Annotated in this window: 47 protein-coding genes and 2 CRISPR repeat arrays (1 of these 49 running past the window's edge); of the genes, 19 read left to right on the top strand and 28 right to left on the bottom strand. The window is 35.8% G+C overall.

Annotated features, from left to right (window positions below):
- The 3 genes from GQN54_RS12055 to GQN54_RS12045 all read left to right on the top strand — a co-directional run.
- A protein-coding gene (locus GQN54_RS12055) for a Rossmann-fold NAD(P)-binding domain-containing protein (RefSeq protein WP_160633809.1) crosses the window boundary here: on the top strand, positions 1-99 show its final stretch. 720 nt of this gene lie to the left of the window's left edge; only the last 99 of its 819 coding nucleotides appear in the window; its start codon lies beyond the left edge, outside the window; the stop codon is at positions 97-99.
- A 74-nt stretch (positions 100-173) separates the two neighbouring features.
- A complete protein-coding gene (locus tag GQN54_RS12050; RefSeq protein WP_160633808.1) occupies positions 174-869 on the top strand; it encodes a PorT family protein in 696 nt (231 codons plus the stop codon).
- 58 nt (positions 870-927) lie between these two features.
- Positions 928-2028 carry a fatty acid desaturase family protein gene (locus tag GQN54_RS12045; protein ID WP_160633807.1) on the top strand — a complete coding sequence of 367 codons (1101 nt, stop codon included), beginning with the start codon at positions 928-930 and terminating at the stop codon, positions 2026-2028.
- Positions 2029-2064: 36 nt separating this feature from the next.
- Here the strand turns inward: GQN54_RS12045 and GQN54_RS12040 are convergent, their stop codons facing one another.
- From GQN54_RS12040 to GQN54_RS12030, 3 genes are read right to left on the bottom strand one after another with little or no spacing between them, the layout of a single operon-like run.
- Positions 2065-3222 carry a THUMP-like domain-containing protein gene (locus GQN54_RS12040; protein ID WP_160633806.1) on the bottom strand — a complete coding sequence of 386 codons (1158 nt, stop codon included), beginning with the start codon at positions 3220-3222 and terminating at the stop codon, positions 2065-2067.
- A gap of 3 nt (positions 3223-3225) precedes the next feature.
- Positions 3226-3894 carry a DUF4159 domain-containing protein gene (locus GQN54_RS12035; protein ID WP_160633805.1) on the bottom strand — a complete coding sequence of 223 codons (669 nt, stop codon included), beginning with the start codon at positions 3892-3894 and terminating at the stop codon, positions 3226-3228.
- Positions 3887-4588 carry a 16S rRNA (uracil(1498)-N(3))-methyltransferase gene (locus GQN54_RS12030; protein WP_160633804.1) on the bottom strand — a complete coding sequence of 234 codons (702 nt, stop codon included), beginning with the start codon at positions 4586-4588 and terminating at the stop codon, positions 3887-3889. The genes GQN54_RS12035 and GQN54_RS12030 overlap by 8 nt, the downstream gene beginning before the upstream one ends.
- A gap of 87 nt (positions 4589-4675) precedes the next feature.
- Between GQN54_RS12030 and GQN54_RS12025 the strand changes: the two genes are divergently transcribed.
- On the top strand, positions 4676-6160 hold the full coding sequence (locus tag GQN54_RS12025; RefSeq protein ID WP_160633803.1) for an acetyl-CoA carboxylase biotin carboxylase subunit: 1485 nt from the start codon (positions 4676-4678) through the stop codon (positions 6158-6160).
- Positions 6161-6163: 3 nt separating this feature from the next.
- Here the strand turns inward: GQN54_RS12025 and GQN54_RS12020 are convergent, their stop codons facing one another.
- Together GQN54_RS12020 and GQN54_RS12015 are read right to left on the bottom strand one after the other, a co-directional pair.
- Entirely contained in the window at positions 6164-7336 is a 1173-nt protein-coding gene (locus GQN54_RS12020; RefSeq protein WP_160633802.1) for a T9SS type A sorting domain-containing protein, read from the bottom strand.
- A 124-nt stretch (positions 7337-7460) separates the two neighbouring features.
- Positions 7461-9560, bottom strand: a complete 2100-nt coding sequence (locus GQN54_RS12015) for an endonuclease MutS2 (protein ID WP_160633801.1) — start codon at positions 9558-9560, stop codon at positions 7461-7463.
- Positions 9561-9934: 374 nt separating this feature from the next.
- Between GQN54_RS12015 and GQN54_RS12010 the strand changes: the two genes are divergently transcribed.
- From GQN54_RS12010 to GQN54_RS12000, 3 genes are all read left to right on the top strand, one after another.
- A complete protein-coding gene (locus tag GQN54_RS12010; protein ID WP_160633800.1) occupies positions 9935-10237 on the top strand; it encodes a DUF3817 domain-containing protein in 303 nt (100 codons plus the stop codon).
- A 96-nt stretch (positions 10238-10333) separates the two neighbouring features.
- Entirely contained in the window at positions 10334-10891 is a 558-nt protein-coding gene (locus tag GQN54_RS12005) for a fasciclin domain-containing protein (protein WP_160633799.1), read from the top strand.
- A 189-nt stretch (positions 10892-11080) separates the two neighbouring features.
- The gene (locus GQN54_RS12000) at positions 11081-12400 is read left to right on the top strand and encodes a DEAD/DEAH box helicase (RefSeq protein ID WP_160633798.1); all 1320 of its coding nucleotides are present in this window, start codon (positions 11081-11083) and stop codon (positions 12398-12400) included.
- An 8-nt stretch (positions 12401-12408) separates the two neighbouring features.
- On the opposite strand, the gene GQN54_RS11995 is transcribed toward GQN54_RS12000, so the two are convergent.
- The 6 genes from GQN54_RS11995 to GQN54_RS11970 all read right to left on the bottom strand — a co-directional run bounded on the left by GQN54_RS11995 (position 12409) and on the right by GQN54_RS11970 (position 18637).
- Positions 12409-13272, bottom strand: coding sequence for a bestrophin family protein (locus GQN54_RS11995; protein WP_160633797.1), 864 nt, complete (start codon positions 13270-13272; stop codon positions 12409-12411).
- Positions 13273-13280: 8 nt separating this feature from the next.
- Positions 13281-15710, bottom strand: a complete 2430-nt coding sequence (locus tag GQN54_RS11990; protein ID WP_160633796.1) for an alpha-ketoacid dehydrogenase subunit alpha/beta — start codon at positions 15708-15710, stop codon at positions 13281-13283.
- Between the two features lie 243 nt (positions 15711-15953).
- Positions 15954-16148, bottom strand: a complete 195-nt coding sequence (locus GQN54_RS11985; RefSeq protein ID WP_160633795.1) for a hypothetical protein — start codon at positions 16146-16148, stop codon at positions 15954-15956.
- A gap of 11 nt (positions 16149-16159) precedes the next feature.
- Entirely contained in the window at positions 16160-17803 is a 1644-nt protein-coding gene (locus GQN54_RS11980) for a PspC domain-containing protein (RefSeq protein WP_160633794.1), read from the bottom strand.
- Between the two features lie 24 nt (positions 17804-17827).
- Positions 17828-18160: a PadR family transcriptional regulator gene (locus GQN54_RS11975; protein ID WP_160633793.1), complete on the bottom strand. Its 333-nt coding sequence runs from the start codon at positions 18158-18160 to the stop codon at positions 17828-17830.
- Positions 18161-18178: 18 nt separating this feature from the next.
- Positions 18179-18637, bottom strand: a complete 459-nt coding sequence (locus GQN54_RS11970; RefSeq protein ID WP_160633792.1) for a DUF4252 domain-containing protein — start codon at positions 18635-18637, stop codon at positions 18179-18181.
- A 189-nt stretch (positions 18638-18826) separates the two neighbouring features.
- Here GQN54_RS11970 and GQN54_RS11965 point away from each other — a divergent pair, with 189 nt between their 5' ends.
- Positions 18827-19543 (top strand): TerC family protein, encoded by a 717-nt coding sequence (locus GQN54_RS11965; RefSeq protein WP_160633791.1) that lies wholly within the window; start codon positions 18827-18829, stop codon positions 19541-19543.
- A gap of 44 nt (positions 19544-19587) precedes the next feature.
- On the opposite strand, the gene GQN54_RS11960 is transcribed toward GQN54_RS11965, so the two are convergent.
- Positions 19588-21522 carry a sensor histidine kinase gene (locus GQN54_RS11960; protein WP_160633790.1) on the bottom strand — a complete coding sequence of 645 codons (1935 nt, stop codon included), beginning with the start codon at positions 21520-21522 and terminating at the stop codon, positions 19588-19590.
- 407 nt (positions 21523-21929) lie between these two features.
- On the opposite strand from GQN54_RS11960, the gene cas9 reads away from it, so the two are divergent.
- The 3 genes from cas9 (at position 21930) to cas2 (ending at position 26871) form a co-directional block, all read left to right on the top strand.
- Positions 21930-25505: a type II CRISPR RNA-guided endonuclease Cas9 gene (cas9, locus tag GQN54_RS11955; RefSeq protein WP_160633789.1), complete on the top strand. Its 3576-nt coding sequence runs from the start codon at positions 21930-21932 to the stop codon at positions 25503-25505.
- A 131-nt stretch (positions 25506-25636) separates the two neighbouring features.
- Positions 25637-26539, top strand: coding sequence for a type II CRISPR-associated endonuclease Cas1 (gene cas1, locus GQN54_RS11950; protein ID WP_160633788.1), 903 nt, complete (start codon positions 25637-25639; stop codon positions 26537-26539).
- Positions 26527-26871, top strand: a complete 345-nt coding sequence (gene cas2, locus GQN54_RS11945) for a CRISPR-associated endonuclease Cas2 (protein ID WP_160633787.1) — start codon at positions 26527-26529, stop codon at positions 26869-26871. Before cas1 ends, cas2 begins: the two co-directional genes overlap by 13 nt.
- Before the next feature lie 92 nt (positions 26872-26963).
- Positions 26964-32004: direct repeats of the CRISPR family, unit length 36 nt; unit sequence GCTGTGCTAAATTACAATTTGAAAGCGATTCACAAC.
- 146 nt (positions 32005-32150) lie between these two features.
- Positions 32151-32451: direct repeats of the CRISPR family, unit length 36 nt; unit sequence GCTGTGCTAAATTACAATTTGAAAGCGATTCACAAC.
- 443 nt (positions 32452-32894) lie between these two features.
- On the opposite strand, the gene GQN54_RS11940 is transcribed toward cas2, so the two are convergent.
- The 7 genes from GQN54_RS11940 to GQN54_RS11910 all read right to left on the bottom strand — a co-directional run bounded on the left by GQN54_RS11940 (position 32895) and on the right by GQN54_RS11910 (position 39874).
- On the bottom strand, positions 32895-33347 hold the full coding sequence (locus GQN54_RS11940; protein WP_160633786.1) for a thioredoxin family protein: 453 nt from the start codon (positions 33345-33347) through the stop codon (positions 32895-32897).
- A 2-nt stretch (positions 33348-33349) separates the two neighbouring features.
- A complete protein-coding gene (locus GQN54_RS11935) occupies positions 33350-35653 on the bottom strand; it encodes a TonB-dependent receptor (RefSeq protein ID WP_160633785.1) in 2304 nt (767 codons plus the stop codon).
- Between the two features lie 167 nt (positions 35654-35820).
- Positions 35821-36483, bottom strand: a complete 663-nt coding sequence (locus GQN54_RS11930) for a hypothetical protein (RefSeq protein ID WP_160633784.1) — start codon at positions 36481-36483, stop codon at positions 35821-35823.
- Positions 36484-36656: 173 nt separating this feature from the next.
- Entirely contained in the window at positions 36657-37529 is an 873-nt protein-coding gene (locus GQN54_RS11925; protein WP_160633783.1) for a UbiA-like polyprenyltransferase, read from the bottom strand.
- Between the two features lie 22 nt (positions 37530-37551).
- Positions 37552-38496 carry a succinylglutamate desuccinylase/aspartoacylase family protein gene (locus tag GQN54_RS11920; protein ID WP_160633782.1) on the bottom strand — a complete coding sequence of 315 codons (945 nt, stop codon included), beginning with the start codon at positions 38494-38496 and terminating at the stop codon, positions 37552-37554.
- A gap of 22 nt (positions 38497-38518) precedes the next feature.
- On the bottom strand, positions 38519-39427 hold the full coding sequence (rimK, locus tag GQN54_RS11915; protein WP_160633781.1) for a 30S ribosomal protein S6--L-glutamate ligase: 909 nt from the start codon (positions 39425-39427) through the stop codon (positions 38519-38521).
- Between the two features lie 18 nt (positions 39428-39445).
- Entirely contained in the window at positions 39446-39874 is a 429-nt protein-coding gene (locus GQN54_RS11910; protein WP_160633780.1) for an ATP-dependent zinc protease family protein, read from the bottom strand.
- Between the two features lie 95 nt (positions 39875-39969).
- On the opposite strand from GQN54_RS11910, the gene ettA reads away from it, so the two are divergent.
- Positions 39970-41652, top strand: coding sequence for an energy-dependent translational throttle protein EttA (gene ettA / locus GQN54_RS11905; protein ID WP_160633779.1), 1683 nt, complete (start codon positions 39970-39972; stop codon positions 41650-41652).
- A 74-nt stretch (positions 41653-41726) separates the two neighbouring features.
- On the opposite strand, the gene GQN54_RS11900 is transcribed toward ettA, so the two are convergent.
- The 6 genes from GQN54_RS11900 to GQN54_RS11875 all read right to left on the bottom strand — a co-directional run bounded on the left by GQN54_RS11900 (position 41727) and on the right by GQN54_RS11875 (position 48601).
- Positions 41727-42476 (bottom strand): T9SS type A sorting domain-containing protein, encoded by a 750-nt coding sequence (locus tag GQN54_RS11900; protein WP_160633778.1) that lies wholly within the window; start codon positions 42474-42476, stop codon positions 41727-41729.
- A gap of 41 nt (positions 42477-42517) precedes the next feature.
- Positions 42518-43303: an inositol monophosphatase family protein gene (locus tag GQN54_RS11895; protein ID WP_160633777.1), complete on the bottom strand. Its 786-nt coding sequence runs from the start codon at positions 43301-43303 to the stop codon at positions 42518-42520.
- Entirely contained in the window at positions 43300-44460 is a 1161-nt protein-coding gene (locus GQN54_RS11890) for a prolipoprotein diacylglyceryl transferase (protein ID WP_160633776.1), read from the bottom strand. Before GQN54_RS11890 ends, GQN54_RS11895 begins: the two co-directional genes overlap by 4 nt.
- A gap of 55 nt (positions 44461-44515) precedes the next feature.
- The gene (locus GQN54_RS11885; protein WP_160633775.1) at positions 44516-46348 is read right to left on the bottom strand and encodes a TrkH family potassium uptake protein; all 1833 of its coding nucleotides are present in this window, start codon (positions 46346-46348) and stop codon (positions 44516-44518) included.
- A gap of 61 nt (positions 46349-46409) precedes the next feature.
- The gene (locus tag GQN54_RS11880) at positions 46410-47405 is read right to left on the bottom strand and encodes a bifunctional heptose 7-phosphate kinase/heptose 1-phosphate adenyltransferase (RefSeq protein ID WP_160633774.1); all 996 of its coding nucleotides are present in this window, start codon (positions 47403-47405) and stop codon (positions 46410-46412) included.
- 5 nt (positions 47406-47410) lie between these two features.
- A complete protein-coding gene (locus GQN54_RS11875; protein ID WP_160633773.1) occupies positions 47411-48601 on the bottom strand; it encodes a pyridoxal phosphate-dependent aminotransferase in 1191 nt (396 codons plus the stop codon).
- A gap of 146 nt (positions 48602-48747) precedes the next feature.
- On the opposite strand from GQN54_RS11875, the gene GQN54_RS11870 reads away from it, so the two are divergent.
- Together GQN54_RS11870 and GQN54_RS11865 are read left to right on the top strand one after the other, a co-directional pair.
- Positions 48748-49272 carry a DUF7935 family protein gene (locus GQN54_RS11870; protein WP_160633772.1) on the top strand — a complete coding sequence of 175 codons (525 nt, stop codon included), beginning with the start codon at positions 48748-48750 and terminating at the stop codon, positions 49270-49272.
- Positions 49272-50006, top strand: a complete 735-nt coding sequence (locus GQN54_RS11865; protein WP_160633771.1) for a VIT1/CCC1 transporter family protein — start codon at positions 49272-49274, stop codon at positions 50004-50006. Before GQN54_RS11870 ends, GQN54_RS11865 begins: the two co-directional genes overlap by 1 nt.
- Here GQN54_RS11865 and GQN54_RS11860 read toward each other — a convergent pair.
- On the bottom strand, positions 50003-50998 hold the full coding sequence (locus GQN54_RS11860; RefSeq protein ID WP_160633770.1) for a T9SS type A sorting domain-containing protein: 996 nt from the start codon (positions 50996-50998) through the stop codon (positions 50003-50005). The genes GQN54_RS11865 and GQN54_RS11860 overlap by 4 nt on opposite strands.
- A gap of 246 nt (positions 50999-51244) precedes the next feature.
- Between GQN54_RS11860 and hpt the strand changes: the two genes are divergently transcribed.
- Together hpt and GQN54_RS15490 are read left to right on the top strand one after the other, a co-directional pair.
- The gene (gene hpt / locus GQN54_RS15495) at positions 51245-51781 is read left to right on the top strand and encodes a hypoxanthine phosphoribosyltransferase (RefSeq protein WP_160633769.1); all 537 of its coding nucleotides are present in this window, start codon (positions 51245-51247) and stop codon (positions 51779-51781) included.
- A 16-nt stretch (positions 51782-51797) separates the two neighbouring features.
- Complete coding sequence (locus tag GQN54_RS15490) at positions 51798-52367, top strand: adenylate kinase (RefSeq protein WP_160633768.1); 570 nt, start codon at positions 51798-51800, stop codon at positions 52365-52367.
- 36 nt (positions 52368-52403) lie between these two features.
- On the opposite strand, the gene GQN54_RS11845 is transcribed toward GQN54_RS15490, so the two are convergent.
- Positions 52404-54059: a SpoIIE family protein phosphatase gene (locus GQN54_RS11845; protein ID WP_160633767.1), complete on the bottom strand. Its 1656-nt coding sequence runs from the start codon at positions 54057-54059 to the stop codon at positions 52404-52406.
- Positions 54060-54229: 170 nt separating this feature from the next.
- On the opposite strand from GQN54_RS11845, the gene obgE reads away from it, so the two are divergent.
- The 3 genes from obgE to crcB are packed head-to-tail and all read left to right on the top strand — an operon-like array spanning position 54230 to position 56167.
- Positions 54230-55225: a GTPase ObgE gene (gene obgE, locus GQN54_RS11840; protein WP_160633766.1), complete on the top strand. Its 996-nt coding sequence runs from the start codon at positions 54230-54232 to the stop codon at positions 55223-55225.
- A complete protein-coding gene (locus tag GQN54_RS11835) occupies positions 55218-55811 on the top strand; it encodes a phosphatase PAP2 family protein (protein WP_207554894.1) in 594 nt (197 codons plus the stop codon). The genes obgE and GQN54_RS11835 overlap by 8 nt, the downstream gene beginning before the upstream one ends.
- On the top strand, positions 55808-56167 hold the full coding sequence (gene crcB / locus GQN54_RS11830; protein ID WP_160633765.1) for a fluoride efflux transporter CrcB: 360 nt from the start codon (positions 55808-55810) through the stop codon (positions 56165-56167). The genes GQN54_RS11835 and crcB overlap by 4 nt, the downstream gene beginning before the upstream one ends.
- Before the next feature lie 86 nt (positions 56168-56253).
- Here crcB and GQN54_RS11825 read toward each other — a convergent pair whose 3' ends face one another.
- Positions 56254-57339, bottom strand: coding sequence for a hypothetical protein (locus GQN54_RS11825; RefSeq protein ID WP_160633764.1), 1086 nt, complete (start codon positions 57337-57339; stop codon positions 56254-56256).
- Positions 57340-57671: the final 332 nt, after the last annotated feature.

The raw sequence follows: 57671 nt of genomic DNA, 5'->3' as shown, positions 1-57671 counted from the left end.
TTAGATAGTTCTACTTATAAAATGATAAGCAATGAAAAACTAAAGAAAACGTTCAATTATTCTTTTAAATTTCCTAACCCTTTGTTGTTTAAAGATTAATTTTATTCTTTTTTTAAGACAACCAAAGTGTGTTTTACTTTGTCTAACAGTCATAATTAATTAACGAGTATAATTTGAGAAAAGCTCTTTGTACAGTAATCGGAGTTCTAGTAACACTAGCATGTTCGGCTCAATCAATAGTATATGGTATTTCTGGTACACTAACAAGTTCCAACTATGCCTTTAAAGAAGGAAGCTCATATACTAAGAATTTGAAATATCCACTAAACTACGGTGCAACCGGAGGTTTATTTATTCGTTACAGTCCGTCTAAAGAGCAAGTATCTAGAAAGAATCCTTTTCGGCCTGTGGCTCAGATGGAAGCGAAATTAGCCAATCATGTAATGATCACTAACTCATTTCCCGAAAGATCTGGTAATGAAAATTACACGGATCAAATTTTTAGAGCTGAGGTTCCATTGTTATTGGGTGTAGAGTATATGCAGAAGTATCACTTTCTAATTGGACCAAGCTTAAATACCAACTTAGCAATAAGTTCCACTGTAAATTATAAAGATGGAACTAAAAGAGAATATTCGAATACTATCAGGTATTACAAAAGGTTTGGAGTTGGATTGAATCTTTCTGCCAGTTATACTTACAAATTTTTAATTTTTTCTGTTCAATACGAACGGTCACTTTCTCCGGTGAAATTACAAGCTTTTTCTCAGCAATTTAAACTTAAAATGAATACATTAAGGGTTGGTTTAGCCATTTCGTTGTTCAATAAAAACAATGAAAAGAACAAGAATAGTATTTACCGTAACTGATAAATATCATCTTAAATAAACTATATAATCGTAATTTAGCTTTTTTAAAATTTAATGAATGAAACCAGTAATAAAATATATTAATAAAGATCAAGCAAAATTCTTCTCGACACTACGAAAAAGAGTTGATGGCTATTTCAAAGAGAATCAGTTGTCTAAGTTTGGAAGCAGTCGATTGATTTGGAAATCGATGGGAGTGTTTGCACTTTATTTTGTTCCCTACGCACTATTATTAATGGATTTTCTGCCGCTTTGGGCGATGATTGCTTTATCTGCTTTCATGGGAATAGGTATGGCAGGGATAGGCATGGCCATTATGCACGATGGAAATCATGGTACTTTTTCTAGTAAAGGTTGGTTAAATCGCCTGATGGGTTCTTCTATTATTTTGGTTGGAGGACATAAATCCAACTGGAAAATTCAGCATAATGTTTTACACCATACTTATACTAACGTATTCGAGGTAGATGAAGATATAGATGCAAATGGGTTAATCAGAATGTCCCCTCATGCAGAGTATAAGAAAATGCATCGTTTTCAGCACATTTATGCCTTTTTATTGTACGGATTAATGACCATGTTTTGGTATACTTTTAAAGATATCAAGCAGCTTTCAGACTTTCACAAAAGAGGTTTGCACCACGGTAAACAAATGGACATAAAAAGTGAAATTTTTAAGTTGACTTTAGGTAAGGTAATATATACAGCTTATATGCTTGTTATTCCGATGTTGGTAATTGACAGTGTGCCTTGGTGGGGAGTTCTTGTTGGATTTGCTATCATGCATTTTGTATGTGGGCTAACTTTAGCAATTATCTTCCAATTGGCTCACTTAGTTGAGCATACTGAGCAACCTTTACCAGACGACTCCGGTACTATCGAGAACACTTGGGCAGTCCATCAATTAATGACCACTGCAAATTTCGCCAGAAAGAATAAAATTTTAAGTTGGTATATCGGTGGTTTAAATTATCAAGTAGAACATCATATTTTCCCAAATATTAGCCACATTCACTATCCTGAAATTTCAAAAATAGTTCAGGAAACGGCAAAAGAGTTTGGTGTTCCTTATCACGAATATGATTCGTTTTGGGATGCATTCAAATCACATATGAGATTGTTAAAAGAATTAGGTTCTCCACAACCTAAGATGGCATAAATCACTGAAGCCTTCCGAATTCGGGAGGCTTTTTTTTTATTGTATTCGATTGGCAACTATATAAAAGGGTTTACCTGAATAATCACTAGTCGCTAAAATGAAAAGTGAACCTCCATCTTTTATTTTGCCTTTTGTCTTTATTTTTTCAGGTGTCAAAGGATGATTTCTACTTATAATATTGGCTTTTTTGGGAAGTTGAGAGGTTTTAGTGGTAGTAGAGATTAACTCAAATACCTTACCTGGGAATTCACTTTTAAACTCCTCAGAAGTGTAAAAGTGAGAGCTTGGCGCTATTTTTTCTAGGTTAAATCGACTTCCAATGATTTTAAATCCTCCTGCTTTTAGGATACTTGTGTTGGCCTCAAAAATATATTTCCTTGGAGGGGCATAGCTGCAAATAGAGCCTTCCTCTTCAGAAAAACAAAACGAAAAAAGTTCATCTTGACTTTTTGTGAAATTTACGGTTACAATTTTAGCTTCTCCACTAAAATTCTTCTCAAGGGTGAATAAAACTTCTTTACATTCATTTTGGACAGAAACAATATCAACTCTAGAAACATTTTCCAACTGATAGAGCGTATTTTTTATATCTATTAATGGCGATGTTTTAATTAGAATAATTTTCCCTAGTTCAAGCAATTTGTCTTTTAATTCAAGCACATTGGGCGTACAATCATCTAAAAAAACTCCTTTAGCGCTTTTTTCCGTTCTTCTATCAGGATCTATATAAATTAAATCAAATTGTTCTGATTTTTTGGATAGAAAGGATTCAGCGGAGTCATTATAATAGTCAAGTTTACTGGGATGAAAAATTTCAAGATTGTGCTTGGCTATTTCAAAAAGCGCAGGAAATGATTCGACATAAATTCCCTTTTTTGAATGATCAGCTAGGTGTTTGGTGTCTACTCCAAATCCTCCTGTTAAGTCAATGAAATTATCATATTGATGAATGGTGCTTTTGTAAACTGAAGTTTTCTCAGAGGAACACTGCTCCATCGATACTTTTAAAGGAAAAAGTAAATTGGGCTTGTTCCAAGAGGGTAACTTTTTAGATGCTAATTGTATTCCTTGTATCTGTTGTAGAATGAATTGTCGAGGCAAGTCGGGTCGTTTACCTAATTTTAATGCAAGGGATTGAATGTTCTCATTTTTTTGATTTTCAATAAACTCGCTAATCTCTTTAGTTAGTTTCATTCATTAATCTACTTTCATTTCCATAAATACATAGGAGATGATATTCGCTCCCATCTGTAAAGCAGCCAATCTTTTTTCATCACTATCTTGGTGCACTTCTTGATCCTCCCAACCATCTCCAAGATCACATTCATAGGTATAGAACACGATTAATCGACCTTCATGAACAATTCCAAAACCTTGAGGAGGGTTGTCTTCATGTTCATGGATTTTAGGTAACCCATTTGGAAATTTATACTGTTGATGGTAGATCGGATGTGAAAAAGGAATTTCAACTAACTCATATTCCGGTAAAACTTTTTTTAATTCATTACGAATGAATTGATCCATTCCATAGTTGTCATCAATGTGTAAAAAGCCTCCAGCTAAAAGGTATTGGCGCAAATTTTCAGCTTCTTGCGAAGAAAATACTACATTCCCATGACCGGTCATGTGTATGAATGGGTAATTGAATAATTCACTACTTCCAACTTCTACTATCTCTTGTTTAGGGTTAATATCAGTGTGGAGGGTTTTGTTACAAAAAGCAATTAAATTCGGAAGAGAAGTTTCAAGATTGGCATACCAATCACCACCACCATTATATTTCAGCAAGCCTAATTGAACATTTTGAGCAGTGAGGGAAATAATGGTAATAAAGAAAGTAAGAATTAGGGAGGTGATTTTACTCATATCTCATATTTAATTGTGCACATGCTACTACTGCAGCGGTTTCTGTTCTTAATCTTGATTTTCCTAAAGATACTGGTTTGAACCCATTCATTTTAGCAATTTCTATTTCTTTTGCACTAAAGTCTCCCTCCGGACCAATCATTAAATAGGTGGGTAGGGTAGTATCTATAGATTCTATTAATTTATTTTTATCCAGATCAAAAGCACAATGTGCGATTAATCGATTGGATTCAGGAAACTGATTGATAGCTGATTTAAAAGGTTGAACTTCTTTAAGCTCTGGAAGGTATAATTTTAGGGATTGCTTCATTGCCGCAATTAGTATTTTCTCCATTCGATCATGTTTAATAACTCTTCGCTCAGAATTTTCTGTCACGATTGGAGTAATACTACCTATTCCTATTTCAGTTGCTTTTTCTAAAAACCACTCATATCTGTTGTTGTTTTTAGTGGGAGCAACAGCGATATGGAGCATTCCATAAGGGTTTTCATCTTTCTTTGATTCCAAAACACGAAGTGTGCACCTTTTAGGGTGAGCATCCAAAATTGCACAATGATATAGTGTGCCAATACCATCAATGACATCGATTTTATCGTTTTCGTTTAAACGCAAGACTCGAATTGCATGTTTCGAATCGTTCTCGTCTAGCGTGATAATTTCAGAGTGGACAGAAGTAGAATAAAATAATTGCATTGATGCAAAGGTAATATTGTTGAAAGATATTCATTGTAATTTTTTGAAAAGGCATTAATTCATAATTTAGCAGAAATATATTTTTTGATGAAGAAGATTTTAATTGCCAATAGGGGAGAGATAGCATTAAGAATTATGCGGACATGTAAAGAAATGGGAATTGCAACGGTAGCAGTTTATTCTGAAGCCGACAGAAAAGCACCATTTGTAAAGTATGCTGATGAAGCCGTTTTATTAGGTCCACCTCCATCTTCAGAATCTTATCTTTTGGGTGATAAAATTATTGAGGTTGCGCAAGAATTAAATGTAGATGGTATTCATCCGGGATATGGTTTCTTGTCGGAGAATGCTGAGTTCACTCAGAAAGTTACTGATGCTGGAATCACTTTTATTGGACCATCCCCCGAAGCAATGCGTGTTATGGGGAGTAAGTTAGCTGCCAAAGCTGCCGTTAAGGAGTATAATATTCCTTTAGTTCCCGGCACCGATGAGGCCATTACAGATATTAGCGAGGCCAAACAAAGAGCAATAGAAGTTGGATTTCCCATTCTTGTTAAAGCTTCTGCAGGAGGAGGTGGAAAAGGAATGCGTATTGTGGAGCGAGTAGAGGATTTTGAAGAACAAATGGATCGTGCAGTGTCCGAAGCAATTTCATCTTTTGGTGATGGCGCCGTTTTTATTGAAAGATATGTTGGATCTCCTCGACACATTGAAATACAAATTTTAGCAGATCAGCATGATAATATACTGTATCTTCAAGAGCGTGAATGCTCCATACAGCGAAGACACCAAAAAGTTATCGAAGAAGCTCCTTCTTGTGTATTAACTCCTGAAATTAGAAAAGCTATGGGGGAAGCTGCGGTTAATGTTGCTCGATCTTGTGATTATGTTGGAGCGGGTACTGTCGAGTTTTTACTAGATGAGAATAAGAATTTTTATTTTTTAGAAATGAATACACGATTACAAGTGGAGCATCCAGTTACGGAACAAATAACTGGTCTTGATTTGGTTCGTGAGCAAATTAATATAGCAAGAGGAGAGAAGCTAGCTTATAAGCAGGATGATATTCCGATGAATGGCCATTCCTTTGAAGTTCGAGTTTATGCCGAGGACCCTATGAATAACTTCTTGCCAGATATTGGTACACTGAGTACTTATAGAAGGCCACAAGGTTTAGGAGTAAGAGTGGATGATGGATTTGAGGAAGGGATGGAAATTCCGATCTATTATGATCCGATGATTTCGAAGCTAATTACTTTTGGTAAGGACAGGGAAGAAGCTCGATTAAGAATGTTACGAGCAATTGAGGATTATGAAATTAGTGGAGTAGAGACTACTTTGGCATTTTGTAAGTTTGCTTTAAAGCATGAAGCTTTCATTAGTGGGAATTTCGACACCAATTTTGTGAAACATTATTTTACGCCAGATAAATTAGAGGTTGATGCTGAAATTGAGGAAGAAATTGCTAGTTTAATGGCAGTTAAACTTTTCGAATCAGATAAAAAAGCTTCAATACAGGTTGCAGAAAATGGTGGTTCTACCAAGTCAAATTGGAAAGCTAACCGAATGTAAGATTCAATTAAAAATTACCTTTTCGATGGAAGTGTTTGTTGTTCCTATAATTTTTAAAAAGTAGGTGCCTCTAGGGTAGTTGCCAATGTTTAAGCGAACTGTATTTGAATTGATTAATTGGTTGAGGTGTAGCTCACCTTTCAGATTATAGATTTCGACGCTATTGATTAATTCCTCGTAGGTTATATTTACAATTTCACTAGTTGGGTTGGGGTAAATATTCACTTTATTTTTGAAATTGGTGCCTTCAACGGATTGAATTTCTGAATAACTAAAATCTCCGTTAAAATCAGTTTGTTTTAGTCTGTAGTAGATTGTTTCTGCTTTTTCTAATTGGTCGATTGTAGAGTAATCTATAATCTGAGTGCTATTTCCGGCTCCATCAATTCTAGAAAGAACTGACCAACTTTTTGCATCAATAGATTTTTCTATTGTAAAATAGTCATTATTGATTTCTGAGGCCGTTTGCCATTCAATCATTGCATGTTCAACTTGTTTCTGGACTTTAAAAAAATTAAGTGTAATGGGTAAAGGCGTAGTAGAAATTGAACCTACTATAAAGTTGTCAAAAAAGGCCCTGTTTGAGCCGCTACCATCTGCAAGCGCGCCAATCACCACGTCATCTGATGGGGTCCAATATAAATCCCTGTTGTCTATACCATCATTGGACCACATTTCTACATTATCTACTAAAAACCGACCAACGCCTGTGCTGGGTAGGTAATAAAAGCGATACGTTCTATAGGTATCGTCATTGGGTATGGAATAGATGTTTCCTGAACTAACAGTTGTATAACTGCCTACTCCATCTTTTACTCTATAACTAACTGATACATTTCCTCCAGACACTCTTATTAGTAAACTAGCACCTCTTTTTACAAGATCTAATTGAGATTCATCGCGTTGATAATCTATTGATAAGTCAATTCCCTGAACGTCAAAAGTTGGAGAGCCGGGGATTATTAAATTGATATCCATCTTAGGTGTACCTGCGTTTAGCCCATTTGTTCCTCCTTTACCACCAGTGGATATATAAGCAGAACTGCTGACTGATGTCGCATTTGGACCAACTGTTGCAGTGGTCGGTAATCCTGAATTCCAGTCAAATTGACTAATTATTTGGGCGTTAATACTGAAAGAGAGAGTAGTAATTAGAATGAAAATTAATCGCTTCATCTTTTGAGTTTTTAAATCTTGGATAAAGTTAATTCCCTGAAGGAGGATATTCTATGGGTTTTCGATATTATGCATGCATAGCAAGTTGAGCTGTCATTTCACACGATAAATGACAAAAACACCATTAACTAATTAAAATCAGTTTGTTAAGGTTAGTTTTGGTTTTAAAGTTTCCAAATGCTACTACGGCTTCATTTCCGTTGATTTCTAAAACTTTACCTCCTTGTTTGCCATCAATTAGTTTTACAGTGGATCCCACTAATATTGGTTTGGTAACTTTCTTTCTAACTGTTTTTTTTCGCTTGGCTTTAGCTTGAACAGCTTCTTTGAGCTTAATTGCCTTTTCAATTTCCTCTTTTTTGCTTTTCTCGATCGCTAGGTATTTTTTTATTTCAGCTAGGACTGCTTTGTTGCCTTTTTTATTCTCAAATGCATCAATAAACTGCATCATTTTCTTTCCACTAGTAAGAAATTTATTGTTCTTCTCAATTGTCTCTTGCTGCTTCTCTAGTCTTTCTTCGTATTGTTTTTGTTTAATTTCATAAGCTTTTCGTTCATCTTCGGCTATTATTTTTGCCAAACGAGTTTGAGCGTTGATTTGCTCAAATTCTGCCTTCTCTTTTTGAAGTTCAGCAATTAGGTGATCCATTTCTACTTTTTTTACGTCTACTTTCTCTTTTGCTAATTCTATAATTTCTTTATCAATACCATTGATTTCAGCAACTTCAAAAGTAAATGACGATCCAGGTTGTCCTACAGAAAGCTTAAACATCGGTTGTAAAGTTTTGACGTCAAAGAGCATATTGGCATTTAAGGTATTTGCTAATTGAGCGGCTTTCAATTTGATGTTTCCATAATGGGTAGTAATTACCCCAAAACTTTTTTTGCTGTATAATTTTTCAAAGAATACTTCTGCCAATGCGCCGCCTAAGTCTGGATCTGATCCTGTACCGAATTCATCTAAAAGTAAAAGTGTTCTTTTGTTGGCGATACCTAAAAAATAATTCATTCGCTTTAGTCGATAACTATAGGTACTTAACTCATTTTCTATGCTTTGATTGTCTCCAATGTCTGAAAGTATATGATGAAACCATCCCAGTTTGCTTTTAGGGTCAACCGGAATTAATAGTCCACATTGCATCATCAACTGCAGTAGTCCAACGGTTTTTAATGTAATGGATTTTCCTCCAGCATTTGGTCCTGAAATGACCAACATTCTGCTGAACTTATCCATTTTTATACTCTGAGGAAGAGTTGGTTTTTTTAGTTCTTGATTTTTAAGCCATAATAATGGATGGTAGGCTTCAATGAGGTCAATGTAACTTTCATCCACTAATTGTGGCATAACCCCATTGATTAATTGTGCGTGCTTTACTTTTGCTTGGATAAAATCTAATTCTGTTAAAACAGTTTGATAGTCATTTAGTAAAGGAAGATGCCCTTTAATCTGCTTGGTTAGTTCTCTAAATATTTTTTTAATCTCTTTACGTTCATCGTCCAGAAGTTGTTCCAATTCAAAATTTAAACTTTCAGTTTCTTCTGGTTCTATATACGTTAGAAATCCAGTGTTTGAAGAGCCGAGAATCTTACCTTTCACTTGTCTTTTGTAGGAGGAAACAATGGATAGTACTCGTCGATCATTAATGAGGCTTTCATTGGTTTCTGCCAAATAGCCTTTTGATTTCATTCGTTTAAGAGCGATATCAAAATTCTTGGTAATTTGTTTTCTAGTTGCAAATATGCTCATCCTTATTTGATACAATTCTGGGGTGGCATTATCCTTAACTCTAAGCTTATTATCTAGAATTTGCTCTATGGATTCTACAATTTCTGTAGTATATTCTGCTTGTTGTATTAAATTGGAAAGTAGGGGGTATTCATTTTTATTCTTAAAGCTAAATTGCAGTAATTCATTTACTAGTCGACTAGCATCTAATATTTTAATAATGTTCTCTAACTCTAATATGGTGCTTTGTATGCCTAGTAGCTTTAATTCATAGAGCAACTCTTTGAATTCTAAACGAGGAAATCTGACGCCATTTTCACGAATGATCAAAAGTTCAGTTGCGAGGGATAACTGATGTTCTGCGGCTTTTAAGTTTCTTAAAGGTCTTAAAGAATCAAATTTTTCTTTAGCTGTATCACCGTAACAAAAATGTACTAACCGATCGGTGATGTCTTTGAAATTTAAATCTTCTGCTGTTTGTTGGTCGAAAAGTATCAATCTAAAAATTGGCTTTAATTCGTTATTGGGTTTTTACTAATATGACTAACAAAAAATAGAGTAAAATCATTTCAGTTAGCAATTAGAGATCAAAGTTAATTGCTTTTATATTGAAGAAGGTAGAAAAGGAAATAATAATGGAATGGGCATAAAAAAAGAGCAGCGACCCCTCGCTGCTCTAAAAACTAAACCTACTACTTAAATCAAATGAGCTACTCTTAAACTCATTGACGATTCAAATATAAGATGATTTTTCCATAATTCCATACAAATAATAGATGAATGGTAGAAATTCTTAGTTAAGCTGCACTTTTTAAGATTTTTTTAGTTTTTAGAATATAATCATTGAGCATAATTAACTTCGCAAATAAAAAATGGATCAGTCAAAACAGCTAAATCGTTTTCGTAAAATTGGAATTGCAGAAGGAATTTCATTCTTATTGTTGTTGTTTATAGCCATGCCCTTAAAGTATATGGCAGGAATTCCAGAAATGGTAAAGTATGTTGGTTGGGCACACGGAGTTTTGTTCGTTGCTTATGTTTTCCAGTTGGCAATTACAGCCTATCTATTGAAGTGGTCCATTGAAAGAGTAATTCTCTATTTTACTCTCTCATTAATTCCATTTGGTACTTTTTACATGGAGAAGAAGTTAAAGACGGAACAAGCTGCTCTTTAACATTAATTGTATGTATCAATAAATCCGAATATGGTACTTCCCTCGTAGTTGTTGTATAAATCAAAAACAAACATATTTTATTTAATACAAACAATTATGAAAACGAGAAAAATTTTAAAAGTAACAGCAGTAATCGTATTATTATTAATTGGTGGAAGCTCAATGGCTCAGAAATCCAAAATGGTAGGAGGGGCTGAAATGTACCCAACAAAGAATATTGTTGTCAATGCTGTAAATTCAAAAGATCATACTACTTTAATAGCTGCGGTTAAGGCGGCAGGTTTGGTAGAGACTCTTCAGTCAGATGGGCCATTTACTGTTTTTGCTCCAACAAATACGGCGTTTGATAAGTTACCTGCAGGAACTGTAGAAACTTTAGTGAAGCCAGAAAACAAAGCAAAATTGACTGCAATTTTAACTTATCATGTAGTAGCAGGGAAAGTAGATTCTAAATCATTGATGAAAATGATAAAAGATGGAAAAGGAGAGGCCACTTTAACAACTGTTCAAGGTGGGAAGTTAATTGCTAAGTTGAAGGGGGATAGTGTGATAATTATTGATGAAAATGGAAATACTTCTACAGTAACTATTGCAGATGTTTATCAAAGTAATGGAGTGATCCACGTTGTCGATACAGTAGTATTGCCAAAGTAATAAGTTTAATTTTATAGTTTTAAGTATGTAGAGGAGCGTTAAATTTATTTATCGCTCCTCTTTTTTTGTCATCAATGGTAACTTGTTTTTCTTTAAAGTGAGGATTCAATACATTGATGGATTAATATATAATAAGAATGGCGTTTGAATTGCTTAATTTTGCTGCTTAAATTATAATTCAGTACCGCCGTGTCTTTAGATTCATTAAAAATCAACAAACAGTTAAAACTCGCCTTGAATGCAATTGGAGTTCACCATCCAACGGAGATTCAGGAGAATACCATCAATCGAATAGTTGGAGGTCATGATGTTGTTGCGATTGGTCCTGAAGGAACCGGAAAGACCACAGCGGTAGTAATGGGTGTAATAGCTCGTTTAATTTATGCTAAAGATGTTGCGCCAAGGGCGTTAATACTGGTTCCGACTCAAGAAAAGGTGGAAGAAATGCAAGAATTGTTCGGACAATTGGGCGTAAATACTGATTTAAGAGTAGAGATTATCCGAAAAGGTAGCAACTTTGATTTTCAACGCGATTTGTTGGCGGAAGGAGTAGATGTGGTGATCGGAACTCCAGAGCGAGTTCAGCCTTTTTACTATAAAACAGGAATTAATGTGACCCAACTTCAGATGTTTGTAGTTGATGGAGCTGATCATATTACACGATTGGGAACGCATACTGCTACCAAGCAATTGGGAGAAAACATGCCTGCTAAATGTCAACACCTTGTTTTCACCGAAGTAATTCATCCCAAGGTAGAAAATATGATAGAAGATTTCATGAATTTTCCATCATATATAGAAGTAAAGGCTCAAAAAGAAGTGGATTTGAATATTATAGATCCTATATTATATGAGGTAAGAAATTTTAAAACCAAATTAAACCTCCTTAATGTGCTGGTTGGTGATGCTCCAACGTATCCCAAGATGATAGTTTTTGTCAATAATAAATTGAACGGAAGTAAGATATACAAAAGCTTGGACAAAAGAAACGATGGGCAAATTGTTTTACTTAATGCACCATTTTTTGATCAACGGAGCGTTTCTTCGGTAGAAGACTTTATGGAGGTTGAATATTATAGGGTTTTAATTGTCGCAACTGAAGATTTAGAGCAGACACTTGATTTAAGTGGAGTGCCATTTATCGTTCATTTTGATTTGAAGGATGATAAAGACAGTATTATCAATCGAGTGGTAAAACAAGAAAATACTCCAGAGGATGCTAAAGCACTATTTTTTGCAACTCAAAATGAAGTGAGTACTTTAAGAAAGATAGAACAAGCGGCAGATATTGTAATGCCAATAGAAGATTTGCCTTTAGGAACTATTGTTGAAGGTGATGCTGAGCGAATTGAAATAGAAGAAGAGTCAAAAATTAGTGATGATCCGAATAAAGGTGCATTTCATAAAAAGAAAGAAAAGAATTCCAAGGACTATAATTACGGAATTCGTGATAAAGTAGAAAAGTTTGGAAAGTACAAAAAGAAGAAGGGGAAGCGAAAGAATAAATAAGAAGAAGTTTATTCTAAAATTTCAGTGACGTTGGCTTTGATAGTTTGATAAATATCATTTATAGGTAAGTCGTTGGCGTCATCTCCAAAAGGGTCTTCAATTTCTTCAGCAATTAATTCTATACTACTAAAAATATAGAAAATCAAAGCCACTATCGGCATTGCCCAATAATCAAAAGTTTGTACAAAACCAATTGGCATGGTAAATACATATAGAAAGATGACCTTCTTGATGAAAATATTGTATGAAAAGGGAATCGGAGTTTTCTTAATTCGCTCACAAGCACCAATATTATCTGTAAACGACTTTAATTCCAAATTTAAATAGAGTAATTGTTCATCAGTTAAAGAACCATTTTCTTTTAGCTCTTGAACTTCTCTATACATCGCTTTGGCAACCACATTGGGTAGATGCTTAAAAGAGGCGTAATATTCTGAGGGGTATTTTTCTGAGGTACGTAATAGTTGAGAATTGGCTTTGTTTTGCAAATGATCTTTTGATGCTAATATGTAATTACTAATCAAAATGCTGAAAATAGTTTTAACATTTTGATTAGTAATAATCGCATCAATTTTTAATGCTAGGTTTCTGGAATTATTCACAAAACTTCCCCATATTTTTCGACCTTCCCACCATCTTTCATAGGCTGAATTGGTTCGGAAAACTAAAAGTAGCGAAAGCACAAATCCTACTAAAGAATGAATATTTAGGGTGTTGGCAAATTCTACTTGTAGTACCTCTTTTTCCAGATAGTTGATGAGACCAGTATATATTGCTACTCCAACAATACCAGGAAATGTTCTCCTAAAAGTATCGCTTTTATGAAAAGCAAAAATTAATCGCCACCAATCTTTTGGATTGTATAAAACCATTGATCTAATTAATAGATTTTAGGAAATTGTTGCGGTTTTGCTTCGTGCATTAAGTCGTAAATTGCATCAAAGATGTCTTCTATACTTGGTTTAGAGAAATAATCTCCGTCTGTTCCATAAGCAGGTCTATGATTCTTAGCAGCTAGTGTAATTGGTTCCGAGTCCAAGTTAAAGTAGGCTTTTTGTCCTTCAAGAACTTGCTGCATCATGTAAGCTGAAGCTCCTCCATCTACATCCTCATCAAGGAATACTACTCGGTTTGTTTTTTTTATGGATTCACCAATCATCCCATTTTTATCAAAAGGCATCAATGTTCTAACATCAATCAATTCTACGGAGATACCCTCTTCAGCTAATTGTTTTACGGCTTCTTCTGCTAAATTGCAGGTTGATCCATAGGTCACTAAAGTAACATCGCTACCTTCTGAGACGATTTCTGGAACACCTAGCTCAACTTGGAATTCTCCTAAGTTAGTCGGCATTTGCTCTTTACTTCTGTAGGCATTTAATGGCTCAATAATCAATGCTGGGTCATCGCCTTTTAATAAAGTATTGTATAAACCTGCAGCTGTGGTTAAGTTTCTTGGCACACAGATGTGAATTCCTTTTAAACTATTAATAATCGTTCCCATTGGAGAACCTGAGTGCCAAATTCCTTCTAAACGATGACCACGAGTACGAACGATTAATGGTGCTTTTTGTCCGCCTTTCGTTCTGTATTGAAGAGTTGCTAAATCATCACTCATTATCTGCAAAGCATACAACAAGTAATCTAAATATTGAACTTCAGCAATTGGGCGCAGTCCTCTCATCGCCATTCCAATTCCTTGCCCAACGATAGTGGCTTCTCTAATTCCTGTATCGCTAACTCTTAGTTCTCCAAACTTTTCTTGCATGCCTTCTAGACCTTGGTTTACATCACCAATTCGCCCTGCATCTTCACCAAAAATAAGTGTGTTAGGATATTTGTTAAAAAGGACTTCGAAATTGTCTCTTAATACAACTCTTCCATCCACCATCTCTGCATTTTCATCATAGGTTGGTTTGACTTCTCGCTGATGAATCGGACTTTCGCTACTCGCTGAATAAAGGTGTGAGCTATATCTGTCGGCGTTAATTTTAGCTGATTCGTTTACCCAGTTGATTATGGAGGCTCTAAAAGATAATTGCTCCGATTTGGTTAGACGAAGGGCTTTTTTGGCCGCGCTAATTATTTCTTTTCTATTGGGCTCTGTGCTCGCTTTTAATTCTGCGATTAATCCATTAATGGCTTCAGCTTTTTGACTTTCTGCGGCTAAATTGGACAAAAGGCCGATTACTTGATCTCGATCAGCTTTGATGGGTTGAATAAAGTCTTCCCATGCTAACTTTTTCTGATCGCGCACTTCCTTTTTAGCGATTTCTTTTATTTCATTTAATTTCTCTTCCGTTGCAATTCCTTTAGAAACAATCCATTTTCCAAACTGATTAATACAGTCGTACTCACTTTCCCATTCTAAACGCTCTTTAGATTTGTAACGCTCATGAGAACCTGATGTAGAGTGTCCTTGTGGTTGAGTAACTTCTTCTACGTGAATTAATACTGGAATATGTTCTTCACGAGCAATTTTTGTTGCTTTTTCATAAGTCGCAATAAGGTGTGGGTAATCCCAACCTTTGGTTTTTAATATCTCGAACCCATTACTTCCTTTTCCGTCACGTTGAAAACCTTTTAAGACCTCAGAAATGCTTTCCTTAGTGGTTTGGTATTTTTTAGGAACTGAAATTCCGTGTCCATCGTCCCAAACCGACATCACCATAGGTACTTGTAATACTCCAGCAGCATTGATGGCTTCCCAGAAAAGACCTTCAGAGGTGGATGCATCTCCAATCGTTCCAAAAGCAATTTCATTTCCTTGATTGGAAAAATTATTCTCTCCAGCTAGTTCTGGCACATTTCTGTATATTTTAGAGGCTTGAGCTAGTCCCAACAAACGAGGCATTTGGCCTGCAGTAGGAGAAATGTCTGCTGAAGAATTTTTCTGTTGAGTAAGGTTTTTCCAACTACCATCTTCATTTAAGCTCCGTGTTGCAAAGTGACCATTCATAGAACGTCCACCTGAGGCAGGTTCTAATTCAACACTAGGATTGGCATACAATTGCGCAAAGAAAGATCGAATCGTTAATTGATCGATAGCCATCATGAAAGTTTGATCTCTATAATATCCAGATCGGAAATCTCCATTCTGGAAAAACTTAGACATGGCAATCTGAGGTACCTCTTTTCCGTCACCAAAAATTCCAAACTTTGCTTTTCCTGTAAGAACTTCACGTCTACCAAGTAGAGATGTTTCTCTACTCAATACAGCCAATGAATAATCGGCAAGGATATCTTTTTTGAATTCTTCTTGAGTCATCTTCTTTTGCTCTGGGGTATCTAATGTCGCCTCTTTGCTCATAGGTAGTATCTTTAAAAAATTGCTTTGCGAAATTACCAAAAAAACCGCTTTTTTTTAGGGTAATTGTAGAGGTATGGAAAAGAAAACAGGAGGGGAATGCCCTCCTGTTTAATGTGCCTCTGATAAGATAAGGTTGACTAAATTGTTTAACTGTAGTTTTTTTAATCAGCTGAAAGGCACATGGGAAATTAAGGATTTTTTCTGAGTTATAGAAGTCCTTACTTCCTTTATTTTTGATATTGATTAATGAAATCCGCTAACTGTAAATAAATCAATGAAGAAGATGTATTTAGGTGGGTTAGCGCTTTCTAAGTGTTCTTTTGATTCCATTGTGGTTGCATTTTGAGCGGTTAAACTGTTTTTGGCCACCATGGCACAAACTATGATTATGGACCAAAATAGAATTGAAATTGTTTGAGTTATTCTTTTCTTTTTCATGTCAATTGTATTTATGGAAATTGAGGTTGAATAGAATCCTTTTTCAGTTGTCCGCTACTCACTCCATCAATAAATTTGCAGTCCAAGCAAGTTAATCCTTCATTGAGCATGATCCAGGTTTCACCGATCATATCCAAGTCGTATTCGTTTCCAACATTTTTGATGTCGTAAATTATTTCTTCAGAACCTTCCTCTAAAGCGATTTTTGAACCGATAGGCAACATAATGTGAACCTTTACTTCTTGTGCTCTAAATTTATCTTGTAGTTCGAAGTTGATGTAAGGACTAAACTTCAATACAGAGTCATTGAGGTGATAAACAAAGTTTATTTTCTCTGCTCGATCTTTTGCATCCTTTCGATTCGCACCTTTTGCAATTTTCTCCACCATCACTTTTATTTGGTCGCCTCTTGTAGGTAAAACATCAATTTCTAAGTTTTCATAAAATACCTTTCCTTCCTCTATCCATATATCTCCCTCTACATCAGGTAGGTCAAAGTCGTTGAATTGATTGTCTTGTTCTGTTAAATCACTTAGGTAAACGGTGTTTGATGGACTAGTCCATTCTATTGTTGACAATGCTTTTTGAGTGGATTTCAGCTCCTTCAAGGAATTAATAGTAATATAGATACCTAGAAGAATACCGACTATCCAAAGAACTCCCATTGATATTCCAATCACCGAGTTTTGGGTTTTCAATTTGAAAATCATTTTAATCCCGCTATAGATTAGTCCAATCATTGGTATTCCAATGAATAGTATCAATGCAATTAGTGCAAGAGTTGCATTTGTTCCAGTGCCAAGTAGTGCCTGGAGAATGTCGTGTGAAGGTATCGTAAAAACTTCGTTATTACTTACGACGGTCACAATGTCGGAATTAAAAAGGGTGGCTGTTAACGCAATTAAAACGGCTAGTCCAATTATGATGAAGATCAATCCAATGAATTTCATGGCAAACTTCAATATGAATAAGATCACCATGCCAATAAAAGTGAACAGTTTAGAGAGTGCTCCGCTCAAAGAATTGGCCGCATCTTTGGCACCCTCACCATTAAAAGAGTCTTTTAAGTCGTTAAATTTATCTTCAACCGTTTTTTTGATATTGTCTACATTGACTGCTTCTCCCTTCATCTCTAGTTTTTCAGCAGTTGTTTTTGCTTTGGGAATGACAATCCATAGAATGATATAAGGGATAAAACCAACTCCCCAAACAAAAAAGGCAAATAAGAAAAGGATTCTAATCCAGATGCGATCGATTCCGAAATAGTGGCCTATTCCTGAACATACACCTCCTATTATTTTATCGTCCTCGTCTCTAAAAATGCGTTTAGATTTTTGCTTCGTAGAGCTTGAGTTGCTTTTATCGCTTGTCCAGTCGCTTTCTTCTTCTGTACCATCAAAATATTGTTCTGGTTCTCCCATTACCGAAATAACATAGTCTACATCGCTTAGTGTAACTACTGATCGTTCGTTGTTAAATCGTTCTTTAAATAGTTCTGCTACACGTGATTCTATATCAGCCATTACTTCATCGCGGCTGTCGGTATTGCCCAAATATTTCTTTATTGTGGCTAAATAGTTGTTGAGTTTATCGTATGCATCAACCTCGATGTTGAATACAATTCCACTGATGTTGGCGGTTACTGTTTTGTTCATTTTTTTCGGTTTATTTTGGTCGGGTTATGCGTTCTTTTTTCTGGTTAATTCTACTGCTTTCATCAGGTCCTGCCATGTGACGTCTAAGTCCTTCAAAAAGTTACTTCCTTTGTCTGTAAGTTGATAATATTTTCTCGGTGGTCCCGATTTTGACTCTTCCCATCGATAGGACAAAAGTTCAGCATTCTTTAATCTGGTGAGTAGCGGATATAATGTTCCTTCTACCACAATTAGTTTTCCTTCCTTCAGTTGATTAATTATCTCTGAAGGGTAGGCCTCTCCTGATGAAAGGATGGATAGAATACAATATTCTAAAACTCCTTTCCGCATTTGAGCTTGTGTGTTTTCAATTTTCATAATAGCTCCTTCGGTCTGTTATTGTTGTTTTTTTACGTTCATATTTCCATAAATGGAGAGCAAAACTGTACTGTCATCCGTAGAGACGATAAAATGAGCTTCTTTCACCACTTTACCTACTTTAGTTATGACTAGATAAGTTTCCTCGTTGGAAGTTTCAAACTTGTCCACTTCATTTTCTAGGTCAATTTCTTCATAACCTTCTTTTAGAAAAGACTTTTTGATTTCACTCGCTTTTTTTATATCGCTAATGACTAAAAATCGACCTTCTAAAAAATCACCGGTTACCCACTTTTGCTTTCCATTCAAATCTAAATCGATGTCAAAAGCATCAATCATTTTCTTTGAAAGACTCATGCTAAAGCAATCGTGATCGCTTTTCAATTGCGTATAAATTTTATCCGATTTCCCACCATTACCTGCTGTAACGATAAGACTCATAAAGGCTGCAATGATTGTAAGGCTAAAATATTTCATCGTTTTATTTTTTTAAATGTTTAGCAAAGATATATCTTTTAGAAGGTATTATGCAACGCATAGTACCATATTTTTTTAAAATAATAATTTAAGTGGTGCTCCAGAATGATGAATGGAAAAAGAAATCTGATGAATGGTGACAAATAATCGCTTCTCTTTTATAATTTTGAGACTAAACAGTATAAAGCCATGGAGATATTTTTGCAACCTGAGATTTGGATTAGTTTATTGACGCTGACATTCTTAGAAATCGTTTTAGGAATAGACAACATTATATTTATCTCTATTGTTGCCGATAAGTTACCCCAAGCAGAACAGGGAAGAGCTAGAAATATCGGTTTGATTCTGGCAATTGTGATTCGAATCTTTTTATTGATGGGAATCTCCTACATTGTTCATTTGACCAATCCATTGTTCACTATTTTCGACCTAGATATTAGTGTAAGAGACTTAATACTCATTGCCGGAGGGGTTTTCTTGCTGACTAAAAGTACCACAGAGATACACCACAAAGTGAATGGTGATGAAGCGGAGTTGGGAGTGAAGGAGGGAAAGAAAATGACCGTAAAAGCGGCAATTCTACAAATTATCATCTTGGATATGGTTTTCTCTTTTGATTCCATCCTAACTGCTGTAGGGTTATCTGATCATTTGCCTGTGATGATTGCGGCTGTAGTTTTATCGCTTGGAGTAATGCTAGCGTTTGCAAGTAAAATTGCGAAGTTTATTAACGAGCAGCCCACGGTTCAAATGTTGGCTTTGTCCTTTTTAATAATGATCGGGACCTTACTTATACTAGATGGATTCCACGTTCACGTGCCCAAGGGATACATCTACTTCTCGCTTGTATTTAGTTTAATGGTGGAGTTCTTAAACCAGAGAATGAGGAAAAAGAGGTTGGGCTAATTCTTCCGGTTACCTGCCCATTGTTGGCTTTAGGTCAGTTGATCTCAATCGGTGAAATTGCCAGTTAGGCTAATCCAAAAACCGTTGTTTTTGGTGGTTGATTCTTGATATTCTACAGTTACATCAATTTGCTCTGCCAATAAATGAATGAGGGTAACTCCGATAGATTCTTCTTTCTCCTTCATCATTTCAATGTTTTGAATGCCTATTCCATTGTCTTTGTAGATAAAAGTGCCGTGGTTATTTTCAGAAATGTATGCTATAGAAACCACCAAGTTGTTGGTTCCTGTGGCGTGTTTTAGCGAATTGGTAAATAATTCATTAAAAATTAAACCTAAAGGAATTGCAGTATCGACAGGTATGGGAGGACATTCTACATTCAACTCTATGGATACTTTTTTAATATGACTGCTAATGATATCTTCTCCAATGGCGTGTAGGTATTCTTTAAAATCTAGTCGTTCAAAGTTGTTGGATTGATACAATTTTTTATGCACCAATGAAATGGAATGTATCCTGTTTTGTGCATCTTGAAAAACTTCTTCGGCATTTGAATCTAAGTTTTTAGCATTGAGTTGTAAGCTGAATAAACTGCTGACTATTTGAAGGTTGTTTTTTACTCGATGATGCAATTCTTTTAATAATAACTCATTTTTAGAGTTGGTTTCAGATATTAGGAGGTAAGATTGCTCAAGCTCTTTGTTATTACTCTCTAACAATAAGTTTTTAGCTTCTATCTTTTTTCGGTTCCTGTTTCTTAAGGTAATAATTACGATAAGTAGTGCCAATAAAAGAACGAGCAATGAGATGGATAACAGTAATTCCCTGTTTTGAGATTCTAATTTTTGGTTTTTCTTCCGAGATCGTTCTGTTTCAGCTAGAATTTCTAGAAATCGGCTAACTTGTATTTCATCTTGAACAGCATTCATACTGACTTCATTTCGAAGGCTATCATTAAAAAGGTGGTATTGCTCTATCGTATGCTTTAGATTGTCATCATTGGACTTGGTTGTATAAATTCTAAGCAATCCTTCCAGTCCATCCACTACAGCGGCAGTTTTCCCCATCTCTTTCGCCTTCTCTATCCCTCGGTTGTAATACTTTTTGGCAGAATCCAATTCGTTTTTTAGTTCAAACGCTTCTGCAATACTCAAGAAAATATTGACTAATCCTGTTTGAATATGGTGTTCGTTAAGTATGCTGACTTCTTTATTAAAATAGTAAATGGCAGAATCATATAAGTGCTCGTCTCGCAGAATAGTTCCGTAGTTTCCAAAAGCAAATGCATAAAGTGTGATGTTCTCGTCCTTAAAACTCGAAACCTGATTGTTTTTATACAATTGCTTGGCCTTAGGGTAGTTTTTCTGCAAGTAGGAGACATATCCTAGATTATTACGAGCTTGATAGATTCTTTCATGATTACCCAACTTTTCATATCGCAATAGGTTGTCGGTATATAGTTCGCTCGCTCGTTCAAGGCTATCTTGTTTAATCATGAATCCTGCGTAGTAGCCGATGAGGTGCCCTTTTATTAATTCGCTATCAATAAAAGAAAGTAGCTTGGGAAATACCTCATTTACATATTTGTTAGCAACTAGCGGTGCTCCTATGCTTTTTAGGCTTGAAGCTAAAAGATATTTTAAATATAATTTTTCTGCTTCGCTTCTGTAACATTCAAAATCCAATAAAGTCTTTACGAATTTGATTGCCACCAGTTGGCTGTCATTGTGTTGGAGTCTTCTTATGGTGAAGATTACCTTTTCTAGCTCCGTACCCTGTGCTGGAATGGAGATGGTATGATTGGCTTTGATGCTTTTTTCGGTATGTTCAATAATTTCAGTAACACTCATGTTGGAAGTGTTCTTACTGTCTAAAAGGGACTCTATATCTAAAAAAGGAAGTAGATCAGCGTCGCTTTTTTCTTGAGCCCATCCATGTAGCTGAATGATAGAAACAAAAAGGAAGAAGAATTTTTTCAAAGGTTTATCCTAAAAGTGGTAAAGCGACCAAAGATAGAAAATTAACTCAATGTATGGCATTGATTAAAAAGATTTTGAAAGGGGAGAGGAGATGCTAGCGGAATACTAGCTTCAGGAAAAATAAGCGCTGTAAATCGGAGGATTTTTTCTTCGAATTTTATTGTTTGCTAACCTTGTGTTTATCAAAATTATATAGTATTATTGATTTTCTTAATAACTGAATAGTAGAAAACTACAGCTTGACATAAGATTGGCTAGGCCACTGAATAAAATGAACGAAATGACACACGATTTAGCGCAATAAAAAAAAGGCGAGTTGCCCCGCCTTAAATGTTTTCACAACGGAATAATCCTTATTGTGAATCGCTTTCAAATTGTGAAGTAAAAATAACAAAAAAATTATACAAATGACAAAAAAGAAAATTTTAGGACTGGATATAGGTGTTTCTTCAGTTGGATTAGCACTAGTTGTTGAAAATGAAGATGGAAAAAAGTCAATTGAGAAGATGGCAGTTAGGATAGTACCTGAAGACCCAGATTTTCATGGAAAGTTTTATTCGGGCAATACTGCTAGTAAAAATCTAGCTAGAACGACTAAAAGAGGAATTCGAAGAAGTAATCAACGGTTTAAAATACGAAGAGATAGACTTTATAGGACCCTTAAAAAAGAGAATATGTTTCCTAAAGAAAGCCTTTTTCAATTAGATGCACTTTCTTTATATGAATTAAGAGCACGAGCTGTTAGTGAAAAGGTTTCATTAGAAGAGTTGGGTAGAATATTAATTTTATTAAACCAAAGACGGGGATTTCTGAGTAATAGAAAAGCAAATTCTTCAGAAGAAAACCTTACCGAATACAAACAGAAAATAGAGGCCCTCGAAAATGATTTAGGTGAGAAGACTATTGGACAGGCGTTATATGAAGAGTTAGCTTCATCTATTAATATTCAAAATGTATTACTTCGAGAAAGAACTTATTTGAGAAATAGTTACTTAGAAGAGTTTGATAGAATATGGGATAAACAGAATGAGTACTATCCTAATGTATTAACAGGGAATTCTCAAATTGATGAAATAAAAGGTACATTATATGATGAAATTCGAAATAACACAATATTTTACCAAAGACCTTTAAAAAGTCAAAAGGCGCTAGTTTCTGATTGTGAATTTGAAAAGCACCATAAGGGAGTTGCCAAAAGTTCTCCATTTTTTGAGATGTTTAGAGCATATCAAAGAGTAAATGATTTAAGTTGGAAAAATGATAAAGGAGAACAGTTTTACCCAACTAAGGAGCAAAAGGATGAGTTAATAAATAATTTAATAAATGGAATAAACCTAACAAAGCAAGGAAATCTACCATTAAAAACCATTAAGTCTATTTTAGGGTGTAAGAGTAATGATAAAGTTTATTTTAATTTTGAAGAATTAGAAGGTAGTAGAACTGCCAATAGAATAAGAAAAGCTCTAATAGGAGCCGGAGTTCAAAAAATTGATAACTATCTAAAGTTTGACCCAACTATTAGTGATGAGAAAGGAGGACTTTTTGAATTATGGCACATTACCTATTCGTTATCAACAGTTGAAGAAATCGTAAGAACTTTAACTCGAAGATTTCCATTTACAGAAGAACAAGCTTTATTTATAGCTGATAATGTTCACTACAAATCTGATTACGGTAAGCTATCAACTAGAGCCATAAGAAAGTTACTACCTCATATGCAAAATGGATTAAATTATAGTTCAGCATGTGATGAGGTAGGTTATGATCATAGTGGTTATAAAACAAAAATTGAGCTTAAGGAGAAGTTAGATGCTATTTCTCCTAACTCACTTAGAAACCCAGTTGTTGAGCAAGTATTAAACCAAGTGGTCAATGCAGTTAATTTAATTATTGAAAAGTATGGCCGAATTGATGAGGTTAGGGTGGAATTGGCTAGGGAGCTTAGAAATAGTGCGAAAGCTCGAAGTAGAATTTCGAGACTAAATTCTTCAAACAAGAAGGATAACGATAAAGTTCGACAACGGCTTTACGAAGAATACGGACTAAAGATTGTGAATGGAAGAGATGTAAAACGCTATAATCTTTGGAAGGAAACGAATTGTAGTTGCCTGTATTGTGACAATCCTATAACGAAAACAGATTTTTTGAGTGGTAATGCAGAGATAGAACATATATTACCTAAATCAAGATCTTTTAGTAACGCAATGAACAATTTTATCCTTGCTCATAAAAAGTGTAATGCAAGTAAAAACCAGATGACTGCATACGATTTTATGGAATCTAAAGGAGAGCAGGCATTAAAATCCTATACTGAAAAGGTAAACAAACTATTTAATGACGGCAAGGGACAAATCAGTAAAGCAAAGTTCGAAAAGTTAATGTGTTCTGGAGAAGCGATTCCTACTGACTTCGTTGAAAGGATGAAAAAGGATTCTCAGTATATAGCTAAAGAAACAGTCAAGTTATTGAGAACTGTTTGTGAAAATACCTATACTACTACCGGGCAAATAACAGATTTATTGAGAAGTGAGTGGGGATTAAAAAATGTTTTAGAAGAATTAGGGAAGCCTTTATATAGAGAGCTTGGTATGATCGAAACAAAAGAAATAAAGGATTCAAAAGGAAACGTTAAAACAATTGAAAAAATTAAAGATTGGACTAAACGTGATGATCATCGACATCATGCGGTTGATGCATTAATTTGTGCTTTAACAGATCAAAAAATAATTTTTAAACTCAATAATCTCAATAAGATATTTCAGTACTCCAGGGAAACGCTTAGTATGGATGAAATAGCTGAAATGGAAAGAATTAATGAAAATAAGTATGATTTAAAAGAATTTTTTGCTCAAGGAGCATACGAGTTCAAAGAGCCAATTGAGAATTTAAGACCAAAAGTGAAGAAGCATTTAGACGAAATTTTTATTTCATTTAAAAAGAGTAATTCAAAAGTTTTAACAAAGAATGTAAATAAAATTAAAAATGCAGAACCTCAAGTAACTTGGGTTCCTAGAGCCAGTTTGCATGAGGATACTATTATGGGTAAACGCAGACGTATCTCAAAAAAGAAAGTTATTCTAAATAAAAAGTTTTACAATTTAGAAGATATAATTGATCCCGATATTAAGGTATTTTTAAAACAACATTTAAAAAAATATAGTGACGATACTACAAAGGCATTTGATTCTAAAAATCTAAAGAAAAGTCCATTAGTTTTTAAGGGTAAGCCTTTGTCTGAGGTTCAAATATTTGAGAATACTAATTCAAAGCGTGTTGCAATTTCTGATAATGTTACCAAAGCTCAATTAGATAAAGTGATAGATGAAGAAGTAAAGAAGATTTTAAATAAAAGAGTAGATGAATATGGCGGAATTAAGGCAGCATTTAAGAATATAGAAGAAAATCCGATTTACTTCAATCAAAAAAAGGGAATAGTTATCAAACACTTTTCTGTTTATGATGAAAGTAAGACTATTAATGTGAGAGATGGAGTAGCAAAAACTGGCGGAAACCACCACGCGTTAATTTATAAAGATGAAAATGGAAAGTACTCAGATAAGGTTATTTCGTTTAGTGAAGCTGTTCAAATAGGGTTGTTAAATGTTTCAGAGACAGGGAAGCCATATCCAATTATTCTTAAAGAAGATGATACTGATTTAGGTAAGTTTCAATTCTCTATGCAGATTAACGATTTGTTTGTCTTTGATCTAAAACATTCTAATAACCCGCAGGAAGAGAATGAGCTTGACTTTTTTGATGAAAAAAATAGAGACGTTATTAGTAAAAGACTTTTTAGAGTTCAGAAGATGAGTAAGAAGTCAAGTGGAGAATTTGACATTCACTTTAGACATCACTTAGAGTCAACAATAACCAGAAATATTAAAGAGATAACATGGATTAATATTAGATCTAATAAGTTACTTAATAGATTACAGAAGTTGAAGATTAGTCATTTAGGTGAAATTGTAAAAGTAGGGGAGTGATTCCGCAAGATATAAAATGGATATACACCTGATGAATTAAATTTGATATAGACCTAGCAGGCTTCCAAAACCTGTTAGGTCTCCTTTTGCTAAGCCGAATTGCTAAAAGTTGGAGATAAAAATGTTAAAGTATGATTAAACGAACGGTATATTTTGGTAACCCGGCCTATTTATCCATGAATAAGCAACAACTGGTGGTCAATTATCCCAAGGTGGAAGAAGCTAAGACTGTACCAATAGAAGATTTAGGAATCGTTTTTTTAGACCATCCTCAGATTACGATTACCCAACCATTAATCAGTAAATTATTAGACTACAATGTAGCGCTGATTACTTGCAATGAACGACATCTACCACAGGGATTGATGTTGAATTTAGATGGGCACCATACCCAACAAGCTCAATTAGCAGCGCAAATTGAAGCAAGCGCTGCACTCAAAGACCGAATATGGAAAACAGTGATACAGCAAAAAATATACAATCAAGCAGCTGTTCTAAAACTAACTGGTGCTTCTATTGAGAACATGAACTACTGGGCGAGTCAAGTAAAAAACGGAGATCCCGATAATTATGAGGGAAGAGCCGCAGCTCATTATTGGAAAACCGTATTTGTGGATTATATAGAAGGTTTTACAAGAGGACGGTTTGAAGCAGCTCCCAATTCTCTCTTAAATTATGGGTATGCCATTTTGCGAGCTGTTGTAGCTCGCTCATTAGTAGGGTCGGGCTTGCATCCTTCACTGGGTATCCATCATCACAATAAATACAATGCCTATTGTTTAGCGGATGATATCATGGAGCCTTACCGTCCTTATGTAGACCAATTAGTGCTTAAAATTTTAGAAGATGAGGAAGGCGAAGTAGAACTTACTTGGGACATTAAAAGTATTTTATTGACTATCCCTACTTTAGATGTTATTATTAATCAAAAAAGAAAACCATTGATGTTGGCCGTTCAGCAAACTACTGCTTCATTAGCGGCATGCTATTTGAAAGAGCGGAAGAAACTGAAACTTCCGGTATGGGAAATTTGAGCAGTCGTTTTAATCAATATCGCATCATGTGGGTAATTGTTTTTTTTGACCTTCCAACACAAACCAAAACCGATACACGCAATTATCGAAAATTTGTGAAGCAGCTGGAAGAGGATGGTTTTACGCGTTTTCAATGGAGTATCTTTATGCGGCACTGTCCGAGCATGGAAAACGCACAAGTACACATTAAACGAACGAAGAAAAACTTGCCACCCAAAGGCCACGTCTGTATTTTGCACCTTACCGATAAGCAATTCGGAATGATGGAAGTTTATTTATCCCAACAAAAAGAAGCATTACCAGAAACACATCAACAATTAGAACTTTTTTGAGTGGAAGGTCGAAAAATTGAGATAGTTTTATAATTCTGAAGTCAAAAATAGAGCCTTAAATAGCATCAAAACAACCCCTTATTGCAGGGGTTGCTGTGCTAAATTACAATTTGAAAGCGATTCACAACTGGGATGCTAGAGAAAACATCATCGGGGATGCTGTGCTAAATTACAATTTGAAAGCGATTCACAACCTCTCGTATATTAAACGTTGTCCAATGGTGGCTGTGCTAAATTACAATTTGAAAGCGATTCACAACTGTTTTAATTGATCTGCTACTTTTTCAGATGCTGTGCTAAATTACAATTTGAAAGCGATTCACAACTTATTAAACCACTAACAAACAAAACTTTATGCTGTGCTAAATTACAATTTGAAAGCGATTCACAACATTGCTGATGTAGCTCAATTCATTCCCAACGCTGTGCTAAATTACAATTTGAAAGCGATTCACAACTTGCAAGTTGTACAAGCCTTTATTATTCCGGCTGTGCTAAATTACAATTTGAAAGCGATTCACAACTTGCGACCACTTCAACCATACAGCCATGCTGCTGTGCTAAATTACAATTTGAAAGCGATTCACAACATATCCATTGGCACAGATTTGTTAATGGGCGCTGTGCTAAATTACAATTTGAAAGCGATTCACAACCTTGCCTTATGGGTTGAAGATAACTAAGGAGCTGTGCTAAATTACAATTTGAAAGCGATTCACAACATTCTACCGTAGCACATATCGGCGCATTCTGCTGTGCTAAATTACAATTTGAAAGCGATTCACAACGTACTCCTTATCGAATAAGTCCTTGAATGTGCTGTGCTAAATTACAATTTGAAAGCGATTCACAACAATAACTCATCTCTTTGCTCTAGTAATTCTGCTGTGCTAAATTACAATTTGAAAGCGATTCACAACATTGTTGGGTCAATGTTGCCCGATAGATTCGCTGTGCTAAATTACAATTTGAAAGCGATTCACAACTGATCTGCGATTGCTTTCTCAGTCTTTTCGGCTGTGCTAAATTACAATTTGAAAGCGATTCACAACATTGCTATTGGTGCTAATACCGTTGCATTAGCTGTGCTAAATTACAATTTGAAAGCGATTCACAACTATGTGGCAACCGTCAACTAATTGAGTGTTGCTGTGCTAAATTACAATTTGAAAGCGATTCACAACAATGTTTGAGTGGAAGTACAGTTGGGATACGCTGTGCTAAATTACAATTTGAAAGCGATTCACAACTTCGTTTACTGATATGTTTCTGTTGCCTTGCTGTGCTAAATTACAATTTGAAAGCGATTCACAACAAAGTAGGAACTGATATTCAGCACGTAAAAGCTGTGCTAAATTACAATTTGAAAGCGATTCACAACTAATATTTTTCCAGTTGCTGTTTCTTTGAAGCTGTGCTAAATTACAATTTGAAAGCGATTCACAACAATCTCGCTAAACCCACACTTCCGTTGGTGCTGTGCTAAATTACAATTTGAAAGCGATTCACAACCTAAATGGCTGTTTTGCCAGCTCTACCAAAGCTGTGCTAAATTACAATTTGAAAGCGATTCACAACGACGGTAGTGTTTTTTTTGCTGAAGATAAGCTGTGCTAAATTACAATTTGAAAGCGATTCACAACAAAGTTCTTTTCCCTAAATCGGAGGTGGTGGCTGTGCTAAATTACAATTTGAAAGCGATTCACAACTCAAGTCGTCTATCCAACTAGATTCAGACCGCTGTGCTAAATTACAATTTGAAAGCGATTCACAACACCCAAACTAAGTTTAAATCAAATTCTTTAGCTGTGCTAAATTACAATTTGAAAGCGATTCACAACCGGAAACGCCAAAGTGATATATTTTTGAGTGCTGTGTTAAATTACAATTTGAAAGCGATTCACAACTCGTTAAAAAAGGCGGTCGATTTACAACAAGCTGTGCTAAATTACAATTTGAAAGCGATTCACAACACAGCAAGTGGAGACGAAGGCTACACCACCGCTGTGCTAAATTACAATTTGAAAGCGATTCACAACTTGTGTCCTTTTCGCTTGGCTCTGGTGGTGGCTGTGCTAAATTACAATTTGAAAGCGATTCACAACCACTCATTCCATTTGTAGATGATTACGGCGCTGTGCTAAATTACAATTTGAAAGCGATTCACAACAATCCTTTAAAGCTGCTCTACTTGCTGAAAGCTGTGCTAAATTACAATTTGAAAGCGATTCACAACGCTGAATCTGCATCAACTGACAATATAGAAGCTGTGCTAAATTACAATTTGAAAGCGATTCACAACTAAAATTTCTGTAAATGTCATATCCTTTTTGCTGTGCTAAATTACAATTTGAAAGCGATTCACAACTAAAGTCCCCCCATAATAATTTATTTTTATGCTGTGCTAAATTACAATTTGAAAGCGATTCACAACAATCCCTATTAGGTAGACATCTGCATCTAGCTGTGCTAAATTACAATTTGAAAGCGATTCACAACTGCATCTCATCGCACTTCTCTGCATTCTTCGCTGTGCTAAATTACAATTTGAAAGCGATTCACAACTTATTTGGTCGTGTGGCTCAAGATACTCCGCTGTGCTAAATTACAATTTGAAAGCGATTCACAACACGAGCGTATGGGTAAGTTTGCTTAACCCCGCTGTGCTAAATTACAATTTGAAAGCGATTCACAACATGTTTTACGATTTAATCCCCACCCCCACAGCTGTGCTAAATTACAATTTGAAAGCGATTCACAACTAGATTTAGCATAGATATCCATATCCCTCAGCTGTGCTAAATTACAATTTGAAAGCGATTCACAACTATGCGGAGGCTGTTAAAGACGGTGTTACCGCTGTGCTAAATTACAATTTGAAAGCGATTCACAACTAATAGTAGATGATCAATACATTTCTACTAGCTGTGCTAAATTACAATTTGAAAGCGATTCACAACAGATTTCCATTTAATAGCAATTTGGAAAAGGCTGTGCTAAATTACAATTTGAAAGCGATTCACAACTTTACTTCGGTTCTAATCTCGTTAAAGTTCGCTGTGCTAAATTACAATTTGAAAGCGATTCACAACATGCCTTGGTACACTATTTCGGATTCTGATGCTGTGCTAAATTACAATTTGAAAGCGATTCACAACACGTTGTTGCCTACGATTGCAAGTTGGATAGCTGTGCTAAATTACAATTTGAAAGCGATTCACAACCTCAGAAAATGGTTATCCTACGTTAGACCGGCTGTGCTAAATTACAATTTGAAAGCGATTCACAACAGGCTCGAAAGTCATTCCACCATTTTCGGTGCTGTGCTAAATTACAATTTGAAAGCGATTCACAACTGAGGTGTATTATTTACGTCAACCCAAGGAGCTGTGCTAAATTACAATTTGAAAGCGATTCACAACAGCAGGAAGCCAAGCAGGAAAGCGCGCACCGCTGTGCTAAATTACAATTTGAAAGCGATTCACAACGCGAAGGTGAGTTTTATCGATCAGCAGTTTGCTGTGCTAAATTACAATTTGAAAGCGATTCACAACTGTGCTCGCCTTAAGTTTCTCCAAAAACGCGCTGTGCTAAATTACAATTTGAAAGCGATTCACAACACTACGGGAGGGTTGAGCGAAAAGCAACAAGCTGTGCTAAATTACAATTTGAAAGCGATTCACAACCGCTCCACAGAATAAGTCAATCCAAAAAGTGCTGTGCTAAATTACAATTTGAAAGCGATTCACAACATATGCTGCCAAATCCATTACTCTAATCACGCTGTGCTAAATTACAATTTGAAAGCGATTCACAACTAATCTCTTTCTGGTACTTCAGACTCTTGAGCTGTGCTAAATTACAATTTGAAAGCGATTCACAACTGCGTTCCCATCACAATCATTTTTGCTTTTGCTGTGCTAAATTACAATTTGAAAGCGATTCACAACTGCATTAACTGTTACAACTATTGGTATATGCTGTGCTAAATTACAATTTGAAAGCGATTCACAACTGTTTTGTTTACTGTAGCATCAGCGCCTAGCTGTGCTAAATTACAATTTGAAAGCGATTCACAACAAAGCTGCTGCTGATGCTAAAGTAAGCGTTGCTGCGCTAAATTACAATTTGAAAGCGATTCACAACTCGCCTCACGAGCTTTTACAATTTCCATAGGCTGTGCTAAATTACAATTTGAAAGCGATTCACAACTATAGAACCCATGGTAGAAATCAATAAAAAGCTGTGCTAAATTACAATTTGAAAGCGATTCACAACTAGCTTCACGCATTTCGCTTATTTTCGAACGCTGTGCTAAATTACAATTTGAAAGCGATTCACAACCAAATGGGGGGAGAATAATTGAGAATAGAGCTGTGCTAAATTACAATTTGAAAGCGATTCACAACAGTAATTGCTGTTGAGCTTTAAGTTGGGCTGCTGTGCTAAATTACAATTTGAAAGCGATTCACAACTCACTCCAGTTTTACTGTCTAATTGGTAAGCTGTGCTAAATTACAATTTGAAAGCGATTCACAACACGGCTTCGCCTAAAGCTTCGCTACGCTCAGCTGTGCTAAATTACAATTTGAAAGCGATTCACAACTATGCACTTCACCTTTTGCGAAGAATGAAAGCTGTGCTAAATTACAATTTGAAAGCGATTCACAACGAAGCAATGTTATAGAAATGAAGAGTACGGCTGTGCTAAATTACAATTTGAAAGCGATTCACAACCATTGTGAGGTCTTGCATATTCCACATCATGCTGTGCTAAATTACAATTTGAAAGCGATTCACAACAAATCTGTACCAGAAGGAATCGTTTCGTTTGCTGTGCTAAATTACAATTTGAAAGCGATTCACAACACAGTTGGGATAAACCCAACAAAAGAAGCAGCTGTGCTAAATTACAATTTGAAAGCGATTCACAACAGGTAAAATGAGTAATGCTGAAGAGGAGATGCTGTGCTAAATTACAATTTGAAAGCGATTCACAACGTAGTGATGAATTTGAAAACCTTAGAAGAGGCTGTGCTAAATTACAATTTGAAAGCGATTCACAACCATTAGCCCATCGTAAACCGAGTATGCATAGCTGTGCTAAATTACAATTTGAAAGCGATTCACAACATGATGTTTCTAATTTCAGCATAGAATATAGCTGTGCTAAATTACAATTTACTCTCTCTTGTTTATTGTTTCGGGAATCGTATGTTCGCTATCGCTCGGAAGAAAGCGATTCACAACGAGTATTGGGTTCTAACTAATTTTAAAAAAGCTGTGCTAAATTACAATTTGAAAGCGATTCACAACTCTAAAGAGGAATCTGTTGATTTAGATACGGCTGTGCTAAATTACAATTTGAAAGCGATTCACAACAGGCCTTTGTGAACGAGGCTAACCAAATTAGCTGTGCTAAATTACAATTTGAAAGCGATTCACAACAATGCTTCTGCGCTCTTCATCTTCCTAATGGCTGTGCTAAATTACAATTTGAAAGCGATTCACAACAAAGCTTTGGTTTGCTTTTCTATAACTGAAGCTGTGCTAAATTACAATTTGAAAGCGATTCACAACAAGTCGTGAAGATGCTACTATTTCTATCCAGCTGTGCTAAATTACAATTTACTCTCTCTTGTTTATTGTTTCGGGAATCGTATGTTCGCTATCGCTCGGAAGTCCCATGCTTTTAGCATGCATATGCGTTCACATTTAAATTATTTTCACACGCATAAAGCGATTCATCCCGATAGGTTCGGGACTAAAATATGATTTACTCTTTTTTGTTTATTGTTTCGGGAATCGTATGTTCGCTATCGCTCGGAAGTCCCATGCTTTTAGCATGTATATGCACATTTAAATTATTTTCTCACGCATAAAGCGATTCATCCCGATAAGTTCGGGACTAAAATATGATTTACTCTTTTTTGTTTATTGAAAAATAGGGTAGGAATAGTATGTATTGCTCAAGTAGTGTTTATATAGAATAGCAATTGCTATAAGTTTGAATCCTTCCGAGGTTACTTCATTTCCTCCATCCATTCCGCCCATTCTTCTTTACTCACCAATCCTGCTTTTTTATAGACTACCTCCAATTGCTCATTGAGTATAATCAATGTAGGAAAGTAGAACTCTTTGTTGCTTTTTCCCAAGTATTCCGCTAGTTCGTGGTAGCGGTTAGCTGTTGCTCCTGCATAAGTCCGGCCTAAGAAGGTCAACGACTGCTTTTCTTCAGCGTTTAATTTCAGCGCATAAAATTGATTGTTGATTTGTTTGGCCACAATTTCGTCTGAGAAAACGGTCTCTTCTTGCATTTTGCAGATTTTGCACCAATCAGTATGTATAAACAGGACAATGGGTTTCTTTTTCTCAGCGAGTTGGGTGGTTACTTCTTCAAAATTGATCCAATCTACTTGAGCGAAGGCTGCCAATGAAAGAAGGAAAAACTGGAAAATGAGTAAAAGCTGTTTCATGTTTATTTCAACGTATATTTTATTCCGATAAATCCTCGAATCCCTTGGTTGGCGGCATACACATAAGAAGGGTCAAATGTTAGCGCATTGGGATTTTCGGGAGTTGGAACGGCATTTCCATTGGCATCAAATTGTACATTTTTGTCAAATGGATCGAAAGATCGAGCAATACTATTCCTAGCAGGAGTAAAATTGAGCAGGTTTTTCACTCCTCCATAAACCGACCATTGGTCATTGATGGGTTTGGTCAATTGTATATTTTGAATGCTAAACCATGGAGAATATTCACTGCGATTGTCGAGGTCGCCCAATAGTGGTAAGCGCATAGGGCTGTATACATTTCCAGTGTAATTAATGGTGAGGTTGTAGGGGAGGATGGTGTATTCGATACTCCAAACTCCTGTAAAATTCTCCGTTAATAATTGGCGCTGTTTGCCATCGTTTTCTTCTATCGTTACATCCATCAAAGTGGCGCCTCCCATTATTTTTACTCCGCTATGCCATACGATGTCGGCATTCAATGATACGCCTTTTGAAATGGCTTGTCCATCTAGGTTGGCATAAATAATTTGGTTGGGATTGATTTCGTAATCTGGCACAATACGATTAGAGAAAAAGGTGTAAAATATTGATCCATCTAGGTTGACGTAAGTCTGATTTTTGGTGTAAAATTTCTGAACCACATTTAAGTTGACATTCACCGATTGCTCTGGCTGTAGCTTTTCAGTAAAAACCACTTCACGCGCACCTGTTAATGCGGCATGATCTTCGGTAAAGATGTTGGCCACTCGAAATCCATTTCCTGCGCTCAGGCGGATAATGGTCTTCTCCTTTTTAGAATTCCATTTATAATTGATTCTTGGGGAGAATATATTTCCATGAATGTTATTGTGATCGTATCTCAGTCCTAAAAGTAGGGTGTTGAATTCATTGATGGTTACTTGGTCTTGAATAAATAGTCCTGGCAAGTGAATATAGGATGGGCTGTTTCTGCTGCTGTCAGCGGCGTAGGTGGCTACTGTGTTGTCGTCGTAGTAAGTATAGCGATAAGCCACGCCTAACAATACATCATTGGAAGGAGTCCATTTTTTATTCCAAGTCAATTGGCTAAAAGCAATTCGTTGATCGGCAATGTATCGATCGGTTCCGTACACTGAATTTTGGTGATGTCCGTTGGCACTGAATTGCAAGTTGAAATTTTCATCAACGATTGGCAGTTGATAGTTGCCAAAAACCTCCCATCGGTTGGTATAGATACTTTCTCCATATATGGAATCTCCACCTCTAAAAGCAGGGCGCCAATTCATTTCTCCACCCCATCTGTCTTCATAAACGTAGCGCATGCCGATGTTGAATATTCTGTTGTCTTTTCGATCAAAAGAGATCTTGTTGAACAAGGAAATTCGATCCTGCAAAGTAATGTCAGTAAATCCATCATTGTTGAGGTCTAATGGATCGCTGTATTTGAAGTAATTGACGCCAAGCAGGGAAGATGCTTTTTTTCCTAAATGGAATTTGGCTCCAATGTCTGCATTGGTTTCTAACCAAGAAGTAGTGAATACATCTGCAGAGAAAAGTGGTGCTGTACTTGGTTTTTTGGTAATCACATTGATCAATCCACCTACGGCTTCTGAGCCATACAATGTGGAAGCAGGGCCTTTTACAATTTCCACCTGTTCGATGAGTGAAGCTGGGATTCCTGTCAACCCATAAACAGTGGATAATCCGCTAACGATAGGCATTCCATCTATTAAGACCATGGTGTAAGGGCCTTCTAATCCGTTGATGTGGATGTCTCCAGTATTGCATACACTACAGTTTAATTGAGGACGAACTCCATTGACATTTTGCAATGATTCAAATACGGATGGGTTTTTATTATTGGCAAAATATTTCGCAGTATATACCTCTACAGGCACAGGGCTATTTTTTTTGGACATTTCTTTCATGGTACCTGTAATGACTACTTCCTCAAGATCTAAGTTGCTGTATTGTAGTTCAAAATTGACGGTTAAATTTTGATTTTCGCTTAATGCAATGGATTTTGATTGACGGCTGAAACCAATAAACTGTGCATGTATTTGGTATTCTCCAGGAGGGATATTGTTGATTTTAAATTGACCGTTTTCGTCGCTAGCGGCTCCCCAATTGGTATTGGAGAGGTAGACGTTTGCAAAAGGAACAACTTCTCCATTTTCTTGAAATACTGTTCCCGAAATGGTACCCAACTGACCGAAAACCTGTTGAGGGGGAATAATTGCAAAAAGAAAGATTAAGTGCAGATGAAGTGCATTTCTAAACGGCATTTCTATAAATTTTTAGAAGTGCAAATATATCTATTTAGATTAGCCTAAATATTATTTGTGTAAAAATATTTTTAGATTAATCTAAAAATAAAGATGGACTCAAAAAAAAGGAATCGCCTTAGTGACGATTCCCTTCTCTTCAGTAATAATTGGTTGTAAATCAATATCTATTTCTGCTTCATTTCTCTTTCTTTATCCGTCGCTATTTTTTCATCGGCTTTAGCTCCAGGTTTATTGGCTACCTTCAATGCTGCATACTTTGTTTTTGTTTTTGCAATTTCTCGGTTGTTTTCAGCCTTTAAATCTGGTTCTACTACATTTTTTCGTTCGTTCAATGCATCCCAAATTAATTCAGCTTCTTTCCAGTCTTCGTTGCTCATCGCATCTTGGTTGGCGTCGATGTAATTGACGAAATTCTCATAGACTTCTTTAATGTTCGAAGCGGTAACGTTAGATAAGTCCATGTTTCTATCGTTGCTTTTCACGATTAAATACATTTCATTAATCTTTGCAGCTCTTTCTTTAGCCTCCATTTCATCCATTTTGGCTTTTGCGTCTGCTTTCATTCTTTCGTATTTATCTTTCAACTCTTCAAATTCCTTTTTAGAATCATCAGAAAGTTGTTCGATTTCGTCACTAACTTTGTTCTTTTTGACTACATACTTTCGTTCTACTTCTTCCCAGTTGGCTTCAGTTTCTGCGGAAAGTTCATTCACGTAGGCCTCAAATTCTTCTAGATTTTTAGATTCGTTGTTTGCCGTATCGCAGCTACTTAAAAATCCCATTCCTCCGATTAAAATCGCTGCTACTGTTATTTTATACCTTTTCATAATTGTTTAAGTTTTATAAGTTTCTTAACCATTAGAAAAAGCTGAGCCAGAAGAGATTTTTTTGGTTATATATTTAAATGTGAGCTAGTTATGGTGTAATCTTGAAGTCTGTCAGAATTCAATTTTGTGGGGTAAATTTCCCAAACTGTAAAAGAGACTCCTTAAAAAAAGAATTATAAGGGGAAGAGCAACTCTAAAATGGTAAAAACAGCAAACAGAACGGAGGCAACTCCATTGGTGGTAAAAAAGGCCAAATTAACTTTAGAAAGATCATTGGCTTTTACGATGAGGTGTTGATAGGTGAGTAAGGCTAGAAAAAGCGCAGTTCCAATCCAATAAAATGTACCGAAACCAGCTTTGTATCCTGCAAAAATGATAAAACCGGCAGTGAGTAGGTGTAAGAATGTAGAGAAACCCAAAGCGCCATCTTTCCCTAGAAAAACAGGAATGGATTTTAGGTTCATTTTTTTATCAAAATCATAGTCTTGCAAAGCATAAATAATATCAAATCCGGATACCCAAAACAATACCGCAAAAGAAAAGTAGAGTGGAAGCCAAGCAAATGAACCGACAACTACTAGGTATGCTCCGATTGGAGCTAATGCCAATCCAATACCTAATATTAAATGGCACAATGCTGTAAATCTTTTAGTGAGACTATATCCTAAAACTACAGCTAAAGCAACTGGTGAAAGGTAAAAGCAAATGGAATTGATGAAATAAGTCGTTGCAATAAATAATATGCTGTTTCCAATGACAAACCATTTTGCAGAATTCGGCGTAATCGTTCCGTTTGGAATTTCTCTGACTTTAGCGGTTCTTTCATTGGCTGAGTCAATATCTCTATCGATGTATCGGTTGAAGGCCATGGCGGCATTTCTAGCGAAAACCATACACAGAAGCATGGGGATAAAAGTTACCCAATCAAAGGTGTAGATGGAGAATTTAATCGCCAAAAAGTAGCCAATCAGTGCAAAAGGCAATGCAAAAATGGTGTGACTAAATTTTACAAGCGAAAGAAAATTTTTAACGGGAGAAGCCTTCATTCAATCTAATTTTGCGGCAAATTTAATGAATCCCGATGTGGAATAGCGCATCTCCTTGATTAACCAATGGCATATTATTGTGCCCAATTATAATTCCGGTATGGGAAGCTTTTACTTTGGTTTCAAATTGCCCAAATGGATCGGTAATTTTTCCAATGATTTGGTTCTTTTTGACTTCTTTGCCCGAGTGTATAGTAGCAGTGAACATTCCAGAGCTTTTGGCTCGAACCCAAAAACTGTTGCTGCAAAAAACATTTTCTTCTTCATGAGGAGCTTGAGTGATCATTCCTAGATGCTTCATTACTCTTCTCGCTCCACGAATACCATTTTGTATCACGTGTTCATCAAAACGCATCGATTCTCCACCTTCAAACACAATGATGGATTTGCCCATTTTGTAGGCTTCTTTCCGTAAGCTTTTATCAATTAATTTAGAAGCCATAGTAATCGGGGCATTGAACACGTCGGCTATTTTTTTGCTGTATTCATCACTTGGTGAAAAACGACATTGAGGATAGTTGTATCTACTGGCTCCGCCGGTGTGGAAGTCAATTCCTAAATCTATTTCTTTTAAGACTTTGTGTGTTAAGTTGTAGGCGACTCTGGCTGCTAAAGAACCAGTTAAACTACCGGGAAAACTTCTGTTAATGTCTTTACCGTCTGGCACTTCCCTCGAAAAGTTGAGAAATCCATAGATGTTCATGATAGGAATAGCAATCACTGACCCACAGTGGAGGTGTTCGAAGGTATGGTTGGCCACCATTCTGCGGACAATCTCAACGCCGTTAACTTCATCTCCATGAAGACCTCCACTCAATAACAATATAGGACCAGGGTTTTTACTTCGGTACACATAAATCGGTAAGTCGATTTTAGTTCCTGAAGCCAATCGGGCTATATTTAAAGTGATGACAGCATTTTCGCCGTCTTTTACTCCTTGTTTATTGATGGAAATCATTTTACTCATATCCTATGGTAGATTTTGATTGTTATGCGCCAACTTTATCTTTCAAGCTGTTCTTTTTTCCTGCATTTCCTTCTATATATTCGATGATTTTTCCTGCAATGTCCACTTTCGTCGAATTTTCAATTCCTTCCAAACCTGGAGAAGAATTCACCTCTAAAATTAAAGGCCCTCTTTCCGATTGCAACATGTCTACTCCTGCAATACTCAATCCCATTGCTTTAGCCGCTTTTATGGCTGCTGTTTTTTCTGATCGTTTTAATTTAATTGCGGTTGAGGACCCGCCTCGATGAAGGTTTGATCTAAACTCTCCTTCTTTTCCTTGGCGTTTCATTGCCCCAACTACTTCTCCGTTTACTACAAATGCACGAATGTCTGCTCCGCCAGCTTCTTTTATAAATTCTTGCACCAAGATGTTGGTGTTCAATCCCCAGAAGGCTTCAATTACCGATTTTGCAGCTTTTTGAGTTTCAGCTAATACCACTCCTAATCCTTGGGTTCCTTCTAGTACTTTAATAATTAATGGAGTTCCGCCTACACTTTTGATAAGGTTGGTGATGTCGTCAGGGTGCCTAGCGAATGCCGTTTTAGGAATATCTAACCCTTCTCTAGACATTATTTGAATACTTCTCAGTTTATCTCTGGAACGTGTTAAGGCTACTGATTTAACCGTTGTAAATACATTACACATCTCAAATTGACGAATAATGGAAGCGCCATAAAAAGTGACTGAAGCTCCAATACGGGGTATCACGGCGTCAAACCCTTCTAGCTTTTCACTACCATAATATATGGCAGGTTCTTGTTTTTGATTGACAATATAGCACTTGGTATGATCAAGCACATGAACTTCATGCCCTCGAATTTCTGCGGCCTCAACCAATCTGCGCGTTGAGTACAATTTTTTATTTCGAGAGAGAATGGCAATTTTCATCTTTGAGAACTTATGTGATTAATTGATTTTTATTTTTGAAACATCAATCAAATATCCGTTTTTTAATAGTTTTCTTCCTATTAATACTGGATATTTCATCTTTTGTCTATCCGTTAAACTGACGTCAGTTAGGTAGGTTTTTCCGGCTAATTTTATTTTTGTTTTAATGATGTAGCGTTTTTCTTTGCGTCCATTTGAACTTTTAACTTTCTTTTGTCCGAAATCTATACTGGTAAAAATCTTTTCAGAATACTCCGGATGATCCGGATCGAGGATGTCAAAATGGAGTACCTCTTTTCCTTCAATTTCTTCTACCCATATTTTATGACAATGCAGAGCAGTGCTATAGGCTCCAGTATCAATTTTTGCCTCAATTCCTATTAGCTCAAGCTTCGGGAAATCTACTATTTCTACTCTTCCAATTAAAACTTTCTCTTTTTTGGCCATTAATCTGTATTAAATTAAGTTTACTACTTGATAGTGGTCGTATTTTTGTCAAATTTGCATAAAATATTGAAACCTATTTCAAATAACATTAGAATATGAGCGACGATAAGAAGATTATTTTTTCAATGGTAAACGTTTCCAAAGTGTTGCCTTCTGGAAATACCATTTTAAGTAACATTTATCTTTCTTTTTACTACGGTGCAAAGATTGGTATAATTGGTTTAAACGGATCGGGAAAATCTACCTTGATGCGCATAATTGCCGGAGAGGATAAAGACATCAAAGGAGAAGTTGTTTTTTCTGACGGATATAAAGTAGGGATGCTTTCGCAGGAACCTTATTTAGATCCAGAAAAAACGGTGAAACAAGTAGTAGAAGAGGGTGTTCAGGAAGTGGTGGATGTGTTGAAGGCATACGAAGCTTGTAACGAGAAGTTTGGAGATCCAGAAGTTTTGGAGAATCCGGATAAGATGGAAGCATTAATGAAAGAGCAAGAGCAGCTTTCTGAAAAAATAGACCAATACAACGCTTGGGAGTTAGATCAACGTTTGCAAAGAGCAATGGATGCCCTACAGTGTCCTGATGGAGATACGCCAGTGACAGTATTGTCCGGTGGTGAACGTCGTCGTGTGGCTTTGTGTCGTTTACTGTTGCAAGAGCCAGATGTATTACTACTAGATGAGCCTACTAACCACTTGGATGCCGAATCTGTGTATTGGTTGGAGCGTCACTTACAACAATATAAAGGAACTGTAATCGCGGTAACTCACGATAGATACTTCTTAGATAACGTAGCAGGTTGGATTCTTGAATTGGACAAAGGAAAAGGTATTCCATGGGAAGGTAACTATTCTTCTTGGTTGGATCAGAAGACCAAGAAAATGGCGCAAGAGGAGAAATCTGAGAGCAAGCGAAGAAAGAATTTAGAGCGAGAATTAGAATGGGTGAGAATGAGCCCTAAAGGTCGTCAGAGTAAGTCGAAAGCGAGATTGAACAATTACGACAAAATGATGAGCGAAGGCGGAATGAAAAAGGAGTCAACCTTGGAAATTCCAATTCCTAACGGACCACGTTTGGGTAATGAAGTAATCGAGGCGAAGCAAGTAGCAAAAGCATTTGATGGTAAAATTTTATTTGACGACTTGAACTTTAGGTTGCCACCTGCAGGTATTGTTGGAATTATTGGACCAAACGGTGCTGGTAAAACTACCTTGTTCCGTTTAATTATGGGTGAAGAAACTCCTGACAAAGGAGAGTTTGCAGTGGGTCAAACGGTAGAATTAGGTTATGTGGATCAAACGCACAAAGATTTAGATCCGAATAAGACCATTTATGAAGTAATTAGTAATGGACAAGAGCACATTGAAGTAGGAGGTCAAACACTGAATGCAAGAGCTTACATATCTCGTTTTAACTTCTCTGGTTCTGATCAGAATAAAAAAGTAGGAGTATTATCAGGTGGAGAGCGAAATAGATTGCACTTAGCAATGACGCTAAAAACGGAAGCCAACGTATTGTTACTGGATGAGCCGACCAACGACATCGATGTAAATACATTGAGAGCATTAGAGGAAGGTATTGAAAACTTCGCCGGGTGTGCTGTTGTGATTTCTCACGATAGATGGTTCCTAGATAGAATTTGTACACACATCTTAGCTTTTGAAGGAAATGGGAATGTGTATTATTTCGAAGGAGGATATTCTGACTACGAAGAAAACAGAGCTAAACGTTTGGGTAAAGAACCAACTCGATTCAAGTATAAAAAATTAGCTGATTAATTTTCGGATAATAATTAAATAGGAAATGCCCTTTGACGAAAGTCAAAGGGCATTTTTAATTATAATGGAAAATTTTACTTCATTATTTTTTTGGTCAAAATAGGAACTCCCTTATTGGTGATTTGAAAAAGGTAGATTCCATTGCTTTCACCTGCTAAATGGATGGTGGTGGATTCAGTAAAAGATTGAAACCTGATTAGCTTACCTGTTAGACTGTATACATTTACCCTTAAATCAGCTGAGAAGATAGATTGAATTTTGAAGGTACCGTCTAGGTTGTTACTAAAAGAAATCCCAGATGCAATTGATCTTTTTTCCAAACCCACTAAAGACCTGCAATCTCCATTATTGGCTTTCCAGTTATTGATAATTGTAGAATAACTAAAGGTGGTGTAATCGCTAGGGCTAGGGAATGTGGATACGGTATTGACGATGTAATCGGTACAAGTTCCATTGGAGATTACTAAATCGCCTATTCCACATGAATTTTCACTTCTAGAGTAACTGCCATTGGAGTAAGGATGTAAAATAGCAATAATAGTATCCCCCACATTTCCCAATCTTGTGGCTAGTGCCATAGAAGAATCTGCACAGGAATTGATATCGTAGTTTTCAATAGTAATGGTGTCCGAAATGGTTCCACGTAATTTTTCGAGGACTAAAACTGAGATACTTGTTGAGTCTGAAGATAAAATTTGTCCTGCAATAACAGGATAGATTTGAGAATGGTTTGCTGATGTACAGAATGACCAGTATGTACTACATGTACACCCCAATCCCATTTTTACAATTAATGCAAGCAGTACAGTTAAGAAAGTTTTCATGATAAAGTAGTTTATTGATTCTTATAAAGATAAGAAAAATACTACTCCATATAATTTTTTATCGACATTAAGAATGATGCATGTAAATTAGAATTCGACGCGATTATTTCTCTCCCAAATAAATAGTCGTCACCACCACTGAAATCACAGACTTGACCACCTGCTTGTTGAACTATAAATGCACCCGCAGCTACATCCCAAGCATTCAAACTGTACTCGAAAAAACCATCCATTCGGCCACAAGCGACGTAAGCAAGATCCATTGCCGCTGACCCTAATCTACGAATGCCTCTAGTTTCTTTCATGAAATGTTGCAATAATTGCATGTATTCAGTTAGTCGGTCGTAATTGTAGTATGGAAATCCTGTGGCAATCAATGACTGCGACAAATCATCTGTTTCTGAAACATGAATTGGTTTGCCATTCAGAAAAGCTGCACTATTTTCCCATGCGTAAAAGCATTCGCTTGAGGTAATTTCAAAGATGACGCCTAGAATAATTTGATTTTCTTTTCTTAGTGCAATACTAATACAATACACAGGCAATCCATGAATAAAATTGGTTGTTCCATCTAGAGGGTCTATGATCCAATTGTATACCTCTCCTTTTTTTATTGAAGTCCCTTCTTCGGCGATAAATCCAGCTTCAGGAATCAAAACACTCAATCCATCTACCAGTCGTTTTTCAGCTGTTTTATCTACATAAGTAACTAAGCTATTTTTAGATTTAATCTCTACGTCAGAAGCTTTGATATTTTCATCTCGTATAAAATTGCCAACCTCAGTTGATAGTGAGATGACTTCCTGACAGAGTTGTTCTAAATTCATGTTTGGGGAAGGTATTTATTCTTATTCTTTGTAAAGTAAATCATTCCAGCTATGCCAGATAGAAATAATATCACAGCAATCATTTCCGCTTGTGTAAAGCTGAGCCCTGCAAAATGATAATCCGGATTGATTCGAATTTGTTCGATTAAAAATCGCTCAATTCCATTTAAAGAGAGGTAAATGCTAAATATGATTCCTGGAATGTCTATTCGTTTTCTCAGGCTCCATAGAATTCCAAAAATAATGAATGCCATAATGGTTTCATAGAATGGAGTCGGCCAAGCCTTTCCGGTAATACTTTCGAGGCCCATTTGTGCAAAATCTTCTTTTATATCTATTCCGAGTACATTGTTGGGATAATCGTAAGCCCAGGTCCAATCTGGTAAAAAACTCATCCATTCAGGTTGTGGAGCATCGTTTGGCATTCCCCAATCACCATCCCCGGCAACTTGACATCCAACTCGTCCCATCCCATATGCAGCCATTAGTCCAGGAGCACATGCATCTGCTACATGTATCCACGTCATTCCATTTTTTACTGCATAATATAATACTGAACCTCCTCCTATAATCAAACCGCCATAAATACTTAACCCAGAAAAACTGGTTAAGGCTCCAATCGGATCTGCTAAAAGCTCGTCTAAATTCTCTAAGTTGTGAAATAATTTTGCTCCAAGAATACCTGCTACTGCTGCAATTAGCGTCATATTGCTCACATGTTCATGCGGCTGCATTTTTTGTTGTTCAGTTTTAGGAGTTGCTAACTTTTGTTTGTCGGCATCCTTTTTTCTTAAATAGACTGCAATTGCAGCACCTATAACACCACCAATGAAATAGCCTTTACCAGAAAGGATGTAGGAAGGAGGGTTAGCCACAAACTGACTGTACTCAAGTATTAAAATCGGAAGTTTGAACCCTAAAGCAAAGCCGAATAAACCATTTAATAGCAGGTCTTGAAAAGATGCAGGAGCTCCTATAGTTACTGTTTTCCAAGTGGGTTTTAACAATCCGTTCTTTTCTTTTCTTTTCAACTCAAGTGTAAAGAAATAAGCCGCTAATAAAAATGAAATGGCTACAAAAAAGCCGAAAGACGGCAATGGTAATGGGATATTAATGCCAAAAAGGTCTTTCAGCGCGTCACTTATAGTTGGATACATATATTTGAATTGAAAAAAATGTGCTATTGACAAAAGTAAGGATTGATAATCAAACTTAACCTACCATCGTATGTCCATCAGCAAATTTATAATTGGTACTTAATGATTCTTTAGTAAATGCATAGGCTACTGTTAACATTCCTACCCTTCCTGCAAACATGGATAAAACTAAAATGACCTTTCCCCACATGGATAAGGAGGAAGTGACACCTCTGGATAATCCAACAGTACCATATGCCGACACTTCTTCAAAAATAATATCAATAAAGGTAAAGCTGCCTGATTCTATCAAGCTTGTCTCGGTGTAGGCCAAGCCAAAGCAACCTAATAATAGGCCAATTGCGAAAAATAGAAAGACTGAATAGGCCCTCAATACTAGATTTCCTTGAATATTATACGAGAAAAGTTCTGTTCTCTTTTTATTTTTGATGGTACTGATCGTAGCCGCCCAAATAATGGCAAAGGTGGATGTTTTTATTCCCCCACCAGTTGAACTAGATGCTCCACCAATAAACATTAAGAACATAAAAACAACAACTGTTGGAAGCGAGAGTGCAGAGATATCGACAGTATTTAAACCGCCAGATCGAGTAGTGACTGATTGAAAAATAGAATGACTAATATTTTCTAACACATTCGTCTGACCTTTTAAGGAATAATTTCCTTCAAAAATGTAGAAAAAGAATGCACCTACAAGTACTAACCCTAATGAAAAATACAGCGAAATTTTGGTGGCAAATTCTAATGATTTCCAAGGCATTTTTATTCTTTCACGAATACGTTTAATGCTGAAAATATCGAAAATAGCCATAAAACCTAAGGCACCCAAAAATAACAGGATACACATAATATTGTGGACTAGATAGTTGTCTCTGACTATTTCTTCGTGTAATCCATCACTGAAGAGTGAAAATCCTGCACTATTCAATGCAGAAATAGAGTGGAAAATGGAAAAGAAAATCTTTTCATTTACTGATTTAAAGGGAATATCAGGAGACCAAGCGAAAAAGGTAAGCACAGCCCCCAATATTTCTATGAATAAACTCCAAATGATTACTTTCGCCAGCATGCCTCTGGCACTCATTAAGTTATTCTTGTTAAAGAAATCTTCTATTACTGAATGTTGTTTTACACCTACACCAAACTTAGAGAATAAGGCGATAAAGGAACCAAATGCAATTACATTCAAACCACCAAACTTAATCAAGAGCATTATTATCATTTGCCCTTTAAAGGTGAAAAATAGAGCAGTGTCCTGAACCGCTAAACCGGTAACTGTGGCAGCTGATGTAGCAGTAAAGATGGCATCTATAAAACTCATTCCACCTTCAATCGTGGTCATTTCTGGAAGCATTAATAGTCCTGCTCCTGCTATAATAATACACACAAAAATACCTAAGAATAATCCGGAGGGATTAATTTTTAAACGAGGTAGAATGTTACTTCCTTTTCCGATTTCATACCAAACCACTATTAGAAAGTAGAGCTGAATCAATAAGTTGGTATATTCTCCAACATTGGCGAACCCCAAGTTGGTAAAAAAGGAGGAGATAAGGAGATGGTCGAAAAGGTTATATGAAATACCTTCTACTACTAAAAACAACATTACCATACCTTCTACCCATGTTCTTTTCAGAAAATCTATTGGTTCAAAATCGTAGATAAATTGTATGATGTAATTGAGAATATAAACTACAAAAGTGCTTTTAAAAATACCTATTAGGTAACTTTTAGAGGAGTCGGTTTGAGGGAATCCATAATAATATACTAAAGTAGCCAAGGCAACAATAGAAGCTACGAAAACGCCAATTTTCATTATTCTATTGACCAATCCTTTTGACTTGTATAGCCTTAGGTTGATTTTTTCTCTAAACTCCTGAATACCCATAGTAGCTTAAATGCTATAAATGAAGAATCAAATGTAGGCTGAATTTTGTAAATCCGTGCATTTAGCTATAAATCTCTATGGCTTCTTTTAATAATTGTTCCTTCACAATAGAAACTACACCCACTTTTTCGCAAACAAGTCCACCAGCTAGATTAGATAATTCAGCAATTACTTTTGAAGGCATATCTAAGGCCAAACACAAAGAAGCCACACTTATTACAGTGTCACCTGCACCAGAAACATCAGCGATAGAACGGTGATGAGCTGGAATGTGGTGTTTCTCCGAATTATTCTTGATAAATACACCTAACTCTGATAAGGTAATTAGAGTCTGTTTGTTATTGAGTACTTTTTCTAGCTGGTCTATTGCTACTTCTAATTCTGCTTTATTTTTTTTATCAAAGTCTATTTTTAGTCCTTCTTTTAATTCTTTTAAGTTGGGTTTAAATAGAGTTACATTTTTATAAAACTTAAAATTTCTCTTTTTGGGATCTACCGTTGTTGGGATATTTTTTTCGATGGCAAGGTCAACTACCTTTTTGATTAAACGTTCAGAAATAGCTCCTTTATCATAATCTTCAAAAATAATGACATCTATTTTCGAATCATTAATAATTTGGTGAATCACTTGAAAAAAGGCATCTTCATCTGCTTTTGGAATAGCATCAGTTGTTTCCCTATCCACTCTAAGCATTTGGTAATTATTGCCAATGATGCGGGTTTTCTCTGTGGTCACTCTATTTTCAATGGTCAAAATTCCTTCACTTGAAAGCTGATGTGTGTTTAACAATTCAATAAAATCAACTCCACTAGTGTCATTACCAATAGGAGCACACATAATGGCATTTGCCCCTAAAGCTTGAATATTCAAAGCTACATTTGCTGCTCCTCCCAATCGCTTTTCGGAATAATCTACTGCGACAATAGGTACAGGTGCTTCTGGAGAAATGCGTTCTACTTTTCCCCAATAATAGGCATCTACCATAACGTCGCCTATGATTAGTACGTTTAACTCGTTGAACTTTTGAAATAAACTCGTGAGGTTGACTTTTTGCACGATGATTAAATTTTTGCTAATGCAGTTTGTATTCTTTTTAAGGCTTCAGTTAAAACACTTTCAGAAGCGGCATATGAAATTCTAATGCAATTGGGGTTTCCAAAAGCTTCTCCAGTTACTAATGCTACCTTAGCCTCATCCAATAAGAATAAGCTGAGGTCATTTGCATTTTCAATGGATCTTCCATTAAACGACTTACCAAAGAAAGAGGATACATCTGGAAATACATAAAAGGCTCCCTCAGGTGTGTTGGTTTTAACTCCAGGAATTTTTTGAAGTAACTCTAACACTAAATCTCTTCGATTTCTAAATGCTGTTTGCATTTCCTTTAAAACTACAGGTGAGGCTAAAAGAGCCGCTTGAGCTGCTTTTTGGGCAATACTGCAAGTGCCTGAAGTCACTTGTCCTTGTATTTTAGTGCAGGCATCAGCAATCCATTTTGGAGCTCCGATGTATCCAATTCGCCAGCCAGTCATTGCAAAACCCTTAGAAACACCATTAATTGTGATGACTTGATCCTTAATTTCTGAGAATTGAGCCAAACTCTGGTGTTGGTTGACAAAGTTGATGTGTTCGTATATTTCGTCAGAAATCACTAAAAAGTTAGGATTTCTTTTCATGACCTCGGCAATTTCCTTTAATTCTTGCTGCCCATAAACCGAGCCTGTTGGATTACAGGGTGTACTGAAGATCATCATTTTAGTTTTAGGAGTAATTGCTGCTTCAATTTGTTCAGCACTTACTTTAAAATCTTGTTCGATTCCAGCTTCTATGATGACTGGGATTCCTTCAGCCATTTTTATGATTTCAATGTAGCTAACCCAATAAGGAGCAGGAACAATTACTTCATCTCCAGGATTTACAATACTCAACATTACATTGGTAATGGATTGTTTGGCACCAGTTGAAATTACTATTTCGTCAGGAGAGTAATTTAAATTATTATCTCGCTTAAATTTTTCAGAAACGGCTTGTCTTACTTCCAGATATCCGTTCACCGGAGTATAATGGGTGAAGTTGTTGGCAATAGCCTCATTAGCTGCTTTTTTTACAAAATCAGGGGTGTCAAAGTCTGGTTCACCTAGACTTAAACTTATTATGTCAATCCCAGCTTGTTGAAGTTCTCGACTACGACGAGCCATTGCTAGTGTTTGTGATTCAGATAAGTGATTGATGCGGTCTGCAACTTGACTCATAATTAAAACAGATTCGTAAATACGTGAGGCACAAATCTAATAAATTTGTTCACTACAGCCCCTATTAAATACAATAGATATTAAGAAAAAATGGTGCGGTATAAACCAAATAATTCGATTAATTTTAAATTTTCAAAATCTATTTTATGACAGAATCAATCCTACAAGCATTACTATTTATTCTACCAATCATAATTGTGTTCATTGGAATCTATTTTATGATGAAAAAACTAATTGACTCTTTTCAAAAAAAGTGGCTTTTAGATTTTAGGAAAGAGTCTCAAAAAACAGTGACACCTATTAAGTTTCAGGCTTACGAAAGAATTGTTTTATTCTTAGAGCGAATATCCTTAGAGAATTTAGTGATGCGGATTTATGTCGGAGGAATGTCTAGAAGTAAACTACATCAAGAATTACTTAAAGCCATACGAACAGAATATGAGCATAATTTATCACAACAGGTTTATGTTAGTACCTCGGCGTGGAGGATGGTTAGGACAGTAAAAGAAGAAAACTTAAAAATTGTAAATACCGCTGCAAGTTCTTTACCTGAAGATGCATCGGGTATGGAGTTGAGTCAATTAATATTAAAATTAATGGCAGGTATGAAACAGTCTCCATCCAGAACTGCCATCGATTACTTAAAACAAGAAATAGATCAACACTTATAATGGCGGAAGAACATAGAGAGTATGAGTATCATAATGGATCTAAATTCTGGGATAAGTGGAATGATTATATCGGAGAGTTCGTATATGGCGGAATAGATGGTAGTGTCACTACTTTTGCAGTTGTAGCAGGAGCAGCAGGAGCCAATTTAGATTCTTCAGTAGTTATTATTCTAGGGTTTGCCAATTTGATTGCAGATGGTTTTGCAATGTCGGTAGGCAGTTATCTTTCTAATAAGTCAGAATTGGAACGCTTTGAAAAGCATGAACAAGTAGAGTATTGGGAAGTTGAGCATCTACCAGAAAAAGAGCGGGAGGAAGTCAAGGAAATATATGCGGCCAAAGGATTTGAAGGAGAGTTATTAGAAAAAGTAGTCGATGTGATAACAGCCAACAAAAAGCGTTGGGTAGACGTAATGATGAAGGAAGAGTTGGGGATGATAAAAGAGGAAAAGTCGCCTATTAAAATGGGCGCCGTTACATTCATATCGTTTATTGTGGTCGGTTTCATTCCATTGCTTGTATATGTTTTGGATTATCTTTCTTCCACAAAAATTGAACAACCATTTCTAGTCGCAATACTACTGACGTCAGTAGCATTTATGTTAATTGGTTGGTTAAAAAGTTCGGTGAATCAAACTAATCCTTTCAGAAGTATTATAGAAACATTGATGTTGGGTGCTTTTGCAGCAGGATTATCATTTTTGGTGGGGGATGTTCTCGCAAAGATGTTCTAGATTTTTACAAACCTTTTGGTTCCTCTAAGAGTTTGTATAACATATACACCATTTGGAAGATTTGAAATATCATATTGTATCATAGTTGGTGATATTATAGTCGATGGTATTTGCAGAGTTAAATTTTTGCCCAAACTAGAATAAATCAAAATTTGTGAGAGTTCAATCTCTTCGCCTTCGATTGAGATGTGGTTTTCGCTGGGGTTCGGGTAAACCTTTAGTTCTACAGGTGAATAAATTTTATTTTCTTCTACTGACGAAATAAACGAATAGGTAGATGTTCCATCGAAATCAGTTTGTTTTATTTGATAATAGGAGTCTCCTTTTAATGGATCTTTATCTATAAAGGAGTACTCATTTTTTTGATTTGAATTCCCAGAGCCCTTCACTGTGCCAATGATTTCCCAATTTTCTGCATCACTTGAGCGTTCAATTGAAAAGTAATCATTATTGATTTCTGAAGCGGTAATCCACTTTAAAAGTACTTGGTTTGTTGTTTTTATTGCCTTAAAGTCAATCAATTCAACTGGAAGTGGGGAGCCGGAGCATGAAATGGTCCGATTGGAAATTCCTGGTCCGTCGATTTGTAATGTACTGCTATTACAACCCAAAGAAGATGTAGTAGCTGTTGCACAGTCTGAGGCACTTCTGTATGGATTTGAAGTCGTGGTGTAGGAGCCAGTTCCTCCGGAGTTGGGCAAATTGTAAAATAGGGTATGACTGCCACATCTTAAATTTCCTTGTAAGGTATACATGGATGATGGTGCTGTAGCTCCACTAAAAGTAACAGTGTAGTCAACGATAATGTTGTAATTATAGCCATAAGGACATGAACTTGGTGCAACGACTGAGCGAGGAACAACGTTGACAGTAACTTCATATCCTGTTGACGATGTGACTGTGCATTGCGCAATAGCAGAATCGGTATGGAGAAAAAATACAAGGCTAATCAAGAATGCACCAATTCCATATGGGGTTAACAGATTCTTCATTGTGATACTTTTTAGGGTGGCCAAAGTTAAGGTAAAATTTGTTTGTCTACTAAAATCAATACTTAGTAGTTTTAAACAAGTTAGTAGTCGAAGAAAAAATGAAATTTTTATTAGTGTTTTTACGTATGGATTTTTACTTAATATATGCAGTGAGCAAAATCTTGAACCTTGATCAGGGAAGGAATTTAAACCACAAGTGGAATCTTAGAATTTTATTACTTTTGGAACCTTAAAAAAAACAATCAATTGAAAGAAGTAAAAATATTAGACAAAACATTTCGATTATATAAGAACGAAGAAGAAATCGCTACTTCAATTTCGACCATAGCCAATAGTATAAATTCAGATTATGAAGGCAAGTCGCCTTTATTTTTAGGCGTTCTCAATGGATGCTTTCTGTTTGCTGCTGACTTAATGAAAAAAGTAAACCTTTCTTGTGAAATAAGTTTTGTGAAGGTAGCTAGTTATAAAGGAATGAAGTCTACAGGTGAAGTAAATCAATTGATTGGCTTAGACAGAAGTCTTGAAGGTAGAGATGTTATTATAGTAGAAGATATCGTAGATACTGGAAATACTATAGAAACAATTGTCGATTTATTAAAAAAAGCTGGCTGTAACTCCATAAAAATTGCTACTTTTCTGCTCAAACCAGAGGCATATAATAAGGACATCCCCGTTGACTATGTTGCTATGGAAATTCCGAATGCTTTTGTAGTAGGGTATGGCCTAGACTACGATGGTTTTGGAAGAAATTTAAATGAACTATTTGTTTTAAAAGATTAATAATAGAAAGAAGACAATGTTAAATATTGTATTATTTGGACCTCCAGGGGCAGGAAAAGGCACTCAAGCAACTAAATTAAAAGAAGCATATAATTTAGTGCACCTTTCAACAGGAGATTTATTGAGAGCTGAAATTAAAGAAAAGACTAAGTTGGGTCTAGAAGCACAAGCCTTTATGAATAAGGGTGAGTTGGTTCCAGATGAGGTAGTTATTGGGATGATAGAGTCGAAATTGGAGCAAAATTCTGATGCCAAAGGCTTTATTTTTGATGGTTTTCCTAGAACAACAGAGCAGGCCAAAGCTCTAGATGCTTTATTAGAAGATTACAATACCTCTATAACAGTAATGTTGTCTCTAGAAGTGGATGATGAAGAATTAGTGGCCCGAATTGTTCAAAGAGGAAAGGACTCCGGTAGGGAGGATGATAAAAATGAGTCGGTAATTTTTAATAGAATTGTAACTTACAATAAAGTGACTTCCCCGTTAAAAGTATACTACAATAAGCAAGGGAAATATAACGTAATAGATGGCGTAGGTAGTATGGATGAAGTTTTTAATAGATTGACAGAGAAAATCAAACAATAATAAAAGAAGGAAGGGAGAGCATTGCACTCCCTTTTTTTATAATCTTACTCCGATAACCAGAATATCGTCTACTTGTTCTTCGTTGCCTTTCCAATCGATGATGTTTTTCTCAAAGAGTTTACCTTGGTCTCTCATTGGTAAATGTTTAATTGCTTCGATAAGGTGTATGATATTTTTACTCATAAACTTTTTGCCTCTAGGTCCTCCAAACTGATCTACATAGCCATCACTTAAAAGATAGAACAAATCTCCAGTTTGAAATTGATGTCTAAAGGTTTTAAATTCCTTTTTTACATTACCCTCTCGATCTCCACCAATTGAATTCTTAGACGTAGTTATTTTATGAAGCTCATTTTTAGTGTAAATATACATTGGCCGATTGGCTCCTGAATATTCTATTTTGTTTGTTTGAAAGTCGATGACGCTTATACCCAGCTCCATTCCGTCTGTAGAGTTCTCAATATTTGCTCCCTGTTGATTGATACTTGTGCGAACTTGTTTATCTAATTCTTTTAAAATAACCGAAGGTTCTAATATCTTTTTATCGTTGATAATATAGTTTAAAGCTGTATATCCAATAATTGACATAAAAGCACCAGGAACACCGTGACCTGTACAATCTACAGCAGCTATTACTGCTTTGTGTCCAATTTGGGTGAACCAATAAAAATCTCCACTCACAATATCTTTCGGATGGTAATATATAAATGAGTCGGGTAGGGTTTGTCTAATGTAGCTTTGAGTAGGTAGAATCGATGCTTGAATTCTTTTAGCATACTGAATACTCCGCTTTATTTCTAAGTTTTGGATTTCAACGATTTCCTTTTCTTTATTCAACTGAAAGGTTCTTTCTTGAACCAATTCTTCTAGGCTGTTGTTGAGGGTGATGAGGCTCTCATTTGCTCTATCCAGGTCTTTTAGACTTTGATTTAAAGCTTTTTCAGCTAATTTTTTTGCGGTAATGTCTCTAATAATACCTTGATACAGGTAATCATTCTGTACTTCATCAAAAATTTTAATAGTACTTAAAAGGCAGTCTATTACCTCTCCACTTTGTTGCTTTTTTAGTTTCACCTCAAAGTCTTTAACACTAGAGGTTTTTTCAATTTCTTTGATCAGTTGTTCTCTTTCGTTCTGATCGATATAAAGATCATGAGCACTATAATGATCTAATTTTTCTTTCTCGATTTCAAATAATTTTAAACCAGATGGATTGATGGTAATGAATTCACCTCTTTCATTGGTCATATAGATAGCATCTATCGAATGGTAGAATAGTTCTTTATATCGATTTTCGCTTCTTCTAAGAGTAACTTCCGTCTTTTTTCGCTCTATAGAATATTGAATGGATCGATTCAGGAGTAATTCGTCAAAATTTCCTTTCACTAAAAAGTCTTGAGCTCCATTTTTAACTGCATTAATTCCAACATACTCATCATTTATACCGGTTAAAACAATGAATGGAGTGTCTGCATTTTCTTGGAAAAGCTTAAGATAATTAAAAATGCCGAAGCTATCAGGTAGGGTGAGGTCTATTAAAACGATGTCAAACTTATCACAGTTGAGTGCTTTGCTAGCTTCTAATAGGGTGCTCTTATGAAATATTGATTTTTCTTCAGGATGATTACTTTCTATCAATTCGCTCAGGAAGAATGCATCGTCCTCGTTGTCAACAACTATTAAAATGTTCAAAGTTAAGGTGAGTTTATTGTTGGGTTTTAAATTATGTTAAAGTAGTGATAGCCTAAAGATAATTTCATTTTACGAACAAAAAAACAAAAAATAGACGAATCTTTTATTTTTTACTATCAAAGTCCTATTCCTTACTAAAAGTTTAAATTTGCAAATTAAACAAAATGTAGATGTCCGAAAATAACTTTGTAGATTACGTTAAGATTGCCTTTAAATCTGGTAGAGGTGGGAGAGGTTCTACTCATTTTTACCGAGATCGATTGACAGCAAAAGGTGGTCCTGATGGAGGAAATGGTGGTAGAGGTGGACATATCGTATTGAGAGGAAATGCCCAATTATGGACCCTATTGCACTTGAAGTATAGAAAACATATTAGCGCTGGAGATGGCGAAGGCGGAGGAGCGAATAACAGAAGCGGAGGAGATGGAAATGATGAAGTTATCGATGTCCCCGTAGGAACGATTGCTAGAGACGCTGAAACAGGAGAGGTTGAATTTGAAATTACTGAAGATGGGCAAACAGTGATCCTACTTAGTGGAGGAAAAGGTGGACAAGGGAACACAAAATTTAAATCAGCAACTAATCAATCACCAAGATATGCTCAGCCTGGTGAAGAAGGGCAAACACAATGGAAGATTCTAGAATTGAAAGTTCTTGCTGATGTGGGTTTAGTTGGCTTCCCGAATGCAGGGAAATCAACATTGCTTTCTGTTATCACAGCAGCAAAACCAGAAATCGCAAATTATCCTTTTACTACATTGGTGCCTAATTTAGGAATCGTGCCTTATCGTGATTTTAAGTCCTTTATTATGGCAGATATCCCTGGTATTATTGAGGGGGCTCATACTGGAAAAGGGATAGGGTTGCGATTTTTGAGACATATTGAGAGAAACAGCTTGCTGTTGTTTATGGTGCCAGCAGATAGTGAGGATATTGCAAAAGAGTATGAAATTTTGTTGAATGAATTGAGAGCGTATAATCCTGAATTATTGGACAAGAAAAGAATATTAGCAATATCTAAATCTGATATGTTGGATGAGGAATTAAAGTCGGAAATTAAAGCTCAGTTGCCTGATTTGGATTCTATTTTTATTTCTTCGGTGGCGCAACAAGGGTTGACTGAGTTAAAAGACCTCTTGTGGAAAAATCTTACGATAAATGAGTAGTATTATTGACCAATTAATCCATCTTGACAAGTCTCTATTTTTATCTTTAAATGGCTGTGGAGCTCCTCAGCTTGATTCGCTAATGGTGTTTGTTTCGGGAAAGTTAGAGTGGATCCCGTTATATGCCGTTTTACTTTATTTTGTATTTAAACAGTATAAAACGAAGGGTTTTTATATATTGTTTTTTGTGGTATTGTTAATTGTAGCTTCAGATCAAATTTCTGTTAATCTATTTAAAAATGTGTTTGAACGTTTTAGGCCATGTCATGACCCAACACTAGAAGGGTTGGTTTATATAGTGGATAATCGATGTGGTGGAAAGTTTGGATTCGTTTCTTCTCATGCTACAAATACATTTGCTTTGGCCACTTTTATTGGGTTGATTTTAAAGAATAGAAGCTGGTTGTTTGGTTTGTTAATATGGGCTACAGTTGTCTCGTATAGCCGAGTTTACCTAGGTGTTCACTTTCCTTTAGATGTTCTGTGTGGAGCTCTTTTAGGTGTTTTGATTGCCTATCTTGATTATTCTTTCATGAATTGGATCGATAAACGATTCAATTTTGGAATCAATTCTCAAACAAAATGAATTATGTATTAGTCTTTGTAGGAGGAGGAATTGGTAGTGTGTTAAGGTATGCAATCAGTATTCTATTTCAATTTCAAACGCATAAATTTCCAGTAGCCACGGTATTAACTAATTTGGTAAGTTGTTTACTGATAGGAGTGTTGGTATTTTATAGTACCACAAAGTGGCCAATCGATTCAATTTATAGGCCCTTATTGATTATAGGCTTTTGTGGCGGTTTTAGCACATTCTCTACTTTTAGTTTGGAGACCTTTACTCTTTTCAAAGATGGTAATTATTGCATTGCTTTACTTAATGTTTTAATAAGTGTTGGCTTTGGATTGGGGATAATTGCCTATTTGAATAAAAGTATGTAAAAATAAAAAAACTCCTCATTGGGTGTGAGGAGTTTTCGGCAACTAAACAGAAAGTTTTAACCAATTATTATTTTCAAGAGTGTTGTTTAGCTGAATGCAGTAGATCTATTTGTCAGTGGGTTTAGTTCCCTGTTCTTTGTAAAATAGTTGATTGCATTCTTTGTTTTAACAAGGTTTTCTTGTAGAGAAATAACCAATCCTTTCGAGGGGGTAAATGATTGGTTATTAAGGTATCTTTCTTGGTAGGAGGTTATTAAATCTTTTGCAATATCAGTTGGAAAGTTTAAGTTGTAATAAACTACGTGTTTTGCAGTATTTATTTGTAAAATAAACGCAGTTTCGAAAGTGGGGTTGTTATTTTCTAACAAAAACTTCATGCCTGATAGAGCAAGTATATTGTTTAAGTAAAATTGTTCAGCTCCAGCTGGTAGTTGCTGAATCAATTCATTGGTTGTTAAATAAGAATTTTCAATAGTTTCTATTGACGTGAGGGCGTATTTACTTTCTGGTAAAAAGGCGCTGGACAATAGAATAGCCAAATGATAAATGCTTGAAGTATACCCATTCTGGTTATACGTGAAAATATTTTTCAATTCAAGTAACGTTCTATCAATTTGGGACTTAAATTCAGTACAAGGATCTTGATTGTATTCTCCAATTTTTGAATTTAAATGCATGAATAGAGTTAAACATCTTTCATTAGATTGTTTGATATTATAATGACTTCTATAAAGTTTATAATACTCTTCATATTTCTCATTATTTCTATTCAGTTGAGTTAGCTTTTCATAAATTGGGGCAGCATAATAATCTAGATTAAACTTATTTAAATCGCTTAGAAAGGAGTGTAGAATTAAGTTCTCTTCATCACAATTAAAGTTGCTAGGTCTAGTAGATAAATAGGATACTCTATTCAATAAGCTGTGCTTTATTTCATTGCAATCAATTTCGTAAAGCGCATAGATTTTTCTTTTCAGTGATCGTTTTAACTCTAAATATAGGTAGGAGTTGATTTGAAGAACTTCAGCCATCTTTTCATCACTGTAAATATGATTTCTGTAGAGTTCAATAATGCCTTTGAGTAGGATATTATTAGAGTCCTCAAAGTTAACAACCAAAGAATTGTAGTCTTCGGTGTTTAATTGGCGTACAAGGTTTCTAATTTTAATCATCTCTACGAAGAGGCTATTTTTTTAACCTACGATGTAAAATTAGGCTGAATGTCATCCTTATAAAAGGACAATAATCCAAAATTGTGCATATAGAAAGTTGTTAAATACTGTATTTTTGGTATTTAAATAATTAATAAACATCACTTTAAGGTGTGATGTTTTGTGCGCTTTGAATGGTGTGGAGTGTTTTATTTTTTTAAAAAAATATTGGTCTACTAAGGGAATTCCCAATCACCACCTCTACCGTCAGGAGATTCGTCAGCAGGTTGCTGGTTTTGTGCTTGCTGAATTTCAGTATTCAGTTGTTGTTCAGTGTAGTTTTCAAAATCGGC

Source organism: Acidiluteibacter ferrifornacis (assembly GCF_009909615.1).
GTDB lineage: Bacteria > Bacteroidota > Bacteroidia > Flavobacteriales_E > Vicingaceae > Acidiluteibacter > Acidiluteibacter ferrifornacis.
The sequence above is the reverse complement of the archived record's forward strand: the minus strand, read 5'-3'. Positions and strand labels throughout refer to the sequence as shown.

Coding starts and splice junctions, on each gene's coding strand:
- GQN54_RS12045 (WP_160633807.1), top strand. CDS start 928: ATGAAACCAGTAATAAAATATATTAATAAAGATCAAGCAAAATTCTTC.
- GQN54_RS12040 (WP_160633806.1), bottom strand. CDS start 3,222: ATGAAACTAACTAAAGAGATTAGCGAGTTTATTGAAAATCAAAAAAAT.
- GQN54_RS12035 (WP_160633805.1), bottom strand. CDS start 3,894: ATGAGTAAAATCACCTCCCTAATTCTTACTTTCTTTATTACCATTATT.
- GQN54_RS12030 (WP_160633804.1), bottom strand. CDS start 4,588: ATGCAATTATTTTATTCTACTTCTGTCCACTCTGAAATTATCACGCTA.
- GQN54_RS12025 (WP_160633803.1), top strand. CDS start 4,676: ATGAAGAAGATTTTAATTGCCAATAGGGGAGAGATAGCATTAAGAATT.
- GQN54_RS12020 (WP_160633802.1), bottom strand. CDS start 7,336: ATGAAGCGATTAATTTTCATTCTAATTACTACTCTCTCTTTCAGTATT.
- GQN54_RS12010 (WP_160633800.1), top strand. CDS start 9,935: ATGGATCAGTCAAAACAGCTAAATCGTTTTCGTAAAATTGGAATTGCA.
- GQN54_RS12005 (WP_160633799.1), top strand. CDS start 10,334: ATGAAAACGAGAAAAATTTTAAAAGTAACAGCAGTAATCGTATTATTA.
- GQN54_RS11995 (WP_160633797.1), bottom strand. CDS start 13,272: ATGGTTTTATACAATCCAAAAGATTGGTGGCGATTAATTTTTGCTTTT.
- GQN54_RS11990 (WP_160633796.1), bottom strand. CDS start 15,710: ATGAGCAAAGAGGCGACATTAGATACCCCAGAGCAAAAGAAGATGACT.
- GQN54_RS11985 (WP_160633795.1), bottom strand. CDS start 16,148: ATGAAAAAGAAAAGAATAACTCAAACAATTTCAATTCTATTTTGGTCC.
- GQN54_RS11980 (WP_160633794.1), bottom strand. CDS start 17,803: ATGAACAAAACAGTAACCGCCAACATCAGTGGAATTGTATTCAACATC.
- GQN54_RS11975 (WP_160633793.1), bottom strand. CDS start 18,160: ATGAAAATTGAAAACACACAAGCTCAAATGCGGAAAGGAGTTTTAGAA.
- GQN54_RS11970 (WP_160633792.1), bottom strand. CDS start 18,637: ATGAAATATTTTAGCCTTACAATCATTGCAGCCTTTATGAGTCTTATC.
- GQN54_RS11965 (WP_160633791.1), top strand. CDS start 18,827: ATGGAGATATTTTTGCAACCTGAGATTTGGATTAGTTTATTGACGCTG.
- cas9 (WP_160633789.1), top strand. CDS start 21,930: ATGACAAAAAAGAAAATTTTAGGACTGGATATAGGTGTTTCTTCAGTT.
- cas1 (WP_160633788.1), top strand. CDS start 25,637: ATGATTAAACGAACGGTATATTTTGGTAACCCGGCCTATTTATCCATG.
- cas2 (WP_160633787.1), top strand. CDS start 26,527: ATGGGAAATTTGAGCAGTCGTTTTAATCAATATCGCATCATGTGGGTA.
- GQN54_RS11940 (WP_160633786.1), bottom strand. CDS start 33,347: ATGAAACAGCTTTTACTCATTTTCCAGTTTTTCCTTCTTTCATTGGCA.
- GQN54_RS11935 (WP_160633785.1), bottom strand. CDS start 35,653: ATGCCGTTTAGAAATGCACTTCATCTGCACTTAATCTTTCTTTTTGCA.
- GQN54_RS11930 (WP_160633784.1), bottom strand. CDS start 36,483: ATGAAAAGGTATAAAATAACAGTAGCAGCGATTTTAATCGGAGGAATG.
- GQN54_RS11925 (WP_160633783.1), bottom strand. CDS start 37,529: ATGAAGGCTTCTCCCGTTAAAAATTTTCTTTCGCTTGTAAAATTTAGT.
- GQN54_RS11920 (WP_160633782.1), bottom strand. CDS start 38,496: ATGAGTAAAATGATTTCCATCAATAAACAAGGAGTAAAAGACGGCGAA.
- rimK (WP_160633781.1), bottom strand. CDS start 39,427: ATGAAAATTGCCATTCTCTCTCGAAATAAAAAATTGTACTCAACGCGC.
- GQN54_RS11910 (WP_160633780.1), bottom strand. CDS start 39,874: ATGGCCAAAAAAGAGAAAGTTTTAATTGGAAGAGTAGAAATAGTAGAT.
- ettA (WP_160633779.1), top strand. CDS start 39,970: ATGAGCGACGATAAGAAGATTATTTTTTCAATGGTAAACGTTTCCAAA.
- GQN54_RS11900 (WP_160633778.1), bottom strand. CDS start 42,476: ATGAAAACTTTCTTAACTGTACTGCTTGCATTAATTGTAAAAATGGGA.
- GQN54_RS11895 (WP_160633777.1), bottom strand. CDS start 43,303: ATGAATTTAGAACAACTCTGTCAGGAAGTCATCTCACTATCAACTGAG.
- GQN54_RS11890 (WP_160633776.1), bottom strand. CDS start 44,460: ATGTATCCAACTATAAGTGACGCGCTGAAAGACCTTTTTGGCATTAAT.
- GQN54_RS11885 (WP_160633775.1), bottom strand. CDS start 46,348: ATGGGTATTCAGGAGTTTAGAGAAAAAATCAACCTAAGGCTATACAAG.
- GQN54_RS11875 (WP_160633773.1), bottom strand. CDS start 48,601: ATGAGTCAAGTTGCAGACCGCATCAATCACTTATCTGAATCACAAACA.
- GQN54_RS11870 (WP_160633772.1), top strand. CDS start 48,748: ATGACAGAATCAATCCTACAAGCATTACTATTTATTCTACCAATCATA.
- GQN54_RS11865 (WP_160633771.1), top strand. CDS start 49,272: ATGGCGGAAGAACATAGAGAGTATGAGTATCATAATGGATCTAAATTC.
- GQN54_RS11860 (WP_160633770.1), bottom strand. CDS start 50,998: ATGAAGAATCTGTTAACCCCATATGGAATTGGTGCATTCTTGATTAGC.
- GQN54_RS15490 (WP_160633768.1), top strand. CDS start 51,798: ATGTTAAATATTGTATTATTTGGACCTCCAGGGGCAGGAAAAGGCACT.
- obgE (WP_160633766.1), top strand. CDS start 54,230: ATGTCCGAAAATAACTTTGTAGATTACGTTAAGATTGCCTTTAAATCT.
- GQN54_RS11835 (WP_207554894.1), top strand. CDS start 55,218: ATGAGTAGTATTATTGACCAATTAATCCATCTTGACAAGTCTCTATTT.
- crcB (WP_160633765.1), top strand. CDS start 55,808: ATGAATTATGTATTAGTCTTTGTAGGAGGAGGAATTGGTAGTGTGTTA.
- GQN54_RS11825 (WP_160633764.1), bottom strand. CDS start 57,339: ATGATTAAAATTAGAAACCTTGTACGCCAATTAAACACCGAAGACTAC.